Source organism: Symbiopectobacterium sp. (genome assembly GCF_047692315.1).
Lineage (GTDB): Bacteria > Pseudomonadota > Gammaproteobacteria > Enterobacterales > Enterobacteriaceae > Symbiopectobacterium.
In genome coordinates this window covers 346,030-386,523 of record NZ_JBLLJS010000023.1, presented here as the reverse complement: position 1 = coordinate 386,523, position 40,494 = coordinate 346,030, and the positions used below count along the sequence as shown (strand labels likewise).

At 51.6% G+C, this 40,494-nt stretch carries 33 protein-coding genes and 12 pseudogenes (1 of these 45 only partly in view); 16 read left to right on the top strand and 29 right to left on the bottom strand.

Features of this window, described 5'->3' with window-relative positions:
- Positions 1 to 355 precede the first annotated feature (355 nt).
- Together ACMZI0_RS14325 and ACMZI0_RS14320 are read left to right on the top strand one after the other, a co-directional pair.
- On the top strand, positions 356 to 664 hold the full coding sequence (locus tag ACMZI0_RS14325; protein ID WP_415673430.1) for a hypothetical protein: 309 nt from the start codon (positions 356 to 358) through the stop codon (positions 662 to 664).
- Positions 592 to 1,278, top strand: a complete 687-nt coding sequence (locus tag ACMZI0_RS14320) for a sensor histidine kinase (protein ID WP_415673429.1) — start codon at positions 592 to 594, stop codon at positions 1,276 to 1,278. The genes ACMZI0_RS14325 and ACMZI0_RS14320 overlap by 73 nt, the downstream gene beginning before the upstream one ends.
- A gap of 25 nt (positions 1,279 to 1,303) precedes the next feature.
- On the opposite strand, the gene ACMZI0_RS14315 is transcribed toward ACMZI0_RS14320, so the two are convergent.
- Positions 1,304 to 2,260 (bottom strand): DKNYY domain-containing protein, encoded by a 957-nt coding sequence (locus tag ACMZI0_RS14315; protein ID WP_415673428.1) that lies wholly within the window; start codon positions 2,258 to 2,260, stop codon positions 1,304 to 1,306.
- 243 nt (positions 2,261 to 2,503) lie between these two features.
- On the opposite strand from ACMZI0_RS14315, the gene ACMZI0_RS14310 reads away from it, so the two are divergent.
- The 3 genes and pseudogenes from ACMZI0_RS14310 to blc all read left to right on the top strand — a co-directional run bounded on the left by ACMZI0_RS14310 (position 2,504) and on the right by blc (position 4,216).
- Positions 2,504 to 2,923 (top strand): hypothetical protein, encoded by a 420-nt coding sequence (locus ACMZI0_RS14310; RefSeq protein ID WP_415673427.1) that lies wholly within the window; start codon positions 2,504 to 2,506, stop codon positions 2,921 to 2,923.
- A gap of 167 nt (positions 2,924 to 3,090) precedes the next feature.
- Positions 3,091 to 3,450: a DUF3298 domain-containing protein gene (locus ACMZI0_RS14305; protein ID WP_415673451.1), complete on the top strand. Its 360-nt coding sequence runs from the start codon at positions 3,091 to 3,093 to the stop codon at positions 3,448 to 3,450.
- Between the two features lie 231 nt (positions 3,451 to 3,681).
- Positions 3,682 to 4,216: pseudogene (gene blc / locus ACMZI0_RS14300) on the top strand (outer membrane lipoprotein Blc).
- A gap of 451 nt (positions 4,217 to 4,667) precedes the next feature.
- On the opposite strand, the gene ACMZI0_RS14295 reads toward blc, so the two are convergent.
- Both ACMZI0_RS14295 and ACMZI0_RS14290 read right to left on the bottom strand, forming a co-directional pair.
- Entirely contained in the window at positions 4,668 to 6,578 is a 1,911-nt protein-coding gene (locus ACMZI0_RS14295; RefSeq protein WP_415673426.1) for a methyl-accepting chemotaxis protein, read from the bottom strand.
- 220 nt (positions 6,579 to 6,798) lie between these two features.
- On the bottom strand, positions 6,799 to 7,242 hold the full coding sequence (locus ACMZI0_RS14290; protein ID WP_415673425.1) for an acetyltransferase: 444 nt from the start codon (positions 7,240 to 7,242) through the stop codon (positions 6,799 to 6,801).
- 121 nt (positions 7,243 to 7,363) lie between these two features.
- Between ACMZI0_RS14290 and hisC the strand changes: the two genes are divergently transcribed.
- Together hisC and ACMZI0_RS14280 are read left to right on the top strand one after the other, a co-directional pair.
- Positions 7,364 to 8,593, top strand: a complete 1,230-nt coding sequence (gene hisC / locus ACMZI0_RS14285; RefSeq protein ID WP_415673424.1) for a histidinol-phosphate transaminase — start codon at positions 7,364 to 7,366, stop codon at positions 8,591 to 8,593.
- A gap of 12 nt (positions 8,594 to 8,605) precedes the next feature.
- Entirely contained in the window at positions 8,606 to 9,031 is a 426-nt protein-coding gene (locus ACMZI0_RS14280) for a GNAT family N-acetyltransferase (RefSeq protein WP_415673423.1), read from the top strand.
- 54 nt (positions 9,032 to 9,085) lie between these two features.
- On the opposite strand, the gene ACMZI0_RS14275 is transcribed toward ACMZI0_RS14280, so the two are convergent.
- Together ACMZI0_RS14275 and ACMZI0_RS14270 are read right to left on the bottom strand one after the other, a co-directional pair.
- Positions 9,086 to 9,415, bottom strand: a complete 330-nt coding sequence (locus tag ACMZI0_RS14275) for a hypothetical protein (protein WP_415673422.1) — start codon at positions 9,413 to 9,415, stop codon at positions 9,086 to 9,088.
- A 54-nt stretch (positions 9,416 to 9,469) separates the two neighbouring features.
- Complete coding sequence (locus tag ACMZI0_RS14270; protein ID WP_415673421.1) at positions 9,470 to 10,204, bottom strand: MFS transporter; 735 nt, start codon at positions 10,202 to 10,204, stop codon at positions 9,470 to 9,472.
- 208 nt (positions 10,205 to 10,412) lie between these two features.
- Here ACMZI0_RS14270 and ACMZI0_RS14265 point away from each other — a divergent pair, with 208 nt between their 5' ends.
- The 3 genes from ACMZI0_RS14265 to ACMZI0_RS14255 are packed head-to-tail and all read left to right on the top strand — an operon-like array spanning position 10,413 to position 12,564.
- A complete protein-coding gene (locus ACMZI0_RS14265; RefSeq protein WP_415673420.1) occupies positions 10,413 to 11,495 on the top strand; it encodes a helix-turn-helix domain-containing protein in 1,083 nt (360 codons plus the stop codon).
- A 28-nt stretch (positions 11,496 to 11,523) separates the two neighbouring features.
- Positions 11,524 to 11,685: a hypothetical protein gene (locus tag ACMZI0_RS14260; RefSeq protein ID WP_415673419.1), complete on the top strand. Its 162-nt coding sequence runs from the start codon at positions 11,524 to 11,526 to the stop codon at positions 11,683 to 11,685.
- A gap of 54 nt (positions 11,686 to 11,739) precedes the next feature.
- Complete coding sequence (locus ACMZI0_RS14255) at positions 11,740 to 12,564, top strand: hypothetical protein (protein ID WP_415673418.1); 825 nt, start codon at positions 11,740 to 11,742, stop codon at positions 12,562 to 12,564.
- Here the strand turns inward: ACMZI0_RS14255 and ACMZI0_RS14250 are convergent.
- The 7 genes and pseudogenes from ACMZI0_RS14250 to ACMZI0_RS14220 form a co-directional block, all read right to left on the bottom strand.
- Entirely contained in the window at positions 12,529 to 13,209 is a 681-nt protein-coding gene (locus ACMZI0_RS14250; RefSeq protein WP_415673417.1) for an amino acid ABC transporter ATP-binding protein, read from the bottom strand. The genes ACMZI0_RS14255 and ACMZI0_RS14250 overlap by 36 nt on opposite strands.
- Positions 13,196 to 13,939: an amino acid ABC transporter permease gene (locus ACMZI0_RS14245; RefSeq protein ID WP_415673416.1), complete on the bottom strand. Its 744-nt coding sequence runs from the start codon at positions 13,937 to 13,939 to the stop codon at positions 13,196 to 13,198. The genes ACMZI0_RS14250 and ACMZI0_RS14245 overlap by 14 nt, the downstream gene beginning before the upstream one ends.
- A 17-nt stretch (positions 13,940 to 13,956) precedes the next feature.
- The gene (locus ACMZI0_RS14240; RefSeq protein WP_415673415.1) at positions 13,957 to 14,136 is read right to left on the bottom strand and encodes a hypothetical protein; all 180 of its coding nucleotides are present in this window, start codon (positions 14,134 to 14,136) and stop codon (positions 13,957 to 13,959) included.
- A gap of 51 nt (positions 14,137 to 14,187) precedes the next feature.
- On the bottom strand, positions 14,188 to 14,799 hold the full coding sequence (locus ACMZI0_RS14235) for a transporter substrate-binding domain-containing protein (protein WP_415673414.1): 612 nt from the start codon (positions 14,797 to 14,799) through the stop codon (positions 14,188 to 14,190).
- Positions 14,800 to 14,865: 66 nt separating this feature from the next.
- Entirely contained in the window at positions 14,866 to 15,819 is a 954-nt protein-coding gene (locus tag ACMZI0_RS14230; RefSeq protein WP_415673413.1) for a glutathione S-transferase family protein, read from the bottom strand.
- Positions 15,820 to 16,010: 191 nt separating this feature from the next.
- Positions 16,011 to 16,166 carry a hypothetical protein gene (locus ACMZI0_RS14225; RefSeq protein WP_415673412.1) on the bottom strand — a complete coding sequence of 52 codons (156 nt, stop codon included), beginning with the start codon at positions 16,164 to 16,166 and terminating at the stop codon, positions 16,011 to 16,013.
- Positions 16,167 to 16,189: 23 nt separating this feature from the next.
- Positions 16,190 to 16,573: pseudogene (locus ACMZI0_RS14220) on the bottom strand (MFS transporter); the annotation flags it as partial.
- A gap of 387 nt (positions 16,574 to 16,960) precedes the next feature.
- On the opposite strand from ACMZI0_RS14220, the pseudogene ACMZI0_RS14215 reads away from it, so the two are divergent.
- Positions 16,961 to 23,757, top strand: a pseudogene (locus ACMZI0_RS14215) (GH36-type glycosyl hydrolase domain-containing protein); the annotation flags it as partial.
- Here ACMZI0_RS14215 and ACMZI0_RS14210 read toward each other — a convergent pair.
- The 13 genes and pseudogenes from ACMZI0_RS14210 to ACMZI0_RS14150 form a co-directional block, all read right to left on the bottom strand.
- A pseudogene (locus ACMZI0_RS14210) lies at positions 23,749 to 24,698 on the bottom strand (ABC transporter permease). The pseudogenes ACMZI0_RS14215 and ACMZI0_RS14210 sit on opposite strands and share 9 nt — an antisense overlap.
- Positions 24,695 to 25,666: pseudogene (locus ACMZI0_RS14205) on the bottom strand (ABC transporter permease). Before ACMZI0_RS14205 ends, ACMZI0_RS14210 begins: the two co-directional pseudogenes overlap by 4 nt.
- A pseudogene (locus ACMZI0_RS14200) lies at positions 25,659 to 26,690 on the bottom strand (sugar ABC transporter ATP-binding protein); the annotation flags it as partial. The pseudogenes ACMZI0_RS14200 and ACMZI0_RS14205, both read right to left, overlap by 8 nt.
- Positions 26,681 to 27,369: pseudogene (locus ACMZI0_RS14195) on the bottom strand (substrate-binding domain-containing protein); the annotation flags it as partial. The pseudogenes ACMZI0_RS14195 and ACMZI0_RS14200, both read right to left, overlap by 10 nt.
- Before the next feature lie 348 nt (positions 27,370 to 27,717).
- The gene (locus ACMZI0_RS14190; protein WP_415673411.1) at positions 27,718 to 28,068 is read right to left on the bottom strand and encodes a hypothetical protein; all 351 of its coding nucleotides are present in this window, start codon (positions 28,066 to 28,068) and stop codon (positions 27,718 to 27,720) included.
- A gap of 17 nt (positions 28,069 to 28,085) precedes the next feature.
- Complete coding sequence (locus ACMZI0_RS14185; protein ID WP_415673410.1) at positions 28,086 to 28,592, bottom strand: hypothetical protein; 507 nt, start codon at positions 28,590 to 28,592, stop codon at positions 28,086 to 28,088.
- 364 nt (positions 28,593 to 28,956) lie between these two features.
- A pseudogene (locus ACMZI0_RS14180) lies at positions 28,957 to 29,259 on the bottom strand (cytochrome P450); the annotation flags it as partial.
- 7 nt (positions 29,260 to 29,266) lie between these two features.
- The gene (locus tag ACMZI0_RS14175) at positions 29,267 to 30,037 is read right to left on the bottom strand and encodes a hypothetical protein (RefSeq protein ID WP_415673409.1); all 771 of its coding nucleotides are present in this window, start codon (positions 30,035 to 30,037) and stop codon (positions 29,267 to 29,269) included.
- Entirely contained in the window at positions 29,985 to 30,515 is a 531-nt protein-coding gene (locus ACMZI0_RS14170; protein ID WP_415673408.1) for a hypothetical protein, read from the bottom strand. Before ACMZI0_RS14170 ends, ACMZI0_RS14175 begins: the two co-directional genes overlap by 53 nt.
- On the bottom strand, positions 30,500 to 30,691 hold the full coding sequence (locus ACMZI0_RS14165; RefSeq protein ID WP_415673407.1) for a hypothetical protein: 192 nt from the start codon (positions 30,689 to 30,691) through the stop codon (positions 30,500 to 30,502). Before ACMZI0_RS14165 ends, ACMZI0_RS14170 begins: the two co-directional genes overlap by 16 nt.
- A gap of 118 nt (positions 30,692 to 30,809) precedes the next feature.
- A complete protein-coding gene (gene menC, locus ACMZI0_RS14160) occupies positions 30,810 to 32,117 on the bottom strand; it encodes an o-succinylbenzoate synthase (protein WP_415673406.1) in 1,308 nt (435 codons plus the stop codon).
- Positions 32,118 to 32,159: 42 nt separating this feature from the next.
- Positions 32,160 to 32,819, bottom strand: a complete 660-nt coding sequence (locus tag ACMZI0_RS14155; protein WP_415673405.1) for a methionine ABC transporter permease — start codon at positions 32,817 to 32,819, stop codon at positions 32,160 to 32,162.
- Complete coding sequence (locus tag ACMZI0_RS14150) at positions 32,812 to 33,834, bottom strand: methionine ABC transporter ATP-binding protein (RefSeq protein WP_415673404.1); 1,023 nt, start codon at positions 33,832 to 33,834, stop codon at positions 32,812 to 32,814. The genes ACMZI0_RS14155 and ACMZI0_RS14150 overlap by 8 nt, the downstream gene beginning before the upstream one ends.
- A 437-nt stretch (positions 33,835 to 34,271) precedes the next feature.
- Between ACMZI0_RS14150 and ACMZI0_RS14145 the strand changes: the two genes are divergently transcribed.
- Positions 34,272 to 34,463, top strand: coding sequence for a hypothetical protein (locus ACMZI0_RS14145; RefSeq protein ID WP_415673403.1), 192 nt, complete (start codon positions 34,272 to 34,274; stop codon positions 34,461 to 34,463).
- Positions 34,460 to 34,855 (top strand): alpha/beta hydrolase family protein, encoded by a 396-nt coding sequence (locus ACMZI0_RS14140; protein ID WP_415673402.1) that lies wholly within the window; start codon positions 34,460 to 34,462, stop codon positions 34,853 to 34,855. The genes ACMZI0_RS14145 and ACMZI0_RS14140 overlap by 4 nt, the downstream gene beginning before the upstream one ends.
- A gap of 99 nt (positions 34,856 to 34,954) precedes the next feature.
- Here ACMZI0_RS14140 and ACMZI0_RS14135 read toward each other — a convergent pair whose 3' ends face one another.
- The 3 genes and pseudogenes from ACMZI0_RS14135 to ACMZI0_RS14125 all read right to left on the bottom strand — a co-directional run bounded on the left by ACMZI0_RS14135 (position 34,955) and on the right by ACMZI0_RS14125 (position 36,978).
- Complete coding sequence (locus ACMZI0_RS14135; RefSeq protein WP_415673401.1) at positions 34,955 to 35,263, bottom strand: AzlD domain-containing protein; 309 nt, start codon at positions 35,261 to 35,263, stop codon at positions 34,955 to 34,957.
- Positions 35,260 to 35,909 (bottom strand): annotated as a pseudogene (locus ACMZI0_RS14130) (AzlC family ABC transporter permease). The gene ACMZI0_RS14135 and the pseudogene ACMZI0_RS14130 overlap by 4 nt, the downstream one beginning before the upstream one ends.
- Before the next feature lie 208 nt (positions 35,910 to 36,117).
- Positions 36,118 to 36,978, bottom strand: coding sequence for an AraC family transcriptional regulator (locus ACMZI0_RS14125; RefSeq protein ID WP_415673400.1), 861 nt, complete (start codon positions 36,976 to 36,978; stop codon positions 36,118 to 36,120).
- Between the two features lie 84 nt (positions 36,979 to 37,062).
- Here ACMZI0_RS14125 and ACMZI0_RS14120 point away from each other — a divergent pair.
- A pseudogene (locus tag ACMZI0_RS14120) lies at positions 37,063 to 37,325 on the top strand (DUF481 domain-containing protein); the annotation flags it as partial.
- 73 nt (positions 37,326 to 37,398) lie between these two features.
- Here the strand turns inward: ACMZI0_RS14120 and ACMZI0_RS14115 are convergent.
- On the bottom strand, positions 37,399 to 38,097 hold the full coding sequence (locus tag ACMZI0_RS14115) for a gamma-glutamylcyclotransferase (protein ID WP_415673450.1): 699 nt from the start codon (positions 38,095 to 38,097) through the stop codon (positions 37,399 to 37,401).
- Between the two features lie 307 nt (positions 38,098 to 38,404).
- Between ACMZI0_RS14115 and ACMZI0_RS14110 the strand changes: the two are divergent.
- Both ACMZI0_RS14110 and chaA read left to right on the top strand, forming a co-directional pair.
- Positions 38,405 to 39,245: pseudogene (locus ACMZI0_RS14110) on the top strand (siderophore-interacting protein).
- Positions 39,246 to 39,545: 300 nt separating this feature from the next.
- Positions 39,546 to 40,494, top strand: a pseudogene (gene chaA / locus ACMZI0_RS14105) (sodium-potassium/proton antiporter ChaA) (it continues 105 nt past the right edge of the window).

The following is a 40,494-nucleotide window of genomic DNA, read 5'->3' as shown; positions in this document are numbered from 1 at the left end:
ACCTCCAAGCCCATTTTTGTTTATTTTTTATCCATTGATATCAAATCGATAAATTAGCATTAACTCTATGAAATCCCATGAGTTCCCGCTAGATCCCGCCAATTCCCGGAAGTATCAAATAAATCACCTCTCTATACATTGCGGAGCAGCCTGATTACGATGAGTTGAGAGCGTATGTGATCTCGGAAAGCCTGCGCGACGAAGTACCTAGACTGGAAGCCGTTATTGCCAAAGGCATCCCCCCACGCTGCCTGAAGGCAGCCAGTTCTATGACGCGCAAACCGTACCCGATGCCCTGCGCCAGTACGCGCCAGGCTACCATCGCCTGGAAAGACCCGAGCATTGGCACCTGCTGGTGTTTGAGTTCAACAATCAGCGCTACTACCTGCTACAAGATGGCGAGTATTACACGCTTCTGGAGCACTTGATTGACGGTTTCGCGCCGCTGGTCATCCTGCTGTGCATTCTGTGCGCGTTCTGGATTGACCGACTGACTTCGGCGCGCGTTACCGCCTCCATTACACGCTTGGCCGAAGTGGTGCAGCGCAAGCAAAACCCTTCCCCTTTCAGGATGCAAGTGACGAAATCGGCGTGCTGGCGCGCGCATTTGCGCAGCACAGCGATGAACTGGAGCAGTTTTTGCATCGTGAGCGATGCTTTGTGAGCGATACCAGCCATGAATTGCGCACACTGCTGGCCATCATTGGCGGAGCGGCGGAAACCATCATGCACCAATTGCCTGCCGACAGCCACTTGGTACCAAGCGCTGAACGTATCGTGAGCACCACGCAGGAAATGCAACGCCAACTGACCTGTCTGCTGTTGCTCTCGCGCAATCCACAAACCTTAGCCCGAACCGATGTGCCTCTGCGCCCTTTGATCGAGGAGTGTATAACACGCTGCCAACCCTGGCTGACAAAAAAGCCAGTGGCGCTAATCCTGGATGCGCAGCAAAACCTGCAAGCACACACCAATGCTGAACTGGCGCGCAGTGTGATCTGGAACCTGATGCGCAATGCTTGCCAGTACACGGAGCAAGGTGAAGTACGCATTGCCCTGCGTGGCACAACACTGATCATTTCTGACACCGGTCCAGGTCTGCCACCCAGCATCGATCCGCAACAATTTCAGCGCTTCCAACATAGTGCACGCCAGCGTGGTGAAGGGCTTGGCTTATCCATTGTGCAACGTATTGTGGAGCATTTGGGCTGGCACATGGTGGTCGAAAGCTCGGAAAAAGGTTGCCACTTTACGCTGGAAATGCGCCATACAGAATGACGCATTCGCCCACATTAAAAAAAAATTATTTTTTAGTACACATCGCTTCTCCCGGTGACTTAAAATCTTCGCAGTACCATTCATTCACATCATCAGAAATAACATTTTCATTTACTGTCACCTTGCTGTCATCCAATCCCGTTAACAGTTCTGGCTCAATTTTCACGAACCAGACTGACTTACCGTCGGTTACGACATGATCAGACAATGATTTAAGGTTTTTCACGTCAGTATCCGGCGTAAAAATCGGGAAAGGTTTACCATAAATATAAAAACCTTTTTTATCAGCCGTCACGCTAAAAGAAAGACATTTAAAAGTACTCGCATCAAACTCATTATTTCTTTTACCACGAAAATAAAGCGCATCATCAATAGTCGCCCATCCAAAACATTTCTCATGAATGTTAACATTCTTTTTATAGGGTACTGTGGTTGAATTACTTTCTCTAAAATAATATTGATTTTTATCGAATGCCTGATTCGTTCCTTTTGTCTGGAACGTTGCCACGTCAGAGCCTTTTAACACCGAACCATCACGCATAAAGATGTGTTTGCCACCGCTGAAGAAAGGAAAATCCAAGGCCTCAAATTTCTCCCAGTCGATGTTAACGGTCACTTTCTTGCAATACGCATATGTCCCAACATTGCTAACCAGAAAGGAATCAATCGCTTTTGCTTTTTCCGGGTTAAAAGCCTTAGGCAAGGCAATAGCATTGCAGTAATAAGTACCATTAGCTTTCCCTACCCCAAATGCCGTATCGGTATAGATCACCGAGAAATTCTCAGGTTTAACATTTTTCATCGGCACTGCGGGTAGATTCACAGCATTTTGATAGTTTAATACACCATCAATAACTTTATATGGGTATTTCACACCGCTGTATGCTGCCGTCGTTTTTTCTGCAGCGATAGCCAATGATTGAGAAAAGCCGCATACCCCACCCATTAGCGCAACCAATAAATTAACAGCTTCTTTTCTCACTTTATTTATCTCCTTTTAAAAATTTTCTCATACTATAAAAAGACGTCTACACCAGAGGAAAACTGTCTTTGATAGATATAGCCAGAATTGATAAAGTATCAATTTCTTCATGTAGCGTAAATTGTAAAAAACACATTAAGGATATCTGAAGAAAATCCCCATAAATATTAAACCATTATGTCTTGCAAAAGAAAAAATCAGAATAAAACACCAACATCTATGATTTTAATGAAGCAATACAGCTTGTACATTCGTTTTCCGGCAAAGGGAAACACCGATGACAGCGAGATAGACTCGCACATTACCATTCCTATTTCCCGATTAAAGTGGCATAATCTTCTTCAATTCCATAATAAAACAAAAAAAGGACGTTGTGTTATGAAATTGCTACCCACTAAAGCTCAATGGAAAAAATGGAGCTTACCCAGTAAAATGACTGCTGTTGGACTTTATATCACCATTGTTCCGCTAATTTTTAGCATGATTTCGTATGTATTGATTAATGTTGGTCACTGGCTTGATGAACAAGTTGATATCACGACTGTTACACTTTCACTCGCAGATATTGAAAAAGAAAGTGGCATTACTTTCAACCATGATGAAGCGAACATGAAAGTAACCTATCCAAAGTTAACATACATATCTTGCCAAATGCGTTTCTGAAAAAAAATCAATCAGGAAATAGAAAGCAATGTCATGGAGTATATTGACAACCATCTTCTTGAGTATCAGGTAAATTATGAGAAAGGTGTACTATTAGAAAACCTGATAAGTTTAAAAATAGATCAATACTATTACTACAGAGGTGCGATTAATGGTAACAATTCACAATTCACAATTCACAATTCGCCATAAACATCAATCCTGACGATAATAGAATTTTTGATATTTTTGATATTTTTGATATTTTTGACGCGCAGCGGGACGCATTAAATGAAATAAAATCAATTATTAATGGAAAAATTGGTGAAGTTTGTGATGGTGGTTTTTTTGAGCAGGAATTGATGAAGGTCAGCTTTATTCCTCGTTTTTTCATTATGCCGAATACTATCGATTTTATTTTCAGCGAATATGAAATCACGCCTGGTGTGTGCGGCGGTGTCACCGTCAAAATTGACTATAATGAAATCGTAGATTATGTAAGAAATGATGGCCCACTAGGGCAATTAAAACCTTCTACGGGTATCTAGGCAGCGCACCAACATTTTATCAATCGAGTAATGAAAAGCATGCAAGAGTTAAAACGATAGCTATGTATTATTTTTTTGAGTGCCAGCATATATCTCGCCACTTGCTATTTTCACGCTACAGCGAAAAATTAGAGTGATTCTGTCTTCTATCTTACAGATTTAATCTCGATAAATACAGAAAAAAATAGAATTTTCATCCTATACTTCCCAAAAAACACACAAGGAGTAAGCATGAAAGTTTGGCCAATCCTCACTGGTGTCGCGCTATCGCTGGCCTTGGTAGCGTGTAAATCCCCCTCTCCACCCAAAGGGGTAAATCCTATAACCGATTTTGATGCTGAGCGCTATTTGGGCAAGTGGTATGAAATAGCTCGTTTGGAAAGCCGTTTCGAACGAGGTCTGCAACAAGTGACTGCAACCTATGGAAAACGCAGTGACGGGGGGCTAAGCGTGCTGAATCAAGGCTACGATCCGATAAAGAAGCAGTGGAAATCGAGCGAAGGGAAAGCCTATTTCACCGGTAAGGCTACGACGGCGGCACTCAAGGTCTCTTTCTTTGGCCCATTTTGTGGGGGGATATAACGTCATCGCACTGGATGAACACTACCAGTACGCGCTTGTCACTGGGCCGAACCGCGATTACTTATGGATCCTGTCGCGTACTCCTGAACTCCCGGTTGAAATAAAGCAGAACTATTTATCTGTGGCAAGAACCCTCGGTTTTGCGGTGGATAACCTGCTTTGGGTAAATCAGCAGCCAAACTGATATCACGAGCGTTGTTTATTAGCGAAGAGCGAGGGAGCCAGTCCTTCTCTGACGACATGCACTAGTCAGCCAGATAACCGCGCTACAGACAGACGCTCGCAAATAACATCTCGGCGCTGACTCCTTCACGCGCTGTTCGCGCACCGCTCGCCGAGCCATGCCAACCATTATTCCCAATTCTGCGCAGTTTTGGTCGAAAGCGGTAAAACATCACTCTCTGGGACCGGCAGGGCAAGCTCCTCTCGCACGCGTTCAGGGCTAAAGTAAAATAGGGTAATAAATCCACTTTGGTCACCAGCACAGCTTCTGCCTGGCGAAACATCACCGGATATTCATGCCAATTTGATTTAAATGCCATTAAGCAGATCGAAAAAATAATTTATATTGTCAAAATAATAAAACTGACTGGAAACGAGAAAGGAGGTTCCCCTCCTTTCTCCTTGGTAAACGTTTACAAGGTAAAGCGCGATACCACCTGTTCCAATTGAACGGATTGATCTTCCATTGACTGCGCCGCTGCCGCTACCTGCTCTACCAACGCCGCATTTTGCTGCGTGGTATTATCAAGCAGGTTAATGGCAATATTGATCTGATCGATGCCTTTGCTTTGCTCCTCGTTGGCAGAGCTGATTTCAGCAATGACGCCTGTTACGCTGTTCACGCCGGTCATCAACTCTTCCATGGTTGATCCTGCCTGTCGCACCAGGCTGCTGCCTTGTTCAATGTTGGTTACCGATTCCTCGATCAGTGCCTTGATTTCCTGAGCAGAGGTCGCACTCCTTTGTGCCAGTGAACGCACCTCACCGGCCACCACGGCAAAACCGCGCCCATGTTCACCTGCCCGCGCGGCTTCCACGGCGGCATTCAGCGCCAGAATATTGGTCTGGAAGGCGATGCCATCGATCACGCTGATAATCTCAACCACCTTGTTGGATGACGCATTTATCTTCGTCATGGTAGAGACCACTTCATTCACCACCACAGCACCTTTGTGAGCAATTCCGGACGCATCATCGGCCAATCTGCTGGCATGGCGTGCGCTCTCCGCCGTCTTCCGCACCGTGCCCGCCAACTCTTCCACGGAAGCCGCTATCTCAACAATAGAAGATGACTGCTCCTCTGTACGTGAAGAGAGATCGACATTGCCGCTGGCAATCTGCCGCGACGCAGACGACATGGCCAGCGCACTTTGCCCGACCTGCTGCATCAACTCTTGCAGGTAGGCGATGAAGTCATTAAAGCTCTGCACCACCGCATTGAATTCAGGATTTTTACTGGCCGGCAGTCGTTGGGTTAAATCCGCACCGCCTCTGGAAAGCGCCAGAATATTGTGCTGCAACAGTTTCAGGTTTTTCATGAAAATACGGAAGATGCTGACCAACACAATCAGCAACAACAAACACAGCGCTCCCTGAACCACAGTGAGTTTTGTCAGTATACTGCTGGTGTGTCGCGTCAGATGGCTGGACGGGATATCCGCAACCAGATACCAGGGGCTGCCAGCGATCGGTTGAACCAGCAAGGTGTGCTCTCCATCGGCCCCTTCATAGGTTCCCTCCACAGAAGCGTTACCGGCACGCAACAGCAACGCCTGCAACGGTGATGACGCGAGGGTATTCAGATCTTTAAGATTAAGGAGAGCGGCTTTACCCTGATCCGGCTGACCGTTCCCCACCACTTTTCCATCGGCTTCCACGATGAGTACATTACCTTCAACCGCAGTACTCATCTCATTGGCAAGCTTATTGAAAAAACCCAATGTTACATCAATGGTCGCCACACCCCAGGGTTTACCCTCGCGGGTGATCGCCATGGCACAGTTGGTGCGCGGTTGCGGGCTGGCGGCATCTTGATAGGCTTTGGCCCATGCACACTGGCCTTTAGTTGCATTCATCCCATCCTTATACCAAGGCTGCTCCCAATATTTTTCTGATTCTGGCTGGTTCCATACCGTATTGACATTCAGTTGGCCTGCCGCATCGCGCGCAAAAAAAGTACTAAAGCGATCGCGCGCTGCATCACGCACGCCAGGCAATGGCCAAATTCCCCCACCAAACACATTCAGATCGTTGTATTGGTTAACCAGATTGGGCAACAGTGTATCAATCTGCTCGCTGCTTAATGCACTGACCAATTCGGTAATGGTTTTCTGCTGCGCCTGCACGCGGTTCATTTGTTCCGTGATCGCTCGCGCCTGCCGGTCGACGGTAAGACGGATCAGGTTACTTTCGTTTTCAATCAGTTGAGGCGAGACAAATTGGTGGATAACCACAAACGTGAGAATCAGTAATAACCCGAAGAAACCGATAAGAAATATGCTAAAGCGCGCCTGCGTCGTTTTTAAAATGCCAGTTTTCCACATGCTATACGTCCATATTTTATAAGGGAGGGATACGTTATTCTTAACGACGTTAGCAGGGAATTCTTTAGCGGGAGAACAGCGATTTTCAACCCTTGTCACAGAACCGGACAATCAGTGTAAAATACTGATATTGTCAATTATTCGCTTTTTTATCATTCCTGAGCTGCCCGTAATATGGGCAACCTAAAGCTCTCTCGTGGTAGCACCACGAGAGACTGAATCAGAACTGCGACGGATACCGCAAATGAATCAATGGATAAGCCCGCCCTTGTCCGTCAAATGCAGAACGTCCGGTGCGCACAAAACCCATACGTTGATAGAAAGCAACTGCCTGCTCATTTTGCTCATTCACATCAGTAGTCAGTTGCGGATGTTGCACCAATACTGCATTGACCAGCGCACGGCCGATGCCTTTGCCATGGCAAGCGGCATCAACAAAGAGTGCCTCCAAATGCCCTGGGTGCAAAAACATGAAGCCGACGATGTTACCGGCAGGTCCAACCGCCAAGGTGAGCGTAACCTGAGGGAAAAAGGTGCAAAGTTCCACGTCAATCGCTGCGCGATCCTCTGGTGCAAGAAAATGATGTGTTGCATCAACAGCCTTACGCCAAATATCCATAATGCGTGGGATATCATCTGCGGTTGACGGGCGAAACTGAAGCATAGATAAACTCAGGGTTGCTAATAGGAACCGCTAGTTTACAACAAGATTATCATCATCTTGAGAGAGAAATATCAGTCGCAGATTTTCACCGATGAAGCGATGGTGTCGCGCCTGGAAGCATTTGGCCGAACTTCATGCACAATCCGCCATTGCTTATGACATTATTGTCTGTTCCCTGACACCAAATGTCCTGTTTATTGCCCAGCCCTCTCTGCCAACATGGGATGACACCTCTTATGTAAATCAAATTATCTGGCAGGGACCACTCACCATGCACTATCGTCCGATTTTAGACTCGCTTCGCCGCTTTGATCCTCCGAAAGCGTTGCAAGAAAGCAAAGGCACACTGATTAATCTGGCACTCAATGAAAACAGCCTTGGTTATTCCCCGCAGGTTGGTCAGGTACTCAGCGCAGCGCTGGCATCAGCCTCGCGCTATCCCTCCACCTTCTGCGATGCACTGCGCGAAAAACTGGCTCACCACCACGATATCGATCCGCAGAGTCTAGTCTTTGGCAGCGGCATTTTCGAAATGCTTTCGCTGATCAGTTCAGTCTTTGTCAGGGACGGTGATGACGTGGTGATCCCCACGCCCTCTTTCGGCTGGTATAATCTGACAACGCGGTTGAATGGGGGCAATGTTGTTGCTGTTCCTTTGACCGATCACACCATTAATCTCGATGCGGTACTGGAGGCCATCACCCCGCGAACGCGATTGATCTGGCTGTGCAACCCACACAATCCGATGGGGACGATGATTACCTCAGGTGCATTACAGGCGTTTCTTGCCAACGTGCCGGCCGATATTCCGGTGGTACTCGATGAAGCGTATCGCGAATATGCCGTGGCACCGGATGTACCAGACAGTATTGCACTGACCCGTCAGTATGCAAATCTGATCGTGTTGCGTACGTTTTCCAAGGCCTATGGTTTAGCGGGCTTACGTATTGGCTATGCGGTCGCCAATGCAGAAACGGTTAGCCTGCTACATAAAGTCAAAGTGCCACCCAATGTGAATCACCTGGCCCAAATCACCGTCAGCGCTGCACTGGACGATAGCGATTTTCTCACACGCTCTGTCCAACTGGTGCGTGATGGATTAGCCGATTACTATGCCTGCTGCGATGCGCTGGGATTACGCTATATTCCTAGCTTCGCCAATTTTCTGATGATCGACGTTGAATGCAATATCGATGAAGCCGCAAAAGCGTTTCTCGAAGCGGGCATTGTGCTGCGTTCAGGCCATGAAGTGGGCCTTCCTTCGTGGATCCGCGTGACGATTGGCAATGCTGATGAGAACCAGCGGGTATTTGTAATATTGCGTAAACTTGCCGCACTGCGCCAGCCATAGGAGGGATACGACATGGAAATAATCAGAGTGACAGAACCCTGGCATCTCGCCGCCGTTCACTATCTTCGTATTCAAATAGCATTGAGTCTGGACATTCCGATCTCTGGCGAAATCGACGAAAAGCCGGGTGATGAGTGTGACTATTTGCTGATCGTGGAAGGTGAAACGCCAGTGGCGACTGGCCGCCTGCGTCATTATCAAGGTCAGGCAAAATTTGAGCAGATCAGCGTCGCTGTGGAGTACCAAGGCCAAGGCATCGGCAGCCTGCTGATCCGAGAGATGGAAGTCTGGGCGGCAGAACAGGGTTTTACGCAGGTGCTCATCACCAGCAAGTGGGATGTGCGACAATTTTATTTGCAACTGAGTTATCAGACAGAAGGCGACATCATTGAGGGCGGCATGTTTGCATTGATTCGCGTGACAAAAACGTTGGGCTGATTGCTCCCTAACGAAAACGGGCACCTGCGGTGCCCTTTCTTTTTATCCCCCCTCTTAGGCCGCGGTTGCTGTTGACTGCCGCCGCGCCAGCCACAGGGCAAGCACCAACCACACCGCGCCCGCGCTGGCATATGCCGCTGGCGCAACATACATTGCCACACCCAGGGTATAACGATCGGACAGTTGGCCGACAAGTTCCGGGCCAATCACACCGGCAAGACCTGACGTTAACACGATGGAATACGCCATGGCGCTGTTGCGCAGATACGGGGGTACCGTTTCCACAATCAGCGTGGTTAAGGTACCGGCGCTAAAGCCGAAAGCGGCAATGCCCGCAACTATCCCTACCTGAGCAGATGACAGCGTCGGACTGCCATACGCCAATGAGAAAGCCACCGCGGCCAATAGTGACGTACTGGCTAAAAAGAGCGGGAATCCTCAGCGATACTGCCGTAATACCAGGCTGGAAAAGTATCCGCCGATAAGCCCCATTGGCAAGGTATACAACAACACCTGAGCCAAAAACCCAGAAGCCTGCGGATTGGTGAGTGCAAAAACACGATGTAAATAGGCCGGAATCCAGATCTGCACTGACATAGCAATAAAAAACAGCAGCACCAACACGATGCCTGGCAAGCCCGCCACGAAAAACGCCGTACGCCAGCCATATTCGCTGGCCAGTAGGCTGCCAAGCGCTAACGCGGCAGCGGTGCCAATTTTATTTCTCAACATGTATAACGAAAAAAACACGTTGCGCCAGCGCGGACGATAAAGATCGGCCAACCAACCAGGCGCTACCGTGCCGGTAAGCACGCGCCAAAACAGTAAGCCAAGGAAGCCCGTGGCGAGCCCGGTGGATAATGACGCCACGCTCCACACCGTCGCCCCAATCAATAATACCGTTTTACGGCTAAAGCGGTTGTCCAGCGTACCCATAATCGGCGCGCCAAGAATACCGGCCAGCGTGAACATCGAAGAGAAACGCCCCATTTGCTCATCGCTAAAACCAAACTCTGCTTTGATTGGCGTCAACAGCGAGGAAATAATGGCCGAATCCAGCACACACACCACACCCAGCATCCAGATGAGTGCTAACGACTGATGGCTGTTCTGCTGCCACCCGGACGCCTCTGGCGATGAATGATATAATAGTTCTTTTTGCGAAACAGCCATGGCATTGCACCTCACCCATAATATTTTCAGTAATCCATCCATTACAGGGGCTATTGTTTAATGGCAGACGCAGACGGTAAAAGGACAATCTGTGCCACAGATAGATGAAAACAGACTTTCGTTAGCTTTTTTATTGCATTGCTATTAGCGGGATATCCTGATTACATTTTTATTCATGATGACATCACCACAGAACACCAGGTGAAACATGGAATCGCAACGCGCACACACGCAGCCTGCACAGAGCACAAGCGTCGTTCCTGCACACGAGCAACTTGGGACGAATGACCGGTTTTTTACGCTATATCAAATATCGGGCTTATTACTTTCTTCGGCCGAAAAACCTATTTTTGCCGAGCGCTTACAACAACAATTTAATATTGACCCCACGCGACGCGGCTGGTCTTCAAACACCATCTCCTATCAGGAAATGCGTTATATCTTTGAACATTTATGGTTAGGAAAAAATAAAGACAGAAGCGAATGTTTATTCAATCATGCTTCACGAATTAATTACGCCAGTTTTGGCGCGATCAGTCTGGCGGCAATGTCATTGCCCAGCGGTGAGGAGAGCATCCGTTTTTGTTCCAAACATTTCCAGACGCCCTGGAGTGCGATACCGGAAATCAATCGCAACGGGGGTATCAGCCTGCTGCATATCCCCAGATTCTACGATCCCGAACTGCGCGCCACGCTTGAGCATTTTCACTTTGTAAACTGCTTTGCCGTATCACGTTCCCATACGCCGGGCATCCGCATTGCAGAAAGCGTGCGCTTTACGCGATCCTGTGGCATTGGCAAAATCGCACTTGAGCATTATTTTGGCTGCCCGGTTTTCTTTGATGAAGGGATCGCGCAGATCGATTTCTCGCGCCCGTGGCTCAACCGTCCCATGCCCCCCTTGAGTAGCACTTTGCGTCCACAGGCTGAACAGCAGGCTGCAATGCTGGCAGACCATATCAAGGATAAACACAGCCTGCTTCAGTTTTTGCAGACACACCTGGACACCATTCATTCTGCCGACGACATGGCGCGATTGCTTGGCATCAGCTGCCGAACACTGGCCCGCATCCTCGATCAGCAAGGTGCCAGCTACTCTATTTTGTCGCGAGAAGTCCGTGTTACCGAAGCTCGTCGCCTGCTGCGCAACGGGGTCACTACGCAGCATATTGCCGAACGATTAGGGTTCTCCGACGAACGCAGTTTCCGCTGCGCCTTTAAATCCTGGAGCGGGAGTAGCCCGTCCGAATACCGCTGTGGTCAGGAACAGTTTTTACATCCGCTGAAATAATCGCTAGTTATCCTGGTGAGGAGTTGTTATGTCTACCGTGCTATATCCAGAAAAAACCGTTGAGAAAACCGATGACGGTGGCTTTCGCCGCCAAAGTAACTCATTCACCACCCGTTTCTGGCCCGTTGACGACCAACTGCCCGTCGAAGCTGGTCGCTATCGTTTGATCGTCAGCGCCGGTTGCGGCTAGTCACGACGGATCCTTATTTTACACCGCCTGTTGGGTTTGGAAACGGCGATTTCCGTGGGATATGTATCGCATCGTGACAGCGACGGTTGGCTTTTTGCGGGGCAACCCGGAGGGGTTGATGCGGTACTCGGCGTTAAACGGTTAAACGATCTCTATCGCCGCACCATCCCTGATTACTCCGGGCGAGGCACGGTGCCCACCCTTGTGGATTTGGAAACCGGGAAGGTCGTCAACAACGATTATCACACCCTTCCCTACGATCTTGAAACCGCCTGGACACCGTTTCACAGCGCAACGGCACCGAATCTTTACCCCACCGATCTGCGCCCCGCCATCGACCTGCTTAACCAGCAGATTTTTGACGATGTAAATAATGGTCCTTACAAGATTCTGTTTGCCAACTCCCTGCTGGCAGCCCGGGTGGCGAAAAATATTTTCGAAGCGCGACTGGCCGATTACGACCACCGCTTGACTACCCGGCGTTATCTGTTTGGCGCGCAGATTACCGATTCTGACGTGCGCTTATTCCAAACCTTGCTGCCGTACGACCAGGGATACCGACCGAGCCTGCCACCCGAGTTAGGAACAGCATTCGCCATCAGCGACTTCCCACACCTGTGGGCCTGTGCGCGCGATTTGTTTGCCATGCCGGGCTTTGCGGATGATGCCGATAAGGTCGCCACCGGCTTATTGCCACAGGCCGATGGCACCTACCGCTACGGTTTTGGCTCCGAACGCATTGGCCGCCTCACCGGAGATGCAGCGCTGGCAAGCGCCTCACCATCGCGATGGATTGACGGGCTCACCGCTAGCCTCCGGACCCGGTGGCGCAGGCACGGAACGCTATTGGTCATGGCTGGAGAGAACGGCATTATTTAATTCAATTTCCAAAAAAAGCACCCTGCTTGCAACCTGGCGGACGAAATCCATCTCATGGGAAACAATGATCATGGTATTCCCCTCCAGGGCCGCCTGTTTAATCATATCCAGCACCTCCGTCACCAATTCAGGATCCAATGCCGATGTCGGTTCATCCAGCAGCAGAATTTGCGGCTCCATCGCCAACGCGCGCGCAATCCCTATCCGCTGCTGCTGCCCACCGGATAAGTGACGTGGGTAATAATCAGTGCGTTCGGCAAGCCCAACCTTTTTTAATTGGGCCATCGCAATCTTCTTTGCTTTCTCTTTCGGGTATTTTTTGACGATGGTTAAGCCTTCCATCACATTTTCCAGCGCAGTTTTTTGCTGAAACAGACTAAATTGCTGGAACACCATTGCCGTGCTCTGTCGCAGACGAACCAGGTCACGGCGATGTAAAGCCGCAAGATTGAAAACCTCGCCAGCGATGATCACTTCACCTTGTTCTGGCTGCTCGAGGTGGTTGATACAGCGCAGCAGCGTTGATTTACCTGCACCGGAAGAGCCAATAATCGCGAGAACATCCCCCTTTGCGAGACGAAACGAGATATCGTTGAGGATGATTTCGTTCTGGAATGTTTTAAAAAGATGCTTAATTTCTATCACTGGCTGTTGCTCCCGTAGTTACCGGCGGCCGCTCCGGGATCCGAATTCGGGTTTCAATCACTTTAATCAGAGTCTCAATAATAATGGTGAGCCCCCAGTAAATCAGCGCCAGAGAAATATACACCTCGAAGTAGCGATAGTTGCTGCTTGCCAGAATCTTCCCGCGTGCGGTTAATTCAATCACCGAGCAGACAAACGCCAGCGATGTTTCTTTCAACAAACTGATTAAGGCGTTACCCAACGTTGGAAACGCCACGACGAACGCTTCAGGGATTGTCACGCATTTCAATACCTGGAGCGGCGTCATGCCAAGAGATTGTGCTGCTTCTATCTGCTTCTTGTCCACCGACAATATCGCGGCCCGAATACTTTCCGAATTATATGCCGCTTCATTAAGTGAAAAGGTCAATAACACAAAAAGTAATGTGGGAATATCATTAACGCTATAGTCGGTTTGGTTGTAGTAATTATAATACTTCAACAGTATCGGAATGCCGTAATACGAAAGGTAGAGCTGAACAATCAATGGCGTTCCACGGATAAAAGAGACAAACACGCCTGCACTCGGGTTCAGCAACCACACGCGTTTGATTCTGATTAGTGCAATAGCAAATCCCAAAATAATACCAGCAATCATGGAAAATACGGTGATCAGCAGCGTTACAGGTAAATATGCCAGTAACGCCGGGATCTGCGTAAAGACTAATTTTATGTCAAAAATAGTAGGCATTCAGCGCAGACCTTATTTTATTTCGGTGCGTAGTCGCCGTGGAAATATTTCTGACTAATGGCGGATAATGTGCTGTCGGCAATCAGTTTTTGCAGTTGCGCGTTGATATCATTGGCCAGCACCGCCCCCTTAGCGCCCTTGGCGACCAAGAAATAACTGTACGGCGCCCCGATAAGTGCTCCTTCTTCCTTGCTCAACTGGATGACCTTAAGCGTCAACTGATACTCAGCAATGTACTGCTAAAGAATCTACTTATCAATCAGTTGTAAGTCGGCTTTATCACTTTCCACATTTTGCAAGACGGGCAGCAGCTCCGCCTCCGTGTACTTCAATTTGACCGGGTTTTCTTTATGCTGCTCGTTATATCTTTCCAGCGCGGTGGTAAAGTTGACACCGGGATTCATTTCCGTCGATTTTCCAAGAAGATCTTTTAGCGAGTGAATGTTGTCGTTTTTCTCATTGATGGCAATCACAAACTGATTTTCAAATATAGGTTGGGTAAAAATATATTTCTCTTTGCGCTGTTTATTTTCGGAAAAGTTATTCGCCCCGACCTGGAAACGGTCAGAATCCAGTCCAGCCAATATTGATGGGAACTCGGTTGTGGTAAAGGAGACGTTATATTGCGGCAGATGGCTGAACACTGCTCTAGCTATGTCGATATCATAACCTACCAGTTGATTATCCTTATCAAAATAGGTAAAAGGCCGCGGACCAGCAGAAGTGGCAATCACAATATTAACCGGTTTATCGCTTGTCGCCGCATTGGCGTTATCGATGCCGTAAATACTGCCGATAGCCACACCTGCCCCCAGCAACAAGAATGATGCAACGGCGTGCTTAGTCATCTGTAAATTCATATAGGTTATCCTGATCATAAGAAATTTATTGTTATCTCGAATAGAACGCTACTCACACCGTTCGCATTACAGCGCGGCGCGCTGATGGGGGAAATGCCACAGCGACACATCGGGGCCTTTTGCCAGAATTTGATATGGGTTAGCGTTAAAATCGCCTAACTGGTAGCCCTGCTTGATAGCGTGAAAATCCGTGGTATCGCCAAAACCTAGCGTTTGGTAGAGATCGCGCGCATATCCCCACAGATGAGGAAAATCAATCACGCGATTACGGTTAGTGCGAAAAACGCTGTAATAGGACACATCAAATCGCGCCAGAGTAACGTATAACCGGATGTCAGAATCAGTAATACGATTGCCAAACAGATAACGTTGGGTGGCAAGGCGCTGTTCCAGAATATCCAACCGGTTAAATAAGGTGTCCCATGCCGTTTCATAGGCTGATTGCGACTGTGCAAATCCGGCTTTATAAACGCCATTATTGATGTCATGAAAAATAACGTCATTCAGCGCATCGATTTGTGTGCGTAAATCTTCAGGATAAAGATCGGGGGCACCCGGCTTGTGGAATGGTTTAAATGCCATCTTGAAGTAATTCGTCAGCTTAAAATAATCATTATTAACCACAACCCCTTTTTTTACATCAACCACGGCAGGCACGGTGGCCCGTCCTGTGTAATTGGCATCACTCCTGGCATAAATTTCGGGCAAATAGTGAATGCCTAATACCGGATCCACTCCGCCTTCATCCAGTGAAAATGCCCAACCGCGTGCCGTTCTGACCGGGTGCACCGTGCCCAGGCTAATAACATCTTCTAATCCCAACAATTTTCTTACGATTACAGCGCGATGTGCCCACGGGCAAATCGGCGCCCACAGCAGACGATAGCGATCTTTTTCTACCGGAAGTTCACCCGGTTTATCACCAAAGGGCGTAGTAAAACGGTTCTGTTGTCTGACGAAAGCGCCATCTTGGGCAATTTCTGAAGTGGCTATATTGCTCGCTGTCGCGGTGGTCATCATCTTGTCCTTTAGGCAATATAATGCTCGCGCTTATTCTTAAATAAGAATAAAACGCAGATTAAAAATATTATTTTTGAATTATGCGCGTAACGATAAACAAAGTTAAATGCAGAAAACGGATATGTTTAGCAAAAAAAACCTGCGGCAACATTTGTTATCGCAGGTTGGTTTCAATCGTTAATCAGAGGTTATCAAAACATCCACTGGAGACCCAACGTGTACTGCGTTTGGGCACCATCATCATGAGCAAAACGGCTGCCCACTTCGGTGTAGACATTCAGGTGTTTTGCCGTTACCCACTGTAAGCCTACCGCCGCACGCCCGAAGTGTTTATCTGGCGATGCCACCTGCACGCTCCGCGCACCTCCGCCATCGCGCGCGCCAGCATCGGGCCCGTGCATGCCCCCAGCGCCTGGAATATACGCCAGAACACAATCTGCTCAATCGAGGTCGAACGGGCGCAGCCTATAGATCCAATGACAAACAGTACCATGCCAATAAACAACGGCAGACGCCGTCCAATGCGATCGCTAATCGGCCCCCAAATCAGTTGCGCGATGGCGAAGCCAATTAAAAATCCGGTAATGGTTAATTCGACATTCCCTTGCAGATCGCTGCCCATAACCGGTATCGCCGGCAAATAAATATCCGTGGAGAGCGAGGTGAATGCCATCAAGGCACTGAGAATGACAATAAAGCCCCATCCGCCATGCTTTAATGCGTTACGGGTGGTCGGTTGTTGCGGTTGATTCATGTTTATCCACTGAGCGGTTAGCACTGAGGCCGGCAGAAGAAGGGCTTCCCTTCATTCGGAATATCAACCTATCCTACCTGACTGACAACGCACAATTAATCCATTAAAATAGCAATAACGTTATGAATTGAACTCATGACTTGCTTGCTATTATTTTCAGAAACTAATCACCAGATAATAAAATCAATCACAGCAATAATAACAGAGTTTAATATCGCCATAAGGCTTGCTATTCGATATTTCATCTATACTCAAACCAATTTGGCTTTAGCATATACTCCAATTGTGATGAGCTCCCTGATGAAAATACGTTTAACGCAGTAGTTTTCCACCCTAAAAAAACAACGGCAGCAGGCACAAGCGTGGCCTCCGGCGCCAAACGCCCATGAAGACACCCTCAAAGCGGCACTTTTCTCCAGCGCACAAATGGCGCAGTACGGAAAAACGCTGGCGCAGTCACATCAACTCTCTGCAACATCAATGCCTTATCATTTGACTCGTCGTCTGACAGAAAATGAGGCTGTGATTACCCGTCACTGCTCGATACTCAGTACTGCTGATAAGGCAAGCATCCCCCCCCGCTGGAGAATGGTTGCTGGATAACTATTACCTGATTGAAGAGCAGATCCGCCTGGTAAGACACCATCTGCCTAAGGATTTTGGCAAGGGGCTTCCGGTTTTGATCCCTCCCCACCATCGCCCACGTATTTACGATATTGCCACCGAAATCATCGCCCACGGTGACGGGCGTTGGGATAGCGACAGCCTTGCCCATTTCATCGTTGCTTATCAAGAAGTGACGCCCCCCACACTGGGAGAACTGTGGGCACTGCCCAGCATGCTACGTCTGGCGCTGATAGAGAATTTACGCCGCGTCAGTATTGAGGTGGCGAATACTCAGCAAGAGCGTCATCTAGCCGAAGTGTGGGTGAGCAAACTTGTCGCCTGCGCCGAACAGCGCCCGTCGGAATTGATCATGGCGGTCGCCGATTTGGCCCGTGCCCGTCCGCCATTAAGCTGCGCATTCGTCGCCGAGTTAGTGCGCCGCTTACAGGGGCGCGGCAACCTGCTGATGCTGCCGCTGACCTGGATAGAGCAGCAGTTAGCGGATAACGGCACCACCGCGGATGCGCTGACCCAGCGCTTTAATCAGCAACTCGCAGCCCAGCAGCTTTCCCTCAGTAACAGCATCAACGGGTTGCGGCTCCTGAGTGAAACTCACTGGGCCGATTTCACCGAGGCAATGAGTCTGGTTGAACAGACACTTCGACGCGATCCTGCCGGGGTTTATCCCGAGATGCATTTTGATACCCGGGATCAGTATCGTCATGTGATAGAAATGCTGGCTCGCCACAGCCGCTATAGTGAAGGAGAGGTTGCTCAGCAAGTGGTTGCCCTTGCAGGTACCGCCGATGCCACCACGCTCGCCCACCACATCGGTTATTATTTGATTGGGGACGGAAGATCAACGCTGGAACAACAACTGGCAACCGATATCTCATGGATGGCGCGACTACGAGGCAGTTTTAATCAAATCCCCCTGCTTTCCTGGCTGGGCAGTCTGAGTTTGCTCACGACGGCGTTCACTGCCCATCTGCTGCTCAAAACCCACGAACAGGGCATGGGTTGGACGCTGTGGTTGCTGGCAATCCCGCTGATGTTGGTTGCCAGCCAGTTAGCCAATTTTCTGCTGAGCGAGGCAACCACCCGCTGCTGCACGCCGACACCGTTGCCACGTATGGATTTTTCCGGCGGTGTGCCCGCTGCATTCAGTACCATGGTGGTGATCCCTTGCCTGTTGACCAGCCGCGAGAGTATCAGTAACCTGCTGAAACGACTGGAAGTATGTTATCTGGCGAACACCAGCGCACATCTCTATTTTGCCCTGCTGAGCGATTTTGTTGATAGCACGACCCCCGGTTCGCAGGAGCACAGCGATCTATTGGCATGGGCGGACGCGCAAACGCACGAGCTCAACCGCCGCTATGCCAACGATGCCGAGCCGATTTTCTACCTGTTGCATCGCGCCCCCCAGTGGAACCCCAAACAGGGCGTATGGATGGGCTATGAGAGGAAGCGCGGAAAACTGGCATTATTGAATTGCTGGTTGCGTCAACCGGAGGGGCAGTTCGCCTACATTGTTGGCAACGCAACCGGCCCGACAGACCCGATTAAATATGTCATCACGCTTGATTGCGATACCGTGCTGCCGCGCGACACGGCCCATAAACTGATTGCCACGCTGGCTCACCCGCTCAATCATCCCAAGTACGATCCCGCCAGTCAGCGCGTGATTGAGGGCTATGGCATTTTGCAACCGGGATTGGCAGAGGAGATCCCGCGTTACGGACAAGGCCGCTATGCCGCACTGTTCAGCTGTGCGGCAGGTGTGTCCGGAAGATTTGGTGCTCAGCCACGATCTGCTCGAGGGGTGTTATGCCCGCTCCGGTCTGGTGAGAGACGTTCTGCTGTATGAACAATATCCGAACCATTATCTGACTGATGTCGCACGCCGCACGCGCTGGAAGCTGTTCGATAATCTGCGCCGCAGCCTGGTGCCGCCAGCCTTTTTGACCTTGTTACTCTGTACCATGCTGGCGGTGCCGAACACATCATACTGGCTGTCAGCATTGGCCCTGACGCTGCTGCTACCCACGCTGCTCTCCACATTCCAGGACATTATCAGCAAGCCTCGGCGGCGACCTTTAGACCAGCATATCCGTCTGGTGGTTACCGGCGCGTACAAACGGTTGATGCGCCTTGGCGTAGAGATCCTCACCTTGCCGCACCGCGCCGGTTATTCGCTGCATGCCATTATCACCACCCTGTGGCGCCTGGGTGTCAGCCGACGTAACCTCAATCAATGGGCCAGTTTTGCGTAATGCAACGCCCAACGCGACACGACCCCGTGGCGTTTTTACCGCGCGATGTGGCTCAACGTGGTGATTGGGCTGGCACTCCCGCTGCTTAGCGCACAGCTCACGCCCATGTTGTTGCTCGTGGCTCTGCCGCTCGGCGCACTCTGGTGCCTGGCGTACTGCTAAGCTGGATGAGTCGCGAGCCACAACGCGCTCGCACAACGCTGAGTGCCAAGCAACAGCGACGACTGCGGCAAAACAGCCGCGAAATTTGGGCTTTTTTCGAAACCTTTGTCTCAGAACAAGATAACTGGCTACCGCCGGACAATTATCAGGAAACACCGCGCGCGGTTATTGCTCACAGGACATAGCCAACCAATATCGGCCTGTCGCTGATGGCGACACTGACCGCCTGGGATTTTGGTTATCTTCCTCTGAGTGAGGTTCTGGCACGCTTCGCATCCACACTGGGTACGCTGGACAAACTGGAGCATTATCGCGGCCATTTGTATAACTGGTACGATACCCGTACCCTGGCGCCGCGCTATATCTCTAGCGTCGACAGCGGTAATATGGCCGGGCACCTCCTCACGCTGCATGCAGCCATGCGTTCACTGCGCCATCAGCCGGTTTTTGATAGCGCTCAGGTATTACAGGCGCTCTCCTAGGTGCTGTTAGGTGCGCCTATGGTAGATCGCTTTATGTCCAGCGCCGCATTTCAATCCGCACGCTTATTGCTGCAAGAACGCTTCCCCGAGGCCATTGAACTTTACAGCCCACGTCGGCACTTTGATTCCTACGATGGTAGTACCAGCCACGTCGCTTTCATGACGCCGACACGCCGTTCCCTAAAGTTCAGTTGCTTTCCAACAATGACTATCACCTGATGATCACCCAGGCGGGCGGCGGCTATAGCCGATGGCGAGACATCGCCCTCACCCGCTGGCGCAGCGACACCACCTGCGATAACTGGGAAAGTTATTGCTACCTCAGCGATCAGCAAACGGGAGAAGTGTGGAATACGGCATGGCAAACCGACGGCGATGCTGCCAGACACTACGATCGATGCGGGTGCTGAGTTCACCCGCAAACTGGACAGCCTGCGCGTAAAAACGCACATCGTCGTTTCACCGGAAGATGATATAGAACTACCCTGCTGCATCGCGGCCGCCAGCCGCACCCCCTCGCGCTGACCACGTATTCCGAGGTGGTGCCTGGCACCAATGGCAAGCGATCTGGCCCATCCGGCGTTCAGTAAGCTGTTTGTGCAAACCGAACTGCTCTGCGATTGCGATAAGGATGCCATTTTGTGCCATCGGCGTCCTCGATCCCCTGACGAACGTGGTCCCTGGCTGTTCCATATGGCGGTAGTGCGCGGTCAGGCGGAAAGTACCGTGTCATTCGAAACCGACAGAGCCGCTTTCCTGGGGGGTGGGCACATTTCCGCGAATGCCACAGCGCTTCGGCAAAGCGGCCCGCTCAGCAACAGTGCCGATGCCGTGCTATTCCCGGTGGCAGAATTACGCGCGGAAGGCCATGTCATCACGCGTAATCGCCGTGGGCAATCCGGTCTGTGGGGATGGGGAATTTCAGGCGACCTGCCGATCGTGTTACTGACCGTCACCAGCGACGAAAGCACCTCGCTGATTACTTCACTTATTCAGGCACACCATTACTGGCGGCTAAAAGGCCTGATGGCGGATATGGTTATCCTTAATACGCGTCAGGGCGGTTATCAGCAAGAGCTGCATCATCACATTATCAACCTGATTACCGCCTGTGCCGAAGGCAATCAAATCGATAAACCGGGGGGATTTTTGTGCGCAACAGCGAACAACTCTCGGCTGAAGACCGCCTGCTGTTGATGAGTGTGGCGCACGTTTTGCTCGACGATCGTGCAGGTGACTTACAGGCACAGTTAAAGCAAAAACTGCCCGGCTCGCTTACCGCGCGAGCCACACTGGATATGCGCACGGCACCGGATAGCGCGCAACCTGCAATTTTTCAATGGTCGCGGCGGATTCTCAGCGGATGGGCGGGAATATCACATTGTTCTCAACGATGGGGAAACAACCCCTGCCCCCTGGTCGAACGTGCTGGCTAACGCGCATTTCGGCACTGTGATTTCAGAAGCGGGACAGGCTTATACCTGGTACGAGAATGCCCACGAATACCGATTAACGCCGTGGGAAAATGACTCGGTCAGCGATCGTTCCGGGGAATCGTTCTATTTACGCGATGAAGAGAGCGGCGCCGTGTGGTCACCGACCACGCTCCCCTTACGCGGCCAGGGTGCTTATTTGTCACGCCACGGTTTTGGCTATAGCGTGTTTGCCCACCGAGAAACCGATATCGACAGCGAATTGACCGTGCCGGTCGCGCTGGAAGCACCGCTGAAACTTGCCATTCTCACCCTGCATAATCGTTCGGGTCGCACGCGCAAAATTTCTGCAACAGGCTATGTTGAATGGGTACTCGGCGTGTCTCGCCTTTCCAGCGCGCTGCACGTAGTGACGCGCCCTGTGACTCTCACTAAAGGATGCGGGATTCTGGCCAACAACTATTACGGCAGCAACGGCGCTGAGCAGACAGCGTTCTTCGCCGTCAGCGGTGCACATTGCTCTTTTACTGCCGATCGGCGTGAATTCCTCGGACGCAATGGATCACGCTATCGCCCCGCCGCCATGAGGCATTGCACTCTGTCAGAGAAAACCGGTGCCGGGTTCGATCCCTGTGCCGTCGTGCAGTCAACGGTGATGCTGATTGATGGCGATCGGCGCACCCTGGTGTTCGCACTCGGGATAGGCAAAAATGCACAGGATGCAGAAGCCCTGCTCGCACGCTACCTGAATGAGGATGCCGCTCAGCGTGAGTTGGCTGAGGTACACCGCTACTGGCACCAGATGCTCGATAAGGTCGTCATCAACACGCCTGACGACGCCGTCAATCTGTTGGCCAACGGCTGGCTGCTCTATCAGACGCTGGCATGTCGCATCATGGCGCGTAGCGGCTATTACCAATCAGGCGGTGCATTTGGCTTTCGCGATCAGCTCCAGGATACGCTAGCACTCAGCCACGCCGCGCCCGAGCGATTGCGCGATCAGCTGCTGCTGTGTGCATCGCGCCAGGGATGTCCAGCACTGGTGGCACCCGCCATTGGGAAATGGTGTGCGCACCCGCTGCTCGGATGATTATCTCTGGTTGCCTCTGGCCTTATGCCACTATGTGGACACCACTGGCGATCTCTCCGTGCTGGAACACCCGGTGCCCTATCTTGAAGGGCGACAACTCCTTCCCGGTGAAGAATCGGTCTATGAGCAGCCCGTGGTCAGCGCGCAAATCGAAACGCTGTGGCAACACAGCGTTCGGGCCATCGAGCACGGGCTTACCGTGGGTCGTCACGGTTTGCCGCTGATGGGCACCGGAGACTGGAACGATGGCATGAATCTGGTGGGACTCGAAGGCGAAGGGGAAAGCGTCTGGTTGGCCTTCTTCTTTTACGATATTTTGCAGCGTTTCGCCTCGCTGGCCGAGCGACGCCCATGACCTTGCCACGCGATGCCGCGAACATGCAACGCAATTACAGCAAAATATTGAAACCCACGCCTGGGACGGTGCCTGGTATCGTCGCGGCTATTTTGACAGCGGGGAACCAATGGGATCGCACCTGTCCGCGGAGTGTCAGATTGATGCCATCGCCCAAAGCTGGTCGGTGCTGTCCAGTGCTGGCGGCCCGGAACGTTGTGCACAAGCTATGCAGGCGTTGGATACACATCTAGTCAATCAGCAAGCAGGATTCATCAGACTGCTTACGCCACCGTTCAACGGTAATGGGCCGAACCCGGGATATATTCAAGGATATGTGCCCGGCGCGCGAGAAAACGGCGGGCAGTATACTCACGGTGCGATTTGGGCGATTATGGCGTTTGCGCACAGCGGGAATCGGGAACGTGCCTGGGAACTCTGGTCGCTGATCAACCCGATCAATCGTAGCCTGACGCTGGAGGCAACGGCGCGCTATAAAGTCAAGCCTTATGTGATGACGGCGGACATCTATAGCGTCGAGCCCCACACCGGACACGGTGGCTGGAGCTGGTATACCGGCTCGGCGGGCTGGGCCTATCGCCTGATCGTTGAAACACTGCTGGGCATTTCACGCCAAGGCGATACGCTCACCATTTCGACCTCACTGCCACACGATTGGCCATCAGCCAGCCTCCGCTATCAGCACGGTAGCAGCCGCTATGACATTACCTTAAAAACGGCAGCGACCAATACCGTCTCCTGTTGGATGGCAAGCCGCTACCGGGAAAAAGGTTACGCCTTGTTGAGCCCCAATTGCCCTTTCGCGCCGATAAAGCACAGCAGCAGCGCGCCCCACAGCGCCATGGTGAGATATGGGCTGACGCCCATAATATTGAACCCGCTTTCAATGGGTTGCAGCAGGATCAGCGCCAGCACCATGCCAATAATTTTTCCGCTGCCACCATCGGAATTAACGCCGCCAAGCACTACGGCCAAAATAGCCGTCAGCAGATAGGATTCCCCGTGAGACGCTTTGGCTGAGTTAAGCTTCGACATCATCAAAAACGCGGCGACAGCACATAACAGCGCAGAGATCACGTACACCCACAGCAACACCCGGCGCGTGTTGATGCCGGAATACCAGGTGGCACGCTCATTGGCACCGATAAGATAAATCGCTCTGCCCAGGGTGCTGCGCTCCAGCACCAACCATAGCCCAGCCGCAACCTCAACAAACAGCCACATCGGTAGCGGCACACCAAACCACTGCGCTTTAGCCACAGCACCCATTCGGGATAGTTAGCGATAGCGCTGCCGCCGGTAATCAAGATGTTGATCCCCTTAAGCAACGTCATCATGCCGAGCGTCGCCAGAATCGGAGACACGCGAATGCCCGCAATCAGAACGCCGTTACATAACCCAATCAGCACCGCCGCCACTCCCCCCGCAAGCAGCGTAGCCAATACGGTCAAGAGAGACGGCTGATAGCTGACGGCGACCCAGGCCATCACCAGCGAGCAGGCATTCGCCGTCGAAATGATCGACAGATTGATCCCACCGCACAGCATAGTGACGGCCATTGCCAAGGTTAATATGCCTAAAACCGGCATCTGCGAGGCGATCGACTGAAAATTATTGACCGACCAAAACACCTCCGGCATGGTGAGGCTAAATCCAATGACAGTCAGCACCAACAGGCCAATCAGGTAGGTTTCTACGTTATCCCGCAGCGATATCTTCATAGCAGACTCCGATTTTGGTGCTGACTCCACGCCGTGGCGCTGATGCTCACCACGATAATGATGCCAGTGATCAGGGTCTGCCAGTAAGAAGACACCCCGAGCAAATTCAGCCCATTTTGCAACACCGCCAGCAGGATAACCCCCAGCACGGTGCCGACAAACGTACCACGCCCGCCGACCCGACTGGTGCCGCCCAACACCACCGCCGCCAGCACCGTCAGTTCGTAACCCAACAGCGAATCCGGTGCCACGGTGCGCACCGTCCAGGATTGCACGACGCCCGCTACACCCGACAACAGCCCCATAATTAGCCGTAGACAAACCACTGCAACAGCAGCACGCTAAAACCCAGGCGGCTGGCCGATTCCCGATTTCCCCCCAGGGCGTAAATCTTGCGCCCAACGGTAGTGAAATTCATGATAAACGCCGTCAACGCCAGTACCGCAAGCATGGTAAGCATGGGCAACCCAAGCCCATAGTCATAGCCCTCTGCATCGGTGTATTTAAACAGCATAAACCCTGACTCAAACCACGCGGGGAAGTCGTACCAGCCATACCCCTTTGCTAAACCACAGCAGCAGGCCGTAAAAAATGTTCAGCGTGGATATGGTAATGATGATGGAAGGCACACGCAGCCGATTAACCAGAATGGCATTAACACTGCCCAACAGGATGCCCACACCACCGGCGATCAGATAGGCCAGCACAAAGTTGCCGCCGATATCGCGCAGCACCATCACATACTGTGCGATGATCGCCATGGCCGGAAAAGAAATATCAATCCCGCCCGAGATCAGCACCATAAACAGCCCACAGGCCAGGATGGTCAACATGGCGTAGTTGTTGACCAGATCGTACAAATTCCCCAGCGTCAGAAATTCATCGCTGCGCCAGGCAAGCCCGATAAACAGCACCAGAATCAGCAACGCCAGCCAGATTTCATGACGATAATTTTTTAAATTAGCCATTAACAACTCCGGCGATCTCCGTGGGGTTACTGGTACCCGGGGTGAACGCATGATGAATTTCACCCTGCTTCATCACTAAAATACGGTGGCTTTGATACCAGGCTTCATCCTGTTCGTCACAAATCATCAGAATGGCGATGCCTTGCGCCGCCAGCTCACCAATGATGTGATAAATGCCGGCTTTATTCGCGATATCAACCCCGACGGTGGGACTGTCCAGAATCAGTACGCGGGGATTTATCGCCAGCCATTTGGCGATGGAAATGCGCTGAGCGTTGCCACCCGACAACGTGCTCACCGGCAGGCGAGGATCGGGCGCTTTGATACTGAGTGCGGCAATCAAACGGCTCACCACCTCCTGCACCTGCCTTTTGCGGATCAACCCGCAGGCGTTGCGCACCTTATCAAAAATGGTGCTGATAATGTTGTCCTCAATGGACTGCGCCATCACCAGCCCGCGCGACATGCGGTCTTCCGACACATAACCAATGCCATAGCGTAAGGCATCGCGGTTACTGCGCAAATGCACCGGCTGCCCCTCAATCAGGATCTCTCCGCTGTCAGGGTGCGTCATACCAAACAGGCTCAGGCACAGTTCAGTACGACCCGCTCCCAACAACCCGACGATGGAAACAATTTCCCCCGCACCGAGAGAAAACGAGATGTGATGATATTCGCCCGCACGGCTGAGTTGCCGAACTTCCAGCACCTTGCGCGCCGCATCGCCCTGCCAGGGGTCGCGGATCTGATAGTCAAAAGCTTGCCCGGTCATCAGCATGCCGAGCTGGCGCGTGCTCATTTCGTTGGCTGGGTAGGTTCCCACCAGATTGCCGTCTTTCAACACAGTGATGCGATCGGATACCGCCAAGACTTCTTCCAGCCGGTGGCTGACGAACACCACGCAAATACCGCGCTCACGCAGTTGGCGCACCACATGCAGCAACCCCTCAACCTCCTGATGCGTCAGGGACGCGGTGGGTTCATCCATGATGATCAGCTTTGCATCCTGCGCCAGCGCCCGGCACCGATCGGGCCGTTAGAGCCGAACGAGACTACCGCTTTCATGTCCGGGTAGGCGCGCATCAAATCCAGTGTAGTACGGCGAGAATCATCCACACTCTCCGCCACCGGCATGCGCTTGGTGACTTCAAACATGTCGGGATAATGCTCTTTCTGGTATTTCACCAGCAAATCAGCCCACAGGTTATGCTGCGGCACTGTCAGGCTACCCACGTAGATGACGTAGCCCCCTTTCCCCCCATATGTTTCGCCATATGCTCCACGTATTCGGCGGCAAACTTCTGGTTATCAATGATTTCAACATCCCAGTTGGCACTGGGCTGCCCCGGAGATTCGTTGGTTAACACCACGATGCCACCGTCACGCGCTTTCTTGAACACTGGCTCCAGCACGTTAGCTTCATTTGGCACGATGGTGATGGCATTCACTTTATGGGCAATCAGATCCTCGATGATCTTGACCTGCTGCGGCGCATCGGTACTGGCAGGTCCCACCTGCGTGGCATTGACGTTGAAATCTTTACCCGCCTGCACGACGCCTTCGCCCATGCGGTTGAACCAAGGCATACCATCCACTTTTGCGATATTGACGACAGTTTTTTGTTCTGCATAAACCGGTGTTGCGACAAGCGACATGCCCAACAGTAGAGAGGACACTACGCCACAGAGAAGACGTTTTTTCATCATTTTCAGCCTCGTTACTCACCATTTGCCATGAAACGGCATCACTGTGACCTGCCTGTGACGCTCCGTTCCGCACAACGCCGCCGCGTCATCTGCCGATGGAGAGTTATTTTTTCAGCTTACGTTTTTTGTCTAACTAGATTGATTTTTCAGTAAAAATACAAGAAAGGGTAATCTTGGGGCGGACGACGAGAAATGCAGTTTTCTGCTATTTTTATGGATAAACACCCCATCTCGTCAGAATGTGATGCAGCTCGCATTGTTAGCATTGAAATAATAAGTATCGGAATAATTTTATAGCTTAATTCACAAAACAGTCGCGTTTTGTCCTTTACAGCATAGTAGAAACTAGAGGCGGGGAAAGCGCTCATTTATGGCAACGATCACACTATAATGTGCCTGTTCGATATTGCACTCAGCATAGGGCAATGTGTTGTCGCGCACATTGATACCCAATTGATGAATCAAATTTTCAGAAATAATGTTAGAAAAGTTTTCCCACTGTTCAAGAGACATGTCAGATAAATATTCATTGCCATCATCTCCGTGATTTATTTTTCTTAATGATTCTGGCAACGCATCTCTTATCGCCTGCGGTGAATGCAGGGTAAAATCACCGTTAGCGATAGTGTTGTTGTAGATGATCGCACCAACACTTTTTCCATCAGCGATAGGGGAATAACCATAAATCTCGCCCATTTTAACCACCGCATCTTTTATCGCTGTTTGTATTTTTGGTTCCCAACCATTATTTTTATTTCCTGTAAAATAACGGATTTATCAACATCCAGCCAGATTTCATTTTTATCATGCAGCATGAGCGCAGCCCGAAATTGGCAGGCACCGTCTTCGCGCAATGAATACCGCAATTGGCTGTCGTTTTCCCGAAATGTGGCGTAGTTCAGCGCATCAAATCCCCCTTGCTGCGGGATAAACCATTTCGGTTTTACCGGCAGAGTATCAATCTGCATGATTTTTTCTTTCACCTGAACCGGAATGTTGTCCATGTACGGCCCCTCATCTTTAAGATGGGTACCCGCGATAAACAGCAGCTTAAACCGGTCCTGTAAAAAAGTATTGTTAACCCACTGTGGGTAATCAGTAATTAACGACTGGCATTGGGCACGCGCCTTTTCAGCCACCTCAGCGTCAACCCCATCATCCTGACACACAATACGACACAAATGATCCTGCGCAAGCGTTGATACTTCGCTTTTTCCCATGGCAAGATTTTGTAATAGTTCAAGGCTTTCACAGCAATTATTTTTTGCCTGATGATAAACGCTATCAAAATGTTCTTTTACGGTAATGCCACCGCCGCAGTCATGATACAGGGGTGTGTCTTCGATAGCCGCAGAAATAAGTTTATCGAGCGTATTAGCGTTCCATTTTTGATCACAATCCCTGGATGACTGAATAAACTCGGGTGATTCTCGGATTGATACTGATGTAGACATGTCATTTTACTTTTTGCTTTGAATTAATGGGTACTTTTACTCCTGTTTTCTATAGGTTTCATTCAAAAAAAGCCATTACTTTCCTCAAAAATCTTTATTAACAATATCGGCAAGCTATAAACGTAATCCGCTATAATCCGCGGTAGCGCAACGGCATACGCCGAATGCCCGTGTGTTTATTGGTGCGCACCCACTCCACAGGACCGGTTAAGGCAAAGGTGTCGATGTGGTTTAGCAATTCACGAAAGATCACCCGCATTTCCAACGTCGCCAATTGTGCGCCCAAACAGCCGTGTCCCCCACTGCCGAACGCCAGATGCGCGTTTTTTTCCCGGCAAATATCAAAGGTAAAGGGGTTATCAAACTGTCGCTCATCGCGGTTGGCCGATGCCCACCACAGCGTCACCTTCTCGCTCGCTCTGATCAGTTTGCCGCCAACTTCAACATCGCGCGTCGCGGTGCGGCGATTGTAAGGCGTAGGCGATGTCCAGCGCCCGGTTCATGCGCGCGGGTTCGCGTTGCAGCAGTTGCCACTGTTCCGGATACTGAATGAAAGCCAGTATTCCACCAGCGATGGCGTTGCGCGTCGTTTCTAAACCGGCCACCATCACAACGCTAAAGACCATCACCTGCTCGGTTGGGGTTAATCGTCCCAGATCGGCAGAAAGTTCTCCGGCGATCGCCAGTGAAACAATATCATCGCCCGGCGCGTGGCGGCGTTGCTCCACAAAACGCTGGGCGTAAGCAATAAACTGCTGCATGCCTTCTTGACTGCTGACGCTGCTCTGTCCCAATTGGCGATCGGCATAATCGAGCACCGCGTTGATCCAACCGTAGATCGGGTGTCTGTCTTCGGGGGGAATACCCACCAGATGCGCAATGGCAAACAGCGACAATTCGGCAACGATATCAGACACAAAATCCCCTTCCCCTTTGGCCAACGCGCTCACTACAGCCTGGCGCGCCGCCACGGTAAGAATGGGCTCCAAAGCGGCGATGCGCCCACGGGTGATCCCCGGAGCCATCAGGCGACGCAAGGCTTTATGGCGCGGGTCGTCCATCATGTTGATGACGGAACCCGGCCCCGCGGCACAGGGAAGATCCTCAATCATCGTTCCGCCACCGGTGCGCTCGCCGCCGCTTTGTGAGGAGAATGTATCAATGTCTTTGGCCAGCGGCAGAAGGTTTAGCCGATCGCCCTGAAGTGCCAACTGCGCTGCTGAGCGCGCCGCTGCCCTGATAGTTGCCACGCAGCGTAAGGTTTTCGCTGGCGGTGACACTACCATCATTTTGCAACGAGAGCGCATCCAGAAGCGCCGCGCCCCGGCTGGTAATCGCGCCCTGATTGTCCAGCACCACAGCGCGCAGGGTGGTATCCCCCCCTACGCTTAGCGTTCCGGCATTATGCAATGCACCCGCGGCTGTCGCGCTGTCCAGCATGAGCGTCAGTGCGCCCGAACTCTGAATCACACCGTCATTGGTCAGCGAGTCTGCCGTCAGCGCGATATTTTCTGCCTGCCACTCACCCAGATTTGTCATCCGTGCCGTATTGAACACGGCGTTACCGCGCGATTGCGGTTTGCCGGTGTCGAGGTTATCCAGCGCGTCGGTGACACTCAGCGTGAGCGTATCGGTACCCAACAGTGTGCCCGCATTGCGCAGCGTCGCCGCCATTACTTCCCTTGCCATTGCCCCTCATTGCTGAGTTGCCATGCGCTTGCCGCAATAGTCCCTTGGCTGAGCAATTCACCGGCGTTGCTTAGCTGATTATCAACAGTTAGCGTCAGGGCATCGGTGCCCATCAGCACGCCCTGATTATCCAGATCGCCGTTCAGGGTGATGGTCAGGCGGTTGGCCCCCGCCATTTGCCCCAGATTGGTGAGCGACGTTCCTGCTTCGGTTAACGCTAACCCTTGCAGTTAGCCGTTATTCGTCAGCACCGGGGCGAAAAGATCGAGCGCATCGGCTGCGACAATCGAACCGCTATTGCTCACGCGTGATACCGAGCGCGCCCAGTGACTGAATCCGTCCCTGATTGACAAGGGCGCCGCCTTGCCAGGCGAGCGTTGCTGATTGCCAACTGCCGCTGTTGTTGAACGACGTTCCAGAAAGCACGCCGTTGCCGCCCAGCACCATTTGCCCTTGGTTGTTCCAATCCGCAACCTGAATATCGCCGTCGCCGTGAATACTGACGCTGCCTTGCTGTAACCAGCGCTGTGCTTTCATCGCGAACTGTTGCGCCTGAATGTCGCCCTGCGTGTCCTCCGCCGACGCATCAAGCGTCAGTCGGTCTCCCGCGAACAGAGTGCCATCACGCGTTTGCGTCAGCGCATCGGTCACCACGATTTCTGCATCGTGGGTGGCCTGCACATTGGCTTGATTTCGCAGTGCATCCGCCTTGAGGTGTAGATCTGCCGCACTCACCGTGCCCAGGTTATCGATATGGCCTGCTTGCACACGCAAATCCTGTCCAGACTGCACCATGCCGCGATTGGTCAACGAGCGATCGAGTGTTAGCGTCATTCTTTCACCCGCGCTCAACGTACCGCTGTTATTCAGCGCGCCGCCCTGCAATGCAATTAACCGTTGCGCACTGAACGTTCCCGCGTTATTACGGTGATCGACAATATCGTCGTGCGCCAGCGGTTGTTCAATCATCAGCAAGTTGAAGCGATCGAGACGTTTGAAGAAATCGATATCATCCAGCGTATAGGCGGAGTTGGCATCGGCCATCAGCGTAATATCGCCAAAGGTACTGCGCAGCGCCTCGATGTAATCGATATCTTTGCCCGGTTTGATTTTGATCTTGATGCGGCGGTAACCCTCGTCCAGATAACCCGCCACCACTTCTACCAGTTTTTGCTGGGTAGACTGAATACCGATGCTGACGCCCGCTTCCACCCGATCGCGCGTCCCGCCAATAGCCTGATGTAGCGGAATACCCTGCTGTTTGGCAAAAGCATCCCAGATACCGCCTTCAATGGCCGCTTTAGCACAGTTGTTGCGCTTCACCGGCATAAAGATTTCACGCACCTCAGCGGGATGGGAAATCTCTCCGGCTTGCTTGACCATCGGGATAAGAAAATCCCGCATGATATGCCAGGCGGTAACGTTGGTTTCTTCGTTGTAGAAGGGCAAAGATATCGCGGAGCAATCGCCGTAGCCAATAACGCCCCCTGAGTGGACTTCTGCAATGGTGAAGTGCTTTTCCGTTTGGGTGGCAAAACTGGTAGTAAACGGCGTCTTGAGCGCCATTTTCATTTTGCGCGGTACAATCTTGTCAATTCTCATGCGTCTTTAACCCTGTATTTTTCGAAACCGATGTTTCTAGCCTCAGCGTTTTTCACGCTTGTTGGCCCAGCGAGATACCCAGTCCCCGGCGGTTTGCACCAGTTGTACCAACACCACCAGCGCGATCACGGTGATCACCATTACTTCGGTTTCGTAACGGTAATAGCCAAACCGGATTGCCAAATCCCCTACGCCACTACCACCGACAATACCGGCCATGGCAGAATAGCCGATCAGGCTGACCAGCGTGATGGTTAATCCGCGCAGCAGCCCCGCCAGCGCTTCCGGCAACAATACGGTGGCAATGATTCGCATCGGACTGGCACCAAACGCCTCTGCCGCTTCCACAATGCCGGGATCAACCTCACGCAGCGCAGAATCCACCAGCCTGGCATAAAAAGCGATGGCCGCGACAGACATCGGCACAGCCGCCACCATCGGGCCAATGGTGCTACCCAGCAGCCACTGCGCGAGCGGCAACAGCAACACCAGCAGAATCACGAACGGCACCGAACGAATAATATTCACCAACACGGTGGAGAGCAGATACACCACGCAGTTTTGCCAAAAAAGATGGCGATCGGTCACATAGATGGCGATACCGAGCGGCAGCCCTAATAGCACAGCGCCGAGCGTGGAAATCGATACCATGGTGAGGGTTTCACCAAACGCAACGCTCAACTCACCGAGTAATTCATTCATGGATCACCTCCACGCCAAAGGTATGCTGGCCGATGTAGGCAAGCGCGGCGCTGACGTTTTCCGCCCGTGCGCCATCTTGATGCGAAATCTGGGCAATGATATGCCCAAGCGCACGTTCATTGATGTATTCAATATTACCGTGCAGGATGTTGACGGATACCTGAAAGCGCTGTGCAACATCGGATAACACCGGTTGTTCCACAGAATCATCGGCAAACAGGATCTTCAACAATGGCCCTTTGTCAGAACGGAAAAAGCGCTCTGGTAAGTCTATCTTGTCGGCGTGATACACCAGTTGCCGGGTAAAGGGGTGTTGTGGTGCGGAGAACACATCAAACACGTCGCCATCTTCCACGATATTGCCGCCGGTCATCACTGCCATGCGGTGGCAGATGCTTTTGATAACGTTCATTTCGTGCGAGATGAGCACCATGGTAATGCCCAGTTGGCGATTAATATTTTTCAACAGCGCCAGAATGGAAGCCGAGGTTTCCAGATCGAGCGCTGAGGTAGGTTCATCGCACAGTAGCACATCGGGATGATTGGCAATGGCGCGAACGATCCCCACACGCTGTTTCTGACCGCCGCTTAACTGTGCCGGATAGGCATTGCCGCGATCGGACAGTCCCACCAGCGCCAGAATTTCCAGCACCCGTTGCGCGATATCGGCGCGAGATTTCCCGGCAGCGCGCAGGCTGAAGGCCACGTTTTCAAACACCGTACAGGTGTGCATCAGGTTAAAGTGCTGTAAAATCATACCAATATGCTGACGATGCTGACGCAATTCATGTCCCGATGCCTGGCTGATGACCGTATCACCAATGCGAACACTTCCCTTGGTAGGGCGTTGCAGCATATTGATGGTGCGCAGCAGCGTGCTTTTCCCTGCACCGCTGGTGCCGATAATACCGAACACCTCGCCGGGGCGGATGATTAAATTAACATCATTGACGGCCCTGACCTGCCCGGTTTTACCACCGGGAAAGTCAACGCACACGCCTTCTAACCGAATCATGACCGGGTTAACTCCTCTCGTGGATGCGGATAATGGATATGTTGCAGGAATATCATCCCACCGGCAGAATCCGGCTGTGCGGTGCCTGTTTGTTTGGCTACTTATTTATGTCACGAGGGGAACATAAAAATAAATAACACATATAAAACAAAAATATAAACATTATTATATCGTTGTGTTAAAGTAGTGAGAAATGAGCGTTGCGTCAATGAATAAAAAAGCAAACCAGCTTTCTCATTTTTAGAAGAGAGGATTGAAGAAATCATGGTGGGCACAGCAGCTTGGAATATCAAGTTTTTATAGAAAAATATGGCACAGACCCGCACCAGACAGGGGATTTATACATCCCTATCCGGAAAAGCAAGGGGACCGTCTGCTTGTTTCACGGTGGTTTCTGGAAAATGCCCTACGATAAAAGCTAACTTGATGCGGTGGCCGTGAAGCTGGTTGAAAATAACTTTTCTGTCTGGAATATCGAATATCGGCGAGTGGGTTATATCCAGAAAGGATATCCGGAGATTTTTGTTGATGCGATCAATGTATTAGCCCCTTTGAGCGATAAATATCCCTACCTTAATCTAATCTGCGCCCATTATATATTGCCGGCCATTCTGCGGGCGGCCATTTGAGCCTGTGGCTAGGCAATGATAAAACCGGCTTGGGTGAAAATGCATTGAACGTTATCCAAGACGCGTTCATCGGTCTGGCCCCCGTAGTTGATTTATTGCAGAGCTACCACGATGTACGGCGTCAGGAATTTATCGAAGCGTTCCTGGGCTGCACGTCGCCGATCGCCCTGCTACCCGCTCAGGGTAAGCAGGTTATTTTTCACGGCGAGAATGATGAGGTACTGCCTGTTGTCGAAATAGACGAATATGCGCGGCAAGCTCAGCAAAAAGGCACACCTGTTGAACTGATAAAAATAGCGGACGGTGAACACATGGATTTTTGCGATCCTGATAGTCTGTCGACTGCTCGGTTTATCCATTGGCTTAATGCACACGCCAGGCTGGTGATTTAATAGCACCACGAGTCCGCAGCGACATGTTATTCGCTGAAAAGACGCTCAGTACGCCCTTGTACTGAGCTTTATGCATAACCCCAACCTCAAGCTCGACGACTAGAGCGAAAGTAACAGCGCAAAAAAGATCAAACTCAGAATCACCGCCAGCAGCATATTACGCACGAAGAAAGCGATGATCACACTGAACAGTGCGCCCCACAAGTAGGGATTATCATCGAACGACCGCATAATGCCGTGATCCAATAGGATGATCGGGCCGCAAATTGCCGTCAGTAAACAGGGTGCCGAATATTTCAGAGCCTGCTGTATCAGTCCGGGGAGGCGAATAGGCAAACGCGGCTCAAGAAAAAGATAGCGATTGAGAAACACAATGCCCGCCAGCGCAAACAACAACGTACCACTCATAGCCCCTCCTCCTCGCGCCGTGACAGCAATGCCGAAAAGAACATACCGCTAAGCCCGGCGATCACCACCGCGCCTTCCACATGGTAATAGGCCAGCACCATCGAGAGTGACAGCGACAACACCACACCCAGCAACGTACTGATGGTGCGCACCATCGGCACAACAATGGTAATAAAGGTGGCAATAATCGAGAAATCCAGATGGTAGCTGTCTAAATCCGGTATTCGTGTCGCCATTGCTATCCCGGCCAGACTAAATATCACCCAGCAGACATAAAAAAACCGCCGGCGGCGATCAAATAGCTGACAGAACGCGGTGACTGTACCGACTTACCACCGCTCAGCGCGAACAGTTCATCAGTCAGCAAAAAGCCGATGGGGGGACGAAAGCGCAGTGCTAATCGAGAAACATAATCACGTAAGGTCAGCGAGTAGATAATATGTTGAGTGGTAATGAAAAAGACCGTGATCAGGATGGTCACGACATTGGCACCACTCATCACCAACCCCAGCGTAACCAACTGTGCGGCACCGGCAAACACAAATGCCGACAAACCAACACATTGCCAGAGCGGCAGCCCCGCCTGCACGACCATTGAGCCTGCCAATATTCCCCAGGGCAGCACCGCCAGACAGAACGGGAACATATCCAGAATACCCGCACGAATATCGCGCAGTGGTGAACCGATTGGGTGTGCATTTGAAGCGTAACCCGATTGTGGTGAAGCCTGCTTTTCCATAGCGTCCTGAGACCTGTGAGATAAATTGCGGTCATTCAGGCTAGCCAAGCAGAAGAGATACCGTATTGAACAAGATTGCTGCCAAGTACGGCAGTTTTATTTCGGTTAACTCAAGTCACAGCGCCTCTGGCACCGTTGGGTTCCACACGATGCTTTGTATAAAACTGCCGGGCGTGGTGCCAAAGGCATTTTTAAAATGGCGCGTAAAGTGGCTCTGATCGGAAAAACCACACTGCGAGGACACGGTGGCGAGCGTATACCCTTGCAGCATCAGCGCCTTCGCTTTGCGTAAGCGCGCTTGCACCTGATAGGCGTGCGGCGGAATGCCCACCAGCGCTTTAAATTGGCGTAAATAGTGCCATGGGCTCAGTTCCGCCATCGTCGCCAGCGCAGTCAACGACCACTCTTGTTCGGGCGTATCATCCAACAGCATTTTGGTTTGTAACACGTGCTGCTCGGAAAAAGGCAGCGTGCGCGGTGCTCGCCGCGTTTTGCTGTAGCGCAGCGTTAACCAACTCAGCGAAGAGAACAGCAGCGTTTCTTTTAACAGCGTGTTACCTGGCTGCGCCAGGAGTCGAAACGCCATCTGCAACTGCTGCGCCAGCCCCGGATCGTGCAGTACCGCGTCAGGAAACCACGGGACAGTGCCTTCCGCCTGATGGAGATCGTGCGATATAGACCGAAACAAATCCGGGTGCGGATAGATGGCTCGATAGGCCCAGCCGTTTTCTCTGGCCGAGCAACCGGTATGCACGTCATCCGCATTGACCAGAATAATGTCGCCCTGCGGCGCAACATGCTCGCCTCCGGAGCGGTAAAAACGTTGAGCACCTTCTTCAATGACCCCAATGCAAAAGGTATCATGCACATGACGAGAAAAACGCTGGCGGTAATAGCGCGCCTGCAACATTTCCAAGCCGCCGAAGGCTTCCAACCGATGGTACTGCGCCTGTTCACGTGGCGTTGCTTTGCTCATATTGCCCCCTGATACACCCTCTGTAAGCAGTATCCGGATATTCACACCATTGTCACCCGGCATTAAAATGAAGCGGAAGGCAAAGAAGATAACTTTTACTCTGCCGGTCTGAAATGGGCCTACAACCGATATCTGTACAGTAAAACGATTGAAGCCTTCACCAACGGTGAAGTAGGACGGTCCCTGGAGGTACTGCACCTATCTACCTGAAAGCCGAAGGCGGCTTGCGCTTCAAGCTGACCGATTGGTCTTCATTAAGCATGCGCGTAGTGCGTACCCGCATCGAAAGCAACCAGGGTGATGTGGACGATACCATGTATACGCTGGGTCTTGGCGTGGACTGGTAGCCCTTTCCGTTTGCCATTGGCCGGAACTGTACAGCCAATGGCTACGCGATTGATGATGTGTTGATTGGTGAGGTTAGATACCCCACCAGTCACCCTGTTCTGGATGTGCCTGTTTCGCCTGTTCTTGAAGTTCCCGCACGCGCTGCGCCAGCGCCGTTAAGCACTCATCTGCCATGCCGTGATTTTTTAGTGCCTCTTCCAACGCAAACAGATACTGCGCGTTGGTTCCCAGCGGACCGCTGGCTTTTGCGATCAGGGGCGCGACGCGATGTATGTAGGTATCGGCTTCAATCAACGGATGTTTCTCTTGCGACACAAACACCAACGCCGTGAGTGTGTCGCCGTTTTGGCAGTGCAATTCACACCATTCCGGCCGGTAGCATCCGGTGATCATTTCGCGTTTCCAGAGCAGCTCCAGATCTTCGCGCAGGGAGGCTTCCGGTAAGCGAAACGCCATGCCGGCGGTCTCGCCACCGGGCGTTAACGCCAGCATACGCCCGGGTTGTGTTGCTGTACCGCGCCCTGCCGTCAGGCACAGGCAAAATGCGCGCTGCCAGCCGGGAAGCGTGGCCAAACGAACTTCCTCCGGATTAAATACCGGATTCCACATCAATGAGCCATAACCAAAGACCCACACCGGGCTGTCAGGACGACGCGATAGCGTCTGGTTCAGGGAGTCCGCTCGCTGCTGCGGCGTGAGCAACAAGTTTTCTTCGATACAACCAAAAGACGTACCACAATCAGCCTTTTGTAAAAACTCGCGTGTTAACAATACTTTAAAACCCCAGAAACCCAATGGCCGTACAATAGTCACCACTCCGTTCCAGGCAAAAGCAGCGTAACTGCTTAAAATTCCTGCAACTGGTTTCAGAATATGCCATTCTTTGTGTGGCAATCAAGCTTGATCTTAATCACAAAGGGTTAATGTAACGCTGAAACCGTAAGAAAAAATGTTGAATGAGGCGTTTCAGCCAGGCGTGCTCTTTGCCTGTCACTAAAATGATAATCACTATCATCAACATGCTATGATGTTGTCCATCAAATCAATAATGATATCGGCTGAATGATAGAGAAATTTAATGGCTCATCCGACAGGTTTACGCCCCGCCCAACCCCGGCTAATTCACGTCAAACGCATTACCGATCTCTCACCGCATTTGCGTTGCATCACCTTTCACAGCGACACGTTGCCCGACTATCCGGCAGTCGGGCGGCATGCGGCACATATCAAACTGTTTTTAGCCCGCCCCGGCCAGCGTGCGCCGGTATTACCGACATTGGGTGAGCGCGGACCACAGTGGCTAGAGGGGGAAGTGCGCCCATTTGTGCGCACCTATACCATCTACGCTTTCCGGCCTGAATTGGGCGAAGTGGATGTCGTGTTTGCCCTGCATGAACATGGCGGACCCGCTGTAACCTTTGCACGTAACGCACAGCCCGGTGACAGTGTAGGTATCACCCAACCGGGTGGCCCACACCCGATGCTGCCTGCGGCTAGCGCCTACTTTCTGGCAGGCGATCCGTCTTCATTGCCCGCCATCGCTGCGCTGCTCAGCACACTGCCGCCGGACGCCACGGGCCACGCCGTTATCCGCATCGACAGCGAGGCCGATCGTCTGATCCTGATCGCCCCCGCGGGTTTCAGCGTGCACTGGATTGTCGGCTCTACCGCCAGCACGGATAAGCACGGATATGCTGCTGCAACAGTTTCATGCCGTGACGCGTGATGTTGATGCCAGCCACGCATTTTTCTGGCTGGCCGGTGAAGACCGTATTGTGGTGCAACTACCTCGTTACCTGAGACGTGAACTCAATGTTGAAAGAAGTCAGCTTTATGCTGTGCCGTACTGGCGTGAAGGGTTAAACGAAGAAGATTATCACCAAAAACGTCACGATGTTATGGATAACCCTGATGACTGATTCATCAAAAATTCACTGGTTACATCAATACAGTGGGGAGAAAAGTGCCAAATCCTCCCCGCTTGACCTTTTTTTATCACCAAGAATGTAAAATTACTTAAAATATCCCGCCTGCTGCGCGTATTCTGTTAATCTGCTTTTTGTTTTTTAGGCTATAACTACCTGTGAGCAACTTTTTCCGCAACGTCACACCCTTGCATATGAATCGCGGCTTCCATCTGCGTATCTCATGTGGAGAGAACAATAAGGCGTGCAGCACTGCTAGTAAGACTCAATACTTTTGATAAGGAGCCGCCTGCCATGAAGTCTCAAACTGAGGTGATCAAAACGCGTCACCACGAATATTCTCTGATCTTCCCGATTATCGCGCTGTTTGTCTTGTTGCAATGGAGCGATGCACAACACCTGATTGCCATCCTTGGCATCAACTTTATTGCTTTGGTGGGTATCCTCGCCAGCGCCTTTAGCGTAGTACGCCATGCCGATGTGCTGGCCCACCGACTGGGTGAACCCTATGGCTCTCTGATCCTCAGCCTCTCCGTGGTTATTCTGGAAGTGAGACTGATCTCTGCGCTGATGGCTACCGGCGATGCCGGCCCTGACCTGATGCGTGACACACTCTACTCCATTATCATGATTGTCAGCGGCGGTCTGGTCGGGTTCGCTCTGTTGTTAGGTGGTCGAAAATTTGCCACCCAGCACGTCAATCTGATCGGTATCAAACAGTATCTGATGGCTATTTTCCCGCTGGCCATCATTGTGCTGGTATTTCCCAGCTCACTGCCGGGCGGTAATTTCACCACTGGCCAGGCGCTGATTATCGCGCTCATTTCCGCCGCCATGTACGGCGTATTTCTGTTGATTCAAACGCGCACACACCATAGCCTGTTCGTCTATGAACATGAACATGAACATGAACATGAAAGTGACGATGGCGACCCACACCACGGCAAACCCTCTGCGCACAGTTCCCTGTGGCACACGGCCTGGCTGCTGGTTCATCTGGTGGCGGTGATCAGTATTACCAAAATGGACTCCGCGCCGTTAAATGTCCTGCTGACACGAAGGGTTAGGCGCTATCAAAGCGGTTCTGCGCAATCAGGTGCAGCGGGCGATGAATCTGTTTTTCGGTTCGGTACTGGCCACCATTTCACTGACCGTTCCGGCGGTGACGATCATTGCCAGCCTGACGGGCAACACGCTGAACTTCGGCCTGGAGACACCGAACATCGTTGTTATGGTCTCGGTA

Coding starts and splice junctions, on each gene's coding strand:
- ACMZI0_RS14295 (WP_415673426.1), bottom strand. CDS start 6,578: ATGTGGAAAACTGGCATTTTAAAAACGACGCAGGCGCGCTTTAGCATA.
- ACMZI0_RS14290 (WP_415673425.1), bottom strand. CDS start 7,242: ATGCTTCAGTTTCGCCCGTCAACCGCAGATGATATCCCACGCATTATG.
- ACMZI0_RS14280 (WP_415673423.1), top strand. CDS start 8,606: ATGGAAATAATCAGAGTGACAGAACCCTGGCATCTCGCCGCCGTTCAC.
- ACMZI0_RS14270 (WP_415673421.1), bottom strand. CDS start 10,204: ATGGCTGTTTCGCAAAAAGAACTATTATATCATTCATCGCCAGAGGCG.
- ACMZI0_RS14265 (WP_415673420.1), top strand. CDS start 10,413: ATGGAATCGCAACGCGCACACACGCAGCCTGCACAGAGCACAAGCGTC.
- ACMZI0_RS14260 (WP_415673419.1), top strand. CDS start 11,524: ATGTCTACCGTGCTATATCCAGAAAAAACCGTTGAGAAAACCGATGAC.
- ACMZI0_RS14245 (WP_415673416.1), bottom strand. CDS start 13,939: ATGCCTACTATTTTTGACATAAAATTAGTCTTTACGCAGATCCCGGCG.
- ACMZI0_RS14235 (WP_415673414.1), bottom strand. CDS start 14,799: ATGAATTTACAGATGACTAAGCACGCCGTTGCATCATTCTTGTTGCTG.
- ACMZI0_RS14230 (WP_415673413.1), bottom strand. CDS start 15,819: ATGATGACCACCGCGACAGCGAGCAATATAGCCACTTCAGAAATTGCC.
- ACMZI0_RS14190 (WP_415673411.1), bottom strand. CDS start 28,068: ATGGGCGAGATTTATGGTTATTCCCCTATCGCTGATGGAAAAAGTGTT.
- ACMZI0_RS14185 (WP_415673410.1), bottom strand. CDS start 28,592: ATGGGAAAAAGCGAAGTATCAACGCTTGCGCAGGATCATTTGTGTCGT.
- ACMZI0_RS14170 (WP_415673408.1), bottom strand. CDS start 30,515: ATGGCAAGGGAAGTAATGGCGGCGACGCTGCGCAATGCGGGCACACTG.
- ACMZI0_RS14165 (WP_415673407.1), bottom strand. CDS start 30,691: ATGGCGGGGGCCAACCGCCTGACCATCACCCTGAACGGCGATCTGGAT.
- menC (WP_415673406.1), bottom strand. CDS start 32,117: ATGAGAATTGACAAGATTGTACCGCGCAAAATGAAAATGGCGCTCAAG.
- ACMZI0_RS14155 (WP_415673405.1), bottom strand. CDS start 32,819: ATGAATGAATTACTCGGTGAGTTGAGCGTTGCGTTTGGTGAAACCCTC.
- ACMZI0_RS14150 (WP_415673404.1), bottom strand. CDS start 33,834: ATGATTCGGTTAGAAGGCGTGTGCGTTGACTTTCCCGGTGGTAAAACC.
- ACMZI0_RS14135 (WP_415673401.1), bottom strand. CDS start 35,263: ATGAGTGGTACGTTGTTGTTTGCGCTGGCGGGCATTGTGTTTCTCAAT.
- ACMZI0_RS14125 (WP_415673400.1), bottom strand. CDS start 36,978: ATGAGCAAAGCAACGCCACGTGAACAGGCGCAGTACCATCGGTTGGAA.